Consider the following 44,595-nt stretch of genomic DNA (forward strand, 5'->3'; position numbering starts at 1 on the left):
ACGTGATCGACCGGCCGGGTAAGGCGACCGCGCTCCGGCGGTTCGCCGAGGACTTCGACGTCCCCGTGGCGCAGACCGTCGCGGTGGGGGACGGGGCGAACGATATCGACATGTTGTCCGCAGCCGGGATGGGCGTTGCGTTCAACGCCAAGCCCGCGTTGCGGGAAGTCGCGGACACCGCGCTTTCGCACCCGTACCTGGATGCCGTGCTGTTCACACTCGGGGTAACCCGCGCCGAGGTCGAGGCCGCCGACGCCGACGATGGTCTCGAGTTACTACGGCCGTGAGCACGGACGTGCTTGCCCCGCTGGCCGCGCGGTACGCGCACTGGCTTGGGCTGCCTGCGGCACGCACCGCCGACACCGAGGACGAAACACCGGAGACGGTGCGAGCCATGCAGCTGGTGTTGCGGTTCGAAAAGCAGGCACCGCCAGGGCGCACCGCCCTGCTTGAGGCGGCCGCGGCCGCCTCCGTCGCGGTCTGTCTCGATCAGCGCGCGGAGCCGGGTGGGCCCTGGCACGACGAGGTGGCGACCTGGATTGCCGGGCGGATCCGTAAGGTCTCCCGCAGGGCCCGTGGCGCGCACTGGGCCGCGGTGGATGCGGTGGACGGAGTTACCGTCCGGGTCGACGGTGCGGACGTACGCGCCCTGGTTCCCGGGCTGGTGGCTGAGCTCCCGCACGAGGTGAAACGGCTGCAGATCTCCGGCAGTGAGCTGCCGCCGGATGAGCCCGCGGAACCCACGCCCGACCTGCCGGTGTTGTGGTTGAACCCGACGATCGAGATGACCGCGGGTAAGGCGGCGGCACAGGTCGGACACGGCACCATGATCATGGCGGCCCTGCTGGACAAGGCCGCCCGCGAGCAGTGGGGCACGGTCGGCTACCGCTGCGCCGTGCGTACCCCGTCGATCGACCAGTGGCGGGCACTGGATCCGGCGGCAGATCCAGCAGATGCCTGGCACCGGCGCGGCATCATCGCGGTTCGGGACGCGGGATTCACCGAGGTAGCGCCAGGGACGATCACCGTCCTCGCCCAGCACACCCCGTGATCGCGTTCTTTAGGGTTAGCGAGCTTACGCGGTTAGGCGGGCAGGAGACGGGGCTGGTTGTCGGCTGAAGTGCCCGCCTTGGGCGATGGCCCATTCAGCCTTGTGAAGTGCGGCCGGAACGGTGGGGGCGCCGATCTCGGTAACGGGCTTTGCGTCCCGGTAGAGAATCCACGGGTACACCTTGTCGAAGGTTCTTGGTGGAAGCTGAAGTTGTTCCGTGTTTGGCCTCAGCACCCAGCCCGAACCGGGGAGTATCCAAGATTCTCTGTCGAGCTTTCGCCATCTCTGTTGTTGGCTCGACTTCTCGCATTCGCACACAACACGATTGTGGGTAGGCGGTGCCGCTGATCTCCAGTTTTACCCAAGCACTCACATAAACTCGTCACGCGCGGCGAGCAAGAAAGCCGTAGCGCGGGAACCTCCGAGAGAGTGTTTCAGGTAGTAGTCGAAAACCGATCGGTGATGGTCAATATCTTTCGGGTCGTACAGAGCGACTTCACCGGAAATCAACTCGGCTACCACTAGCCGATTGTCGTATATCATGTACGTACACAGTGTGGCGGCCGGAACACCTGCGCTAATCGGAAGTATGTGAAGGTCGACATTCGGCCGTTGCGCCACGTTCGCCAAGTGCTCGCACTGACGCGCCATTACCGGCCGTTCTACGTGCCGCCAGTAGACCGCTTGCTCAGCTAGCAGAAAGATGAACGTACGGGATTCGTCTTCCAAAACCTTCTGACGCTCCAGGCGCACTTCTAGAGCCCGATCGATGTTACGGTCAGGGTCGGTATCGACCATCGGCGAAAGTGCTACTCGAGCGTACTCAGGCACCTGTAGTAGGCCGCATAGCATCGATGGTAAGAATTGGCGTTGAACCTGGCACGATTCCGCGAGGGCGGTCAGCTCAGCTTGTTTCCGCCATATTCCTATCTCGGCTACGGCGCGCCACGAGGTGTGTTCGACATTTGCCTTCCGGGTCAGAGCTAGCAATTCCGCTGCTGATTCCGCCGGTACTTCCAGCGCTTTGAGAATCCGGTCAACATCGACGACCGTAGGCAACTGTCGCCCGGACTCGATACGACTGATCCGGCTCTGGCTCATCGCACAGCGAGCGGCTAGTCTCTCGCCTGAGAGGCCAGCCGCTCTGCGGAGTTTCCGTAGCGTATCTGCAAGGTCGCTGCTGCTGTTTCGTTCGTCAGGGCCGATAGTCACCGAAGGGCACCGACTCCCGTAGTGCGATGTCGCGCCATTCGAGGTACGGCGCGACTTCTTGGGCTAGTTCCCGGCTCTGCAAAGTGCCATCTTCGTTGAAGTTGAGGAGCGCTACCGTTTCGTCATCGAAGAGCCAGAAGTCTTGATTCGGAATGGCTAGTTCTGAGTCGGTTAGGTCAAGTATCCGGTAGTCCTCACCAGCTTCGACGTTTCCGGGTATCGCCCATCCGAAGAGAAACCGCGTGTAGTCGGTGAAAGGGCGCCGTACGACTTTGAGCCGAGTCATGGTCTTACCTGCTGCGAGGTTTCCCCGTACTTCGTTATGCCAACCGGCGTTGAAGCCCTGGGGTATCGGTTCGCCTGCGAGGAACTGTCGTAGCTCGTCTTGCTCGGCTTCCATCGTGTAGACCGGCTGTGTCTCCATGCGGAACGCCGAACGCTGGAAATTGTCGAACAGCTTTCCGATCCCATCGTCGGAGAGCAGCACTTACGACACCTCACGAAGGAGAGTCCGGAGCGCACTTATCACCACATCGAGAGGCAGTTCTACGGCCTGCTCGCCGGGGCCGAGTCGCATCCCGTCCGCACCATCGACAGGATCACCTTGGAAGACTACGGTTCCCCGGTCGGTGATATAGACCGTAGGGCAGTCACGTTCCTTGCAGTGGTCGGACACCTGACGAACCTTCATAGCCGAGACCTCCCTAGCCCTGGGTGTATGCAGCCCTACGCTATGTGTGTCCTAGCTGGACATGCAAGGTTAAGTCATGCACTTGCATAGAGTTCGACCTGCCGACGCAGCCCTCAGACGACGCCTTTCGGTCACTGTTTGTGTCGTATTTGCTGACGCCCCGTGATCGCGCTCTTTAAGGTTAGCGCGGTTAGGTGAGCAGGTGGCGGCTGTTCGCGCGCAGTCGTTCGACGATCTCGGCGGGTGCCGTCGCGGCCGAGCCGGCGTCGTGCGGCGGTCGTGGGTCGTATTCGATGCCGAGCTGGATCGTCTTCGCCAGATCCTCGCCGGCGATCTCGCCGACGAGGCGCAACGCCATATCGATGCCCGCGGACACCCCGGCGCCGGTCACATACTTGCCGTCCAGCACGAAGCGTTCCGCGGTGGGGATCGCACCGAGGGCCCCGAGCTGGTCCATGGCCAGCCAATGCGTCGTCGCGCGCCGGCCGTTGAGCAACCCAGCCGCGGCGAGGACCAGCGAGCCGGTGCACACCGAGGTGGTCCAGCTGCTCGTCTGGTCGACCGCGCGGAGCCATTCGTGCAGCGGCCCATCCGTCATCTGGTCGCTTTGCCCAGGGCCACCAGGGACGAGCACGATATCCGGCTCGGACACCTCGGCGAGCTCGGCGTCCGCGACCGTCGCCAGGCTGCCGACATCGGTACGGACCGGGCCGCGTCTGGTACTGACGAACACCACCTCGCTGCCAGGCAGGCGGCTGAGGACCTCGTAGGGCCCCACGGCATCCAGTGCGGTGAAACGTTCGAAGAGCACGATCGCGACGCGCATGAGCTAGTCCTTATCCGTCGTAGTAGTTGGTCAGTATCGTGGTCAGAACCGTTGCCGGTACTCGGAAGGGCTGACCCGCAGTTCGCGCAGGAATGCCCGGCGCATTGCCTCCGGCGTGCCGTACCCGCTGGCTCGGGCGACCTGCGCGATTCCCGTCGAGCTGTCCTCGAGCAGTCGGCGAGCGGTTTCGATCCGGATCGTGTCCACGAACTTGCCAGGCGGCATGCCGGCCTCGGCGGTGAACGCTCGGCTGAACTGACGTGGCGAGAGCTGGGTGCGTTCGGCCAGTGCCGCCACGGACAGATCCTCCGCCGGATGTTCGGTGATCCACTGCTGCACATCTCTGAGCGGTTCGCGGTTCGCGAACTGCGCGCGCAGTGGTGCGCTGAACTGGCGCTGGTTGCCCGGCCTGCGCAGGAACATCACCAGATGTCGGGCGATAGTCAGCGCCGCATCCCTGCCGAGGTCGTCCTCGACCAACGCGAGCGCGAGATCGATGCCCGCGGTGACGCCCGCCGACGTGGCCAGATCGTCCTCGCGCAGGAAGATGGGCTCGGGATCGACCCGTACGGCGGGAAAGCGTTCGGCGAGGTGCTGGCAGATCCGCCAGTGCGTGGTCACCGTGCGCCCATCGAGCAAGCCGGCCTCGGCGAGCGGCAGGGCACCGGAGCAGACCGACACGATCAGGTCGGCCACCGGCGCGTACTGGCGTAGCCAACCGACCACGCCTGGATCGGGTTCGTGCGCGCCTTCACCGCCGGGCACCACCAGGGTGTCGAGGTGATCCGGCGTGCCGAGTGGCCGATCTGGCGTCAGCCGCAGCCCGCTCGAGCTGGTGACCGGCGCACCGTCCAGGCTGGCCAGTTGGAGCTGGTACGGCGCGGTCGAATCGGCCGAGTATCCGAGGTAGCGGTTCGCTCCGGAGAAGACCTCCAGCGGTCCGGTGACGTCCAGGCTTTGCACGCCGTCGAAGACCAGGAACCAGACGGTACGAATGGGCACATCGTGATGTTCATCCGGCTACCGGATGTCCGCAAGGACGAGTTCCCCACCTTTTCGGACACGCCCCTAGCTGAGCTATTAGCTCGGTCTCACCAGACGGCACAGGCATTGACCGAGCTCACGAATCCCATCCGGCCGCAGCAGCGACCAGCCCTCTTAGCTCAACCCGGAACGAGCTGATCGGCACGCACACGACGCCGATACCGAAGGGGAGATTGTCCGACCACGCGCCTGAACGCCGCGCTGAAGGCGCTCTCAGACGCATAGCCCAGATCTGCGGCAAGAGACGCGACCCGGGCGTCGCCGTCTCGCAGTGCACGCTGGGCGAGCACCATGCGCCAGTGGTTGAGGTAGGTCAGCGGTGGGATACCCGCCGCCTGACGGAAGCGCTGAGCGAACGATGTGCGCGACATGGCCGTGGCGAGGGCGAGGTCGTGCAGGCCCCATGGCTTCTCCGGGTGGTCATGCATGAGATCGAGGGCGGGCCGCAGTCGCTCGTCCTTGAGAACGCTGAGCCATCCCGGGGGCAGATCGGCCCGGCCTGCGTAGGCGCGCAGCACCTCGAGCAGCAGTAGTTGACCGTGCTGTCGGATCGCGAACGCTGAACCGAACCTCCGTCCAGTCACCTCATCGAGAAGACTGTGAAGGCTGTCGCGCAGGGACGTCACATCCACCGTCGATGCTTCAATGTGCGTCACTGGTGGCAGGACGTTCAGCAGCATTGCTCTACCAGCAGGAGTGAGGTCGATACGACCGCCCACCACGACATCGTCCGTCTCACGATCCGCCGCGGCGAGCCGGGCGGAGGAGAAATCCTCCTCGGGCAGGATCTCGTGCCGCGGTCCGTCGCCGGTGCCGCCTTCGAGTTCCAGCCATGATCTGTCGTTCAGGATGGCAACGTCTCCAGACCCCATCGGGATCGGGGCGGCAACGCCGTCTGTGGTGAGCCTGGCCTGACCGCACACCACAGCGATGAACTTCAGCGGGATGTGGACCTCACCGCGGGTGAACCACCGGCCGCGCGCAGCAAAACCGCCGGAGAGCACGCCACGGACCTCCACGATGTCAAGCACCTCGGACAGACGATCCACAGTCATATTCGTACTCTCGCACAAGAAAATGGGACGCACAATCATTCACAGTACGGACCGGACCGCCGAGGATGGTGGTATGACAAAGAACATCGCGCACAAGCAACACCCCATCAGCTCGGGCTTCACCGCTTCCTCGACAGCGGAGGACGTCCTGGCTGGCATCGACCTCTCGGGCAGGAACGTTCTCATCACCGGCGGCCATGCCGGGCTCGGTCTGGAGACCACGCGCACGCTGAGCCGGGCCGGCGCCTCGGTGACCGTCGGCTCACGAAATCCGGAACGCGCAGCAGCCGCGCTGGCGGGGATCGAGCGCGTTGAGATCGGTCGGCTGGATCTCCTCGATCCGGCCTCGATCGACGCCTTCGCTACTCGATTCGTCGATTCCGGACGACCACTGCACATTCTGATCAACAACGCCGGCATGCCACCTCGGGAACTGGTCCGGGACGCCCGCGGATACGAGGCGCAGTTCGCGACCAACCACCTCGGTCACTTCCAGCTCACCCTGGCCCTGCTCCCATCGCTACGCACGGCTCACGGCGCCCGGGTGGTCAATGTGACCTCTGGAGCACAGCGGTTCTCCGACATCCTGTGGGATGACCCGAACTTCCAGATCACCGAGTACTCGCCCCGTCTCGCCTACGCCCAGTCCAAGACCGCCAACGTCCTGTTCGCAGTCGAACTCGACCGCCGATGGGCCGCCGATGGCATCCGCGGTTACGCCGCTCATCCGGGTGTCGTCATCGGCACCGGCCTGAACAGCGCAGCGGGCGAGGAGGCCCATCGCGCCGAAGGCCTGATCGATGAATCCGGCCGACCGGTCATCGACCCCGAACACGGAAAGAAGACACCGCAACAAGGAGCCAGCACCATCGTGTTCGCCGCGACCAGCCCGCTGCTCACCGAGATCGGTGGCGTCTACCTCAAAGACAACGACATCTCGCCGCTGGACGACGAGCCACGACCGATGTCCGCCATCGAGCCCCCCTCCGAGGTCATGTCACACTCCATCGATCCACGATCAGCGCAACGCTTTTGGGAACTGAGCGAACAACTTCTCAGTGCCCCGATGAGATTCAGCTAAGTGTCATCGCCTTCTGCAAGCCCCACACGCTGCCGCGCCGAGGACGGCACCTAGGTGCGCTGCCAGCAAATGAACAGGGCGTCGTCGGTCGTCGTCATCGCTTCGACGAAGACGTCATTGTCGAAGCCGGGCAACACTTGCAGTTTGGACATCAGCGCGTTGGCCGACGGGTGCCCGCTCGGTACGGCGCAACCCGTCCCGTTTTCCCCTTCGAGTAGGAAGAACACATCCTCGTCCCACGGTCCATCCGGGATAGTACGAATACCTACCCGGCGCAGATCATCCCAGGAAACCGATTCCTGCGAGCCATCCGCTAGTTCTCGGCGTACCCCGGCGTCGTCAACGACGATCTCGGTTCGCCTGCCACCACTGGACACGGAACCCTCCACTGTCGATCTTACTTCTTCGGGTCGGTTACTTGCTCGGTCCGGCGTTCGCCGACCCGCTTGGTGCTTCCGGTTTTGCGGACGCCGCGGCATCCGCCAACCGACGCAGCGCGCCACGCACCACGTCCGGATCGGTTGTCTCCCAAAAAGGCGGTAACGAGGCACGCAGGAACGATCCGTACCGCGCGGTCGCCAAGCGTGGATCCAGCACCGCGACCACGCCCCGGTCGGTACTCGAGCGCAGTAGTCGCCCCGCGCCCTGCGCGAGCAGCAGCGCCGCGTGCGTGGCGGCAACGGTGAGAAAACCGTTGCCGCCACGGGCTTCCACGGCACGCTGGCGCGCCGAGGCGAGCGGATCGTCCGGCCGGGGAAACGGTATGCGGTCCATCACCACGAGCTGCAGCGCCGAGCCCGGCACATCCACGCCCTGCCACAGCGACAAGGTGCCGAACAGGCAACTGGTCTGCTCGTCCGCGAACTGCCGGACGAGCAGACCAGTTGCGTCATCGCCCTGGCAGAGCACCGGATAGCTCAGCCGATCGCGGAGTGCCTCGGTGGCCTGCTTGGCGGCTCGCATCGAGGAGAACAGGCCGAGCGTGCGGCCCCTTGCGGCCTCCACAAGCGAAGCCAATTCGTCCAGATAGGACTCGGGAAGGCCGTCCCTGCCCGGCGGCGGCAGCTGCCTTGCCACGTAGAGGATCGCGCTTCGGCCATGGTCGAACGGTGATCCGACGTCAATGCCGGTCCACTGTGGAACTGACTGATCGGAGGGTGGTGCTTTGGCGGTCGCGGTCCCTTCCGGGGGGCGTGGCTCGGCAGGCGAGGTGGGGGGCAGCCCCCATTGCCGGGCAAGTACGTCGAAGGAGCCGCCGAGGGCCAGTGTCGCGGAGGTGAGCACCGTGGTCCGCTGGGCGAACAGCCGCTCGCGCAACAGACCGGACACGCTCAACGGCGCGACCCGGAGTGCCGGCAGGCGCGGTGCTGGCTCGCCGGAACGCCACACCACGTCGTAGCGCTGACTGGTGTCCGCATCGAAGGCGTCGAGTAGCCGCACCGCGGTGTCATGCACCTCGTCCAGCAGGGCGAGGGCGAGCTTGCGCCGGCTAGCATCCTCGGCTTCCTGGCGTCGCTCGGGCCCGATCGCGGTGATACAGGCATGTGCGGCATCCCGCACCGCGCGCAGCGCGCCCTCGACCGGTTGATCAAGCGCGTCCATCCGGCCAGCCGGGACCTCGTCGAGTACCAGCCCGAATCCCTCGGCGGATTCCGCGAGCTGATCGGTGATCGCCTGGTCGATCAACCTGCCGCAGCGGCGTACCGCCGCCGTCACCATGGTGCTGGTCAGTTCGGCAGTGGCCGCCGAGGTCACCCGGTCTACGAGGTCATGCGCCTCGTCGATGACGACGAGATCGTGCTCGGGCAGCACCTGGTACTCCTGCAGCGCGTCGATCGCCAGCAGGGCATGGTTGGTGACCACGATGTCCGCGCGTCCAGCCTCCGCTCTGGCCAGTTCCGCGAAACAGTCATTGCCCACCGGGCAACGGGTCGCGCCGAGACATTCTTTCGCGGATACCGACACCTGTCGCCAGGCCAGCTCGGTGACCCCGGGCACCAGCTCATCGCGGTCACCGGTACTCGTCTGCTCGGCCCATTCGTGGAGCCGGCGCACCTGCTTCCCGAGCGCCGAGACGGCGAACGGATCGAAAAGCGACTGATCGTCAGGCTCCTCGGGAGCGCCGGTGTCCAGCCGGTGCAGGCACAGGTAGTTGCGCCGCCCTTTCAGGATCGCGAAGGTCGGTGTGCGCCCGAGGGTGGAGCGCAGCGTCGTGGCCAGCCGAGGGAGGTCACGGTCCACGAGCTGACGCTGCAGGGCGATGGTTGCGGTGGAGACCACCACCGTGGCCTCGCGTTCCACCGCGTGCCGGATGGCAGGTACCAGGTATCCGAGTGACTTACCCGTTCCGGTGCCTGCCTGCACCGCGAGGTGCTGACCAGTACGGATGGCGTTGCTGACCGCCTCGGCCATCTCGATCTGACCGGTGCGTTCGGTGCCGCCGAGGCCCTCGACCGCCGTGCCCAACAGCTCACGCACGCTCGGCAGTCCAGGGCGTGCCGCTGGTTTCGCCCGCTCCGCGGGAGCGGGTGGGGTGTCGGTTTCGGGCACGGGCAGACCGTACCGGCTACCGGCGACGGCTCGTCCGCGGACCGCGTGGATACCGCGTGGCGGCTAGCCACGCCGGGTCCAGCGTGGCGGTGCCTTAGCGTTCGCCGCGCCGCGTCAGTGCCCACGCCGCGGGCAACAACCCAGCCGCGAGTAGCACCTTCACCGCGTCCCCGAGTAGGAACGGGACGACCCCCATGGCCAGCCCACCAGCGAGCCCGACCCCGGCCGAGGCCATCAGCCAGGGCACACCGACCGCGTAGATGGCCAGGTTGCCGAGCACCATGGTGCCCGCCGTGCGCAGCGGCGTACGGTCGCCGCCACGGGCGGCCAGCGCGCCAACCAGAGCACCGGCGAGCACGAAACCGACGATGTAGCCCGCGCTCGCCCCAGTCAGGCCAGCGCTGCCCTCGTTGAACCAGGGCACCCCAGCCGCGCCGACGAGCAAGTACAGCAGCATGGCGGCGGCACCACGGCGCCAGCCGAGGGCGGCGCCGACGAGCAGCGCGGCGAAAGTCTGTCCGGTGATCGGGACCGGGCTGCCCGGAACCGGCAGGACTACCTGGGCAGCCACCCCGGTCAGCGCCGCACCACCAGCGACCAGCGCGATATTCCGCACGGCGGTACTGGGCAGGGCTCGGCTTGGCAGAGCGTCGGCGAGTACGGCGCCACGGGACGCGAGCGGAAGAGCGGACACGGTTACCTCGACCTCCTGGGCAAGACTCGGCTGCGTGGTGGCCGCCGGCTAGCGAGTGCGGATGGGGGCAGGTTAATCGGCGCGAGATGGTCGTGGAACCGGACGTAGCAGGACTCACTATCGGAGTCGAGCCAACGGACTGGTAGTGACGATCCGTGGTCAGTGACGGTGTGTCCAGACTCGACCGGGTGGCATCGCGTCTGATCGGTTCAGCTGGCCGTGTCCAGTGGTCGATGCTCGGACCGAGGTACTGGACGGCGATTGCGCGAAATGGAGTGACCGATGCGGGCGAGCAGTGTGGCGACAGTGGTGGTGGGAGCGGTAGCGGCGTTGGTGATCGCGCCCGCGGCGCAGGCCACGGCCCTGGGCTCGACGGCGCCGGACCCGACGGCACCTGATTCGACCGACGCGCGAGCCGCCCGCGCGGCCGACCCCGACGCCACTGCCGCGATCGGCAGGGTCAATCTCGTGGTGGACGGGGAACAGGTGACCGAACCGCCGATCGCACCCTGCGCGGTGAGCGGGGAGCAGGCGAACGACACCCGTGGCGTCCAGGTCGGCGATCTGGTCAGCTACGGAAGCGCGCGCACCGGGTGCGCGCCGAACGAGGACGGCACGGTTACCGCGTGGACCGAGGGTCGGCGGTTCACGCTGGACGCGCTCACCGAATATGGCGGCCCGGAGCTGGGCGTGCGCACCTATTCATCGAGCTGCTCAACCGTCGAAAACGGCAGCACGGCACGGATGACCGTCGGCGGTGTCCGCGGTTTCCAGGTGCCCGAGGAGATCCCGCCCAACCACACGGTGCTGGTGCCCGGCGCGAACGAAGGCGACCCGCCGATGGCCAAGATCGTGCTCAACGAGTCCATCGTGCCGGAGCCGCCGACCGGTGAGCTGACCGTGAACACCGTGCGGATCGAACTGTTCCCGGAAGGCGGGCCGGTCACCGGCGAGGTCGAACTGGGCAGTGTGACCTGCCAGCCAGTCGGGTGAGAAATGCGGCAAAAGGCAGGCATAGTACCTGGCCACGTCCAGGTGTGTTCGGGCTAACGCCCAGATCCGGAATCATTTCGTAACCTGCTGGCGATAAACCATGCGAACGAGTTGCCAGTTTGCATCGTGCTGTTACTGATCCGGGTTTCCGTCTCACGACACGAACGGATACCAACGATTCTGGTCGCGGCATGCGTTGAGTGGGGAGGACGGACGTGTCGTCGGCCGAGGGCAGCAATCGCCGGGCGCTGACAATCTGGGGGATCGCGGCAACGGTCTATTTCCTCGCCGTGTTCCATCGAACGTCGTTCGGCGTGGCCGGACTGGAGGCACAGGAGCGGTTTGGCGTCGGCGCGGCCGCGCTCGGCAGCTTCACCGTGCTACAGGTCGGCGTCTACGCGGCCATGCAGATCCCGACCGGAATCCTGGTGGACCGGTTCGGCCCACGAAAGATCATCACGCTTGCCGCCACCCTGCTCGGTATTGGCCAGCTGCTTTTCGCCATCGCCGACTCCTACCCGCTCGGCCTGCTGGCAAGGGGAGTGCTCGGTCTCGGCGACGCGATGACCTTCGTCAGCGTGCTGCGACTGGTGGCCGCGCACTTCTCGGCCCGGCGCTATCCCGTACTGATGTCGGTGACCGGCGCGCTTGGTTTCGTCGGCAACCTGGTCGCGACCGCGCCGCTGGCCGCGCTGCTCGCCGGCCCCGGCTGGACGGCGGTCTTCGTGGTGGCTGGCGCGGTCACCACCGGTTTCGCGATGGTTGTCGCGCTGCGGCTGCGCGATCGGCCGGCCGGGGTGCCGCCGACGCCAGTGGAACGTATCTCGCCGGGCTCGATCCTGCGACAGCTGCGCCAAGCGTGGCGGATACCCGGTACGCGGCTTGGCTTCTGGGTGCATTTCGCGACGATGTTCGGGCCGAACGTGCTCACCCTCGTCTGGGGTGTGCCGTACCTGGTTCGCGCGCAGGGGATGGACGCGCAGGCGGCGAGCGGGATGCTGATCGTGTTCGTGTTCGGCTCCATGCTGGGCGGCCCGATTCTGGGCACGGCGATCGGCCGGCGCCCCGGCCTGCGGGTTCCGCTGGTATCGCTGTACCTTTCCGGCGCGCTGGTGGCATGGGCCGTGCTGCTCAGCTGGCCAGGCACGTTGCCGACCGCCGCGCTGGCCGTGCTTTTCGCGTTCCTCTCGCTCGGCGGCCCCGTTTCCATGATCGGATTCGCGCTGGCCAAGGACTACAACCCGGTCCGCAGGGTGGGTCTGGCCAGCGGAGTGGTCAATTCCGGCGGCTTCCTCGCCACCACGGTGACCACCCTGCTCGTCGGCGTGCTGGTGCAGCTCACCGGCCCGCTCGGTGCCCCGGCTGGCTTTCGGATCGCGCTGCTGTCCGTTGTGGTCGCGCTGCTATTCGGTAGCTGGCGGGTGGCGGTCTGGTGGCGCAGGTGCCGGGCGGTGGTGCTGGCCGCGCAGGAACGCGGCGAACTGGTTCCGGTGCAGCTACGCCGGCGACGCTGGGACAGCGAGGCAACGCCGGTTCCGGCGACCCGGGAGCGAGTCGCCGCTTCGGGCTGAGCCGAAACGACGCGATCCGGGGATGGCCGGCGGGCGGTGGCAAGATATGCGCCCGTGGCTCGTCAGCAATCCTCCCGACCCGCTCCCTCGCCTGGCCTGCTCATTGTGGCCAAGCCAGCGGGGATGACCTCGCATGATGTGGTGGCCAAGGTTCGTAAGATCATCGGCACGCGGAAGGTGGGGCACGCCGGCACGCTCGATCCGATGGCCACCGGCGTGCTGGTGCTTGGCATCGAGCGCGCGACCAAACTGCTCGGGCACCTGACGCTGGACCGCAAGACCTATCTGGCGACCATCCGGCTCGGCGCGAGTACCGATACCGATGATGCCGAGGGCGACGTCACGCGCACCGCGTCGGCAGCGGAACTGGATGAGGTGACCGACGCGTCGATCGTGAGCGGTATCGGCGCGCTGACCGGGTCGATCGAGCAGGTGCCGAGCGCGGTGAGCGCGGTCAAGGTCGCGGGGAAACGCGCCTATGCCCGAGTACGCGACGGTGAAGTGGTCGACCTGCCGGCTCGCCCGGTCGAGGTGTATCGGTTCGATCTGCTCGGGCAACGCCGCGAAGCGGGGACGCTCGAGCTGGACGCCGCCGTGGAATGTTCCTCCGGCACCTACGTCCGGGCACTGGCCAGAGACCTCGGCGCGCGGCTCGGCGTCGGTGGCCACCTCGCCGCGTTGTGTCGAACCAAGGTTGGTCCATTCGAACTGCGCTCGGCTCGCACGCTTGAGCAGTTGGCCGAGCAACCCGAGCTGACCCACGACCTCAGTGCCGCGGTCGCGGCGGCCTTCGGTCGCAGGGACGTTTCGGCGGCCGAAGCCGAGGCCGTCGGCCATGGGAAGTGGCTGCCGGCAAGCGGGCTCGCGGGTACCTACGGGATCTTCGGTCCGGACGGGTCAGCGCTCGCGCTGGCGCGCGATGTCGAGGGCCTGGCGAAACCCCTGGTTGTGCTGGCGCCACGGTGAATACGCCACCGGCGGTGCCGCCAGCCGGCGGTGGTCGTACGCTGAACGCCGTGCAACGCTGGCGTGGACTGGAGCAATTGCCCGGTAGCTGGGGCCGCTGCGTGGTCACCATCGGGGTGTTCGACGGAGTGCATCGCGGTCACCAGACCCTGATCAACCGTGCGGTGGAGATCGCTCGACGGCAAGGCCTGCCGAGTGTGGTCCTCACCTTCGACCCGCATCCGGCCGAGGTCGTGCGTCCGGGAAGTCATCCGGCGCAACTGACGACGCTGCGCCGCAAGGCCGAGTTACTCGAACAGCTCGGGGTGGACGTGCTCTGCGTACTCCCGTTCACTCTCGAACTTTCCCGTCTGTCGGCGGATGAATTCGTCCACGAGATCCTGGTTGAACACTTGCATGTGGACACCGTGGTGGTCGGCGAGAACTTTCGCTTCGGTGCGGGGGCCAAGGGCAATGTGGAGCTGTTGCGGCGGCTCGGCCAGCGGTTCGGGTTCGTGGTGGAGGGCGCCGAACTGGTGCATGCTCCGCTGCCCGCGCGCGACGGTGTGGCTGCCCCCGCCGCCGAGGCGATGATTACCTACTCGTCCACCTACGTCCGCTCGTGTATCGACGCGGGCGATGTCGCGGCGGCCGCGGTGGCGCTTGGCCGCCCGCACCGGGTCGAGGGGATCGTGGTGCGCGGTGATGGCCGTGGCCACGAATTGGGGTACCCGACGGCGAACCTGAGCCCGCCGCGTCATTCGGCCATTCCTTCGGATGGCGTGTACGCCTGCCGATTCCTGCCGCTCGCCGAAGACCGGGCGGCACTGACCGCCGCCGTGTCGGTTGGTACGAACCCGACGTTTTCCGGGCGGGAGCGCCGGGTTGAGGCCTATGTGTTGGATGTGGACGCGGACTTCTACGGCCAGCACGTGGCGCTCGACTTCATCGCCAGGCTGCGTGATCAGGAGCGGTTCGACTCACCGGATGCGCTGATCGAGCGGATGGACGATGATGTCCGGCGTACTCGGGAATTGGTTTCCCCGCCCGAGTGACGGCGGAGCCGGTGCCACCGATTGGGGGATGCGGGTGAATGTCCGGCCAGGAACTCTAGGAATTCGGCGTGGTGAGCGGCGTCCCCTGGCAAGATGCCCGGTGTGTCCGCACCGAGGGGAGAGGACAACGTGGAGGAGCAAAAGGTCGTCCAGCGCAATCTGGCTCTGCAGCGGGAGTGGTACGGCGAGCCGCTAGGGGATCGGGTGCGTCGCCTGGTCGTGGCATTCGACGTGTCCCAGGCGAACCTCGCCGAGGTTCTTGGTATCAGCGCGCCGATGCTCAGCCAGGTCATGAGCGGTCGTCGCGCCAAGATCGGCAACCCCGCCGTGCTGGCCAGGATGATCATGCTCGAGCGCAAGGTGCTGACGCCGGAGGTGGTCTCCGGGGAGCGCGAGGCGCTGCATGGGGTGTTGGAAGAGGTGCGGCAGTCGCGGCCGACCGTGGGGCGGGACAGCGTGCCGGTGGGGTCGAGCCCGGATGATGCGGTCGTGCTGACGGTGCTCAAGGAAGCCATTGAGGAGGACGGGGATCTGGACAAGGCTGCTCGGCTGCTTGACGATGACTTTCCGGCACTCGCCGATCTGGTGCGCAGGGCCGGGGAGGATTTCTGACCATCCGTGGCGCGGCGATGACGCTGGGCGATATCTGGGGTGCTTCAGGCGAACGCGGGGATGGTCGGGAGCATCGCCGCGTCGACGTGCCGAGGTGCGCTGACGAACTGGGCCATGCGCAGCCAAAACAACCTGGCCTGCTACCCTGCGATCTGGGTCTGGCTGCGGTCCGTGGCGGCCGGTACCGACTTGCCCCGTGGCAACACCGCGCGGGGCCCGCACGGCACTGATACTGAGGAGATCACGAGTGGCACTGTCCACCGAAGAGAAGCAGGCTGTCCTGAGCGAGTACGGGCTCAAGGATGGCGACACCGGTTCGCCGGAGGCCCAGGTCGCGCTGCTGACCAAGCGCATTACCGGGCTCACTGAGCACCTGAAGGTGCACAAACAGGACCACCACTCGCGGCGGGGCCTGTTGCTACTGGTCGGCCGTCGCCGCCGGTTGCTCAACTACGTGCGAAAGCTGGACGTGAACCGCTATCGCTCGCTGATTCAGCGCCTCGGTTTGCGCCGGTGAGACACTGACGAAGGGGGATCCTCGCGACGAGGTTCCCCCTTCGCGGTAATTGAACAAGACAAGAGGGCCACGCGCCGTTCGGGACGTTTGTTCGCCGGTCCTCGGTAGTGGTTTTCGGGCTTGATATCCCGAGAACTTCGATCGAAGGCCGGCCTCGTTCCCCGCGATACGCGCCGCTCCGGCGTTGTTGTCGTATCCAGCGTGCGGTCCTCGTGAGACGAGGAGAAAACATGACCGACTCGGGCGTCTACGAGACGACCGCCGTGATCGACAACGGTCGGTTCGGCTCGCGCACCGTGCGCTTCGAGACTGGCCGGCTCGCCAAGCAGGCGGCCGGCAGCGTCGTCGCTTATCTGGACGACGAAACCATGCTGCTGTCCGCGACCACCGCGTCCCAGCAGCCCAAGGAGCATTTCGACTTCTTCCCGCTGACCGTGGACGTGGAAGAGCGGATGTATGCCATCGGCAAGATCCCCGGCGCGTTCTTCCGCAGGGAGGGGCGGCCGTCCACCGACGCGATCCTGACCTGCCGGCTGATTGACCGGCCGTTGCGCCCATCGTTCGCGGACGGCCTGCGCAACGAGATCCAGGTCGTGGTGACCGTACAGAGCCTGAACCCGCAGGATCCGTACGACGTGCTCGCGATCAACGCGGCCTCCGCGTCGACGCAGATCGCCGGCCTGCCGTTCTCCGGTCCCGTCGGCGGCGTCCGGATGGCGCTGCTGCACGACAACGCGGGCGATGACCAGTGGGTCGCCTTCCCGACCTGGGAGCAGCTGGAGAAGGCAACCTTCAACATGGTGGTCGCCGGCCGGGTCGTCGGCGACGATGTCGCGATCATGATGGTGGAGGCCGAAGGTACCGAGCACACCCTCGATCTGATCGCCGACGGCGCGAAGGCGCCGGACGAGCGGGTGGTAGCCGAGGGACTGGACGCGGCCAAGCCGTACATCCGGGTGCTCTGCGCCGCGCAGGAGGAACTTGCCGGGCATGCCAGCAAGCCAGCCGGCCAGTACCCGCTGTTCCACGCCTACGAGCAGGACGCCTACGACGCCGTTGCCGCGATGGCCTCCGCGAAGCTGACGACCGCGCTCGCCGTCGCGGGTAAGCAGGAGCGGGACAACGCCACCGACGAGGTGAAGGCCGAGGTCCTGGACCAGATCGGCGTCGGCGAGGGCGAGGCCTTCGCCGGCAGGGAGAAGGAGATCGGCGCCGCGTTCCGGGCGCTGACCAAGAAACTGATCCGGCAGCGCATCCTGCGCGACAAGGTGCGCATCGACGGTCGCGGCGTCACCGACATCCGGCAGCTCTCCGCCGAGGTCGCGGTGGTTCCGCGGGCGCACGGCTCGGCGCTGTTCGAGCGCGGCGAGACCCAGATCCTGGGCATCACCACGCTGAACATGCTGCGCATGGAGCAGTCGCTGGACACGCTCTCGCCGGAAACCAGCAAGCGCTACCTGCACCACTACAACTTCCCGCCGTTCTCCACCGGGGAGACCGGCCGAGTTGGCACGCCGAAGCGGCGCGAGATCGGCCACGGCATGCTCGCCGAGCGCGCGCTCGTGCCGGTACTGCCGAAGCGCGATGAGTTCCCCTACGCGATTCGCCAGGTCTCCGAGGCGCTTGGCTCGAACGGTTCCACCTCGATGGGTTCGGTCTGCGCATCCACGATGGGGCTGTTCAACGCCGGTGTTCCGCTGAAGGCCGCGGTCGCCGGGATCGCCATGGGTCTGGTGTCGGACGAGCTGGAGAACGCGGCCGGCGAGACCGAGCGGCACTACGTCGCGCTGACCGACATCCTCGGCGCTGAGGATGCCTTTGGCGATATGGACTTCAAGGTAGCCGGTACCAAGGACGTGGTGACCGCGCTGCAGCTGGACACCAAACTGGACGGTATTCCCTCCGAGGTGCTGGCGCAGGCGCTGGCTCAGGCCAAGGACGCCCGGCTGACCATTTTGGACGTTATCGCCGAGGCGATCGAGGGCCCGGACGAGATGAGCCCGTACGCGCCGCGGGTGACCAGCGTGAAGATCCCGGTGGACAAGATCGGTGAGGTGATCGGCCCGAAGGGCAAGATGATCAACTCGATCACCGAGGAGACCGGCGCCGATGTGTCCATTGAGGACGACGGCACGATCTACGTTGGTGCCGAAGACGGCCCGTCCGCCGAGGCCGCGATCGACAAGATCAATGCGATCGCCAACCCGCAGCTGCCCAAGGTGGGCGAGCGGTTCCTCGGCACCGTGGTGAAGACCGCTGCCTTCGGTGCCTTCGTATCGCTGCTACCCGGCAAGGATGGCCTCGTGCACATCTCCAAGCTGGGCAACGGCAAGCGCATCGGCAAGGTCGAGGATGTGGTCAACGTCGGCGACAAGCTGCGCGTGGAGATCGCTGATATCGACCAGCGGGGCAAGATCAGCCTGATCGTCGTGAACGAAGAGGACGAGGGTGCCGCCGCTGCCGACGCCGACAAGGAGACGGCCGCACAGTGACGGTGCCGGGTCATCTCCAGCGACCTGGTACGACCAAGGTGCTGGACCGGCCCGGTGACGGCCGAGTCGTACGTCGCACCGTGCTGCCCGGTGGCCTGCGCGTGATCAGCGAGCAGGCGCCGGGCACCCGGTCGGCCTCGGTCGGGTTGTGGGTCGGTGTCGGTTCTCGAGACGAGCGCCCGAACCTCGCCGGGGCGGCGCACTACCTCGAGCACGTGTTGTTCAAAGGCACGCGCACGCGCTCGGCGACGCGGATCGCGGAGGAGATCGACGCGGTTGGCGGGGAGCTGAACGCCTTCACGTCCAAAGAACACACCTGCTATTACGCGCATGTCGTCGACAGCGATCTGGCCCTCGCGGTCGATCTGGTGTGTGATGTCGTCTTCGACGCGGTGATCGCGGAGTCCGATGTGGACACCGAACGCAGGGTGATCCTCGAAGAGATCGCGATGCGCGACGACGACCCGGAAGACCTGCTGCACGAGGCGTTTATCGGCGCGCTGCTCGGTTCCCACGTACTGGGTAGGTCAGTACTCGGTACGTCGGACTCGATCCGCGAGATGCGCGCCAGCTCTCTGCGTGGTTTTCACCGTCGGCGCTATGCGTTGTCCCACATGGTGCTGGCGGTGGCCGGCAACATCACCCATGCCGAGGTGCTGCGGCTGGTTCGGCGGCGATTGACTGATCGGTTGACCGGCGCCGCGACCCCGGCCGCTCCCCGTCAGGGCAGGGCAAACCCGCGTGGCCGCGATGGCTTGGTGCTCCGTACCGATGACAGCGAGCAAGCGCACCTCATGCTCGGGGTGCCGGCCCTGACCCGCCATGACGATCGGCGATTCGCGCTCGGGGTATTGAACGCGGCGTTGGGCGGGGGCGTCAGCTCGCGGCTGTTCCAGGAGATTCGGGAGCGCCGTGGCCTTGCCTATCAGGTGTACTCCTCATTGGCGTCCTATTCGGACACTGGCCACCTCTCGGTGTACGCCGGGACGCAGCCCGACCAGTTGGGCCAAGTGGCCACCGTGGTTCGCGAGGTGCTGGACGATGTCGCGGTGGGCGGGCTGACCGAGGCCGAACTCCTGCGGGCCAAGGGACAGCTGCGCGGCGCGTTGCTGCTCGGCAGCGAGGACACCAGCGCCCGGATGAGCCGGATCGGCAAAAGCGAGCTGAACTACGCCGACTACCTGAGTCTGGAACAGACCCAGGCCCGCTTCGACGCGGTGACCGGCGAAGACGTCGCGCTGCTCGCCAAGGAGCTGTTGGCTGGCACGCGGAGTCTGTCCGCGGCGGTGGTCGGACCGTACGAGCATCGCGACGAGCTACCCCAGGAAGTGCGTGAGGTGACTGCATGACGGTGTCGGAACGCACCGAGGGCAACCCCATCCGGGTGGGCGTGCTAGGGGCCCGCGGCCGGATGGGCGCCACGGTATGCGACGCGGTCGAGTCGGCCGCGGACACCACGGTCGCGGCCAGGATCGACGCGGGTGACGCGCTGACCGGCCTACTCGACGGAGGCGTCGAGGTCGTGGTGGACTTCACCAACCCGGATGTGGTGCTGGAGAATCTGCGGTTCTGCATCGACCACGGCATCCATGTGGTGGTCGGTACCAGCGGTTTCGACGACGAGAAGCTGGCGACGGTGACCGCGTGGCTTCACGACAAGCCTTCGGTCGGCGTGCTCGTCGCGCCGAATTTCGCGCTCGGCGCGGTACTACTGATGCGTTTTGCCGAGATGGCGGCCAAGTTCTACGAATCCGTCGAGGTTGTCGAACTGCACCACCCGCGCAAGGTGGACGCGCCGTCGGGTACCGCCGCGCATACCGCCCGGCTGATCGCGCAAGCGCGGGCCGAAGCGGGCCTGGGGGTCGCCCCGGACGCGACGACCTCGGAAGTGGCGGGCGCGCGGGGTGCGCGGATCGACGACGTGCGGGTGCATTCCGTTCGGCTGGCTGGCCTGGTGGCGCATCAGGAGGTGCTGTTCGGCGCCGAAGGGGAAACTCTCACGCTGCGCCACGACTCGCTGCACCGCGAGTCGTTCATGCCGGGGGTGCTGCTCGCCGTTCGGCAACTGCCCACCAGGGCCGGGCTGACCGTCGGGCTGGACAACCTTCTGGACCTGTGAGGTGGCGCTCCGGTGAGGAACAAGGCGCTGGCCATGGTGCTCCTGCTGAGCGCGGCCACCGCGCTGTACATCCTGTTGCTCGCCGGTAGGGCGATCGCGTTGTTGCGGGACGGCAGTGCACCGGCCGTCGCGCTTGGCATCGGGGTACTGCTGTTGCCGCTGCTCGGGGTCTGGATGCTGGTGACCACGCTGCGGTTCGGGCTGCGCACCGATCGACTGGCGAAACGGTTGGCCGCTGAGGGCGGGTTGCCGGATACCTCGGAGCTACCCCGCCGGCCGTCTGGGCGAGTGGACCGGGACGCGGCCGATATCTGGTTCGAGGAGCGTCGTGCCGAGGTCAACGCGTCTCCGGACGACTGGCGAGCGTGGTTCCGGCTGGCGCACGGTTACGACATCGCGGGGGATCGTGGACGCGCCCGCGAGGCCATGCGCAAAGCCCTGGACCTTTCCGAGGCCCCGCAACCGCAAGATCCCTGAAGAACGCGGTCACGGAGCGCGCCGGGGTGCCGTGATGGTTAGGCGATCAGCAGACCAGGGCAGGCGGCAAGGGCGCAGAACCGGATAGCTCGGCCGACGTAGCCGGTGGTCAGGAACGTGCTCAGGCGCATCCCCACATAGCCGGCCAAGATGGTCGTCGCCATGAACGGCGGGAGCCCGCTGACCGAGCTGAATCCCATCGTTGTCACCATCCACGCCGGCTGCCGATGGCACCGCTCGCGGATCGCCTCCAACCGGGCGCGCACCCGTTTGAACCGTAACTGCCAGCGAATGCGTCGCGCGGACAGTGGCCGTGGCCCGCGCCGTAGCCACGCGGGCAGCCGGATCGTGCCGCGCCCCGCGTAGTAATACGGCACCTTGCCGGCCAACTGCCCGCCGGCGACCACGAGTCCAATCGCCAGCCATGGGATATCCGGGCGTTGCGAGGCCAGGCCGATGACGAACAGTTCCACACTGACCAGTGGCAGTAGTGCCGAGCCGATCGCGACGCCGAACGCCACGAACAACCAGGTCACCATGCGAGTAGCCCCCAATAGGCGCGCGGGTAGGTCGGGGTGGGTAGCCGGTCAGTCGAGGAACGGGAGTCGGTTGGCGTTGGCGACGCTAACAAGGTGACAGTATGGCATCGGTAAGGCATCGGCTGAATTGTCGATCGTTGCGCTCCTTTCCCTGCGGTTGTTCCGTTTTGCCGCCTCCAGTGTTGATCTGGCCGCCATCGCGGAAACATTCCTGACCGCGGGTTGGTTGCACGATGCGTGGCGAATGACGAAGCGGAAACAGAAAATGTGATCGCCGGCACTCGGAAGGGACGTGCGCCCGTCCCACTCTCGGTGCTGGATCTGGCCCCCATCGGGGTGGACAGCACCCCAACCGAAGCCCTGCGCACCAGTACCAAACTGGCACAGTTGTGCGAACGGCTCGGTTACCACCGGTACTGGGTCGCCGAGCACCACGGGATGCCGGGTATCGCGAGTTCGTCACCCGCGGTGTTGATCGCGCATCTGGCCGCGCACACCAGCACGCTGCGGATCGGTTCCGGTGGGGTGATGCTGCCCAACCACGCGCCGCTCGTCGCCGCCGAACAGTTCGGCATGCTGGAGGCGCTGCACCCAGGCCGGATCGACCTCGGCGTGGGGCGTGCGCCGGGAACCGATCAGGCCACCGCACGCGCGCTGCGGCGCAGCAGCGGGCCGGCCGGCGCGGACGACTTCCCCGAGCAACTCGCCGAACTCGAGGCGTTTCTCGGCGCGGACTTTCCCGCCGGGCATCCCTACGCGGACGTTCAGGCGGTACCGGCCGCTGGGATGCCGGCGGTATGGCTGCTCGGTTCGAGTGGGTTCAGCGCGCAGCTGGCCGCGTTGCTTGGTCGGCCGTTCTCCTTCGCGCACCACTTCAGCGCGCAGAACACGATGCCCGCGCTGGCGCTGTATCGCGAGCGGTTCCAGCCATCCGCGGTTCTCGATCGACCGTATGCCTCGATCGGCGTGCACGCGATCGCGGCCGATACCGAAGAGCTGGCCTATCGGCTTTCGCGCACGGTCGGGCTGAACATGCTGCGGTTGCGCCGGGGCAGCCCCGGCCGGGTGCCAAGCCTGCGCGAGGCGGACGAGTACCCGTACACCGAGGCCGAGGAGGAGTTCCTGGCCAACTGGTTGTCCACCGCCGTGTACGGCACGCCGGAATCGGTCCGTACCCAACTCGACGAACTGGCCGAGCGAACCGGTGCCGATGAGCTGATGATCACCGCGAATATCTATGCCGAGGACGTTCGACTGCGCTCCTTCGAACTCATCGCCAAGGCCTACGAGATGAGTTAGCCCTACGAGATGAGTTGGGCGCCTTCCTGACAAGTGTCATCCGAGCCGGTGACAGATCGGACTACGTTGGGCCGAGCAGCCTCGGCAGGATTGGTCTCCGCACGTCCCGAACCCGCGAGGAGATCATGGGCCCGACACCCCGCCAGCTGTCCGTACTGCTCACTGTCCTTTTTGGCCTGTCGTGGCTGGGTGGGCTGGTTGCGCCGGCCGCGTCTTCGGCGCAACCAGCGCCGCCCGGCGGCGTACCGGATGTCGCGATTCCAGAACTCGACTGGGCTTCCTGCGCCGATGCGCCCGAACTGGACTGCGCGCATGCCTCGGTACCGCTTGACTACGCGAAACCCGAGGGAGAGACGATAACCCTGGGTCTGGTGCGGGCCCCCGCGACCGAACCGGAGCGGCGGATCGGCGCGCTGGTGATCAACCGGGGCGGCCCGGGCTACTCTGCCGTGGACTACCTGCGTCAGGTACACGATGGCATCGTCGCCTCGCCGGTGGACGACCGAGTCCGAGCACGCTATGACCTGATCGGCGTGGACGGCAGGGGCAGCGGCCACGCTGACCCGGTGGTGCGGTGTTTCGACTCGGAGCCCGAGGCGATCCAGCTCGCCGGTTCAGTGCCGGCGATACCGGACGACGCGGCACAGCGGGCGGCACGGATGCGCGCGGATCGAACGTACGCGCAGGGGTGCCACACGCGTAGCCGGGAACTGCTTGCGCAACTGCACAGTACCGCGATGGCAAGGGATCTGGACGTGCTCCGCGCCGCGTTGGGGCAGACACGGTTGAACTATCTGGGCCAGTCCTACGGCACCTATCTGGGCGCCGGATACGCCAAGCTGTTTCCGGAGCGGGTCGGCCGGTTTGTCTTCGACAGCGTGCTCGATCCGGTGCGCAGGGACCAGGGCGCGCCAGGAACCACGATCTCCAGCCGGATCGGCACGGATATCGCGACCGAGCAGACGCTGGCCGAGTTCTTCCGGCTCTGCGCGGCTGCCGGATCGAGGTGTTCCTTCGGCGATGGTGACCCTGCCGGGCAGTTCCGCGAGCTGACTGAGCGACTGCGCGCGGCGCCGTTGCCATTGACCGCCTCGGACGGTGCGCGGGTCTGGCTCGACTATTCCTATGTGGTCAGCTGGACCGGTGGCTGGTTGTATCAGCCGGAACTGTGGTCGCAGGTGGGTGCCACCTTCCTGCGATCGGCGTGGGACGCGCTCGCTGACCCGGCGGCGCCGGCTGCGGTGCGGCTGGCTGATGAGATCCAGCAGCTGCGCCAGGCCGGGATGTTCGCGGGTCCGTACACCGGGCTCAACCCGGTTTTCCACGCGGTGACCTGTGCCGAGGCACAGGCGCCGCGCACCACGGCGGGTTTGCACGCGCTGGTACGCGAGCGCGAACGGCGGGCGCCGCGGTTCGGCGCGCTGCGCGCCTACGCGGCCAGTCCCTGCGTCGGCTGGCCGGTCGTGGCGAAGCCACTCGGCGTGGGCGGCTGGCCGGTACACACCAAGCACCCCGTGCTGATCATGAACAGCCGGTTCGACCCAGCTACGCCGGTGTGGTCGGCCGAGCGGATGGGCAGGCTGCTGCCGAACAGCCGGCTGGTGGTCAACGAGGGTTGGGGACACGTCACCACCCAGCAATCCCAGTGCGCGGTGCGGACCGCCTCGGAGTACCTGGTGCACAACCGGTTGCCGGACCAGGGCGCATCCTGCGTACCGGACTCGGTGCCCTTCAGCGCGGGTTGACCGCGCTGACCGTCAAGAACGCGGTCACTCACGGTCGCCGCGAGATCCCTCAAGATTGCGGGGTCGTACCCGGCGGCCCGGCCGAACACGCAGCGTGGTCCGACTTATAGTGTGCCCCTCGATACCGGGAAACTCTCGCGTGGTTCGGAGAACGAGCGAAGGGGGTGCCAGTTGGCTCCGCCCGTCGCGTGCACGCTGGTCGCACGCAACTACCTACCCGCGGCACGGGTGCTCGCGCGGTCGTATCTGGCGCGGCATCCGGAGCACCGGTTCGTGGTGGGCGTGATCGACGGGCCGCCGGAGGCACGGTACGCGGGTTTTCCCGAACGGGGCTGTTCGGTGGTCGGTCCGGAGGCGTTCGGCATCGACGAGGCCGAGTACCTCCGGATGGCGACCGCGTACACCGTGCTGGAGCTGGCCACCGCGGTGAAGCCGTACCTGTTGCGGGCACTGCGCCGCGAGCACGAGGTGGCGATCTATCTGGACCCGGATATCCAGGTGTTCGCGCCAATGCCGGAGCTCGTGGAGCTGGCCAGGGCTCACCAACTCGTGCTGACCCCGCATTTCCTGCGGCCGTTGCCCAGGGACGGCAAGGAGCCCGGGGAAGCGGTGATCATGGGCACCGGATTGTTCAATCTCGGATTCCTCGCCACCGGCCCCGGTTGCGAGGAGTTCCTGGACTTCTGGGCGGACCGGTTGCGGATGGACGCCGTGGTCGCGCCGGACGAACAACTGTTCACCGATCAGCGCTGGGTGGATCAGGTGCCCTCGCTGTTCGGGCATCACGTGCTGCGCGATCCCGGCTACAACGTCGCGTACTGGAACACCCACGAACGTCCCATTGAGCGCGCCGAATCCGGCGAGTACACCGCGGCCGGGGTACCGTTGCGATTCTTCCACTTCAGCGGCTATCGCCCGGAAAAGCCGTGGCTGCTCAGTTTTCACTGCTCGCGCCGGCCGCGCACACTGCTTTCTGAACACCCGGTGCTTGGCGAACTCTGTGCCGGATACGGCACCGCCCTGGCCGAGGCCGGGTACGCGGATCCGGGTGAGGAGAGCGGGTACGGGTTCGGCGCGCTCGCGGATGGCACCCGGCTGACCCCGCTGATCCGGCGGCTGTTCCGCACCGCGTGGCTCGATTACGAACGCGGCGAGCGAGGAGCGCATGGGACACCACAGCGGCCGCCGATGCATGGCTTCGGTGCCGATGGTGGTGCCGCGCTCGTTCGCTGGCTGGCCGAACCACCCACGGCGGCGCACGCGGCGGCCGGAATCAGCAGGCTCGCCATGGCGATCTGGGGGAGCCGGGCCGATCTGCGTGCCGCGTTCGGGGACCCGACGGGTGTGGATGCCGCGAACTTCCGGCAGTGGTGTCGCGATTCCGGGCCGAAGGAAGTCGCGCTGCCGCCTTGGGCCTGCCCCGCCGAACCCGCGAGTCTGGCCCCGCCCGACGATGAGTTCGGCGTGAACGTGGTTGGTTACCTGACCGCCGAACTCGGACTTGGCGAGATGGGTCGCATCGTGCACGACGCGCTCACCGCCGCCGAGGTACCGGTCGTATCGGTGGTGGAAGACCGCGCGGTGCACAACCGGACTGGCCTGCCCGCGCCGGAAACCGTTGGAGAACCACGGTTTCCGGTGAGCCTGTTGTGTGTCAACGCCGACCAGACCGGCGTCGTACTGGACAACCATCCGACCGCGGGGTATCGGCGATACCGGATCGGGCTGTGGGCTTGGGAGCTCGACAAGTTCCCCGGATGGCTACACGACGCGTTCGCCGCCGTCGATGAAGTGTGGACAGTCAGTGAGTTCTGCCGGCAGGCAATCGCGCGACACAGCAGCGTCGATGTGCATACGATCCCGGTGCCCGTGCCGGATGTGGGCAAAACCGCGCCGCACCGCCGGCGGCAGGACCCGATCCAGTTCCTGTTCGCCTTCGATTTCAACAGCGTGGGCGAGCGGAAGAACCCCTGGGGCACGGTGGAGGCCTTCCGCCGCGCGTTCCCCGATCCGCACGCGAATCCGCCCGCCCGGCTGGTTCTCAAGGCGATCAACGGTGAGCGGAATCCGCATGCGGCCGAACGGTTGCGGATGGCCGTCGCCACGGATCCCCGGATCGAGCTGATCGATCGGTACCTGGACACCGCGGAGCTGCATCAGCTGTACGCGAACAGCCACTGCTATGTCTCCTTGCACCGCAGCGAGGGATTCGGGCTGACCATCGCCGAAGCCATGATGCGCGGTATGCCAGTCATCGCAACCGACTACTCGGGCAGCGCCGAGTTCCTCGACGAGCGAACCGGCTGGCCGATTCCCTACACGATGGTCGAGGTCGGCCACGGATGCTTTCCCTACCAGGCAGACGCGCACTGGGCACAGCCCGATGTGGACACCGCCGCACGCGCGATGCGACAGATTGCCGAGTATCCCGAGGAAGCCGCCAAACGTGGCTGGGCGGCTCGGGAGAAGCTGCTGCGCGCCCGATCGACGGAGGAGGCGGCACGCTGGTTCGGCCAGCGGTTGGCCGCGGCGTACGAGTCCTGGCAGGGCGGCGCGGCATCAACCGCGGCCGAGCAGGAGGTCGCCGAACCGTTGGAGTCTGCCGAACTGACCGAGCACACCGATAGCCCAGATAGCGCCGAGCAGGGCAAGGCGGATGGGGTGGAAGGAGTCAGCGTCTTGGTCGAGGATGCCGAACCGGCGCCGGCCGACGAACCAGCCGCGGAAGTACCCGACGACGGCGCTGAGGCAGGCCCGGCGCTGCGGGAACCGCTTGATCCGCTGCGCGCGGCGAGGGAGCGGCTACACCAGCGGCCAACGGCGGACGATCCCGCCCGCAATCCACTCGCCCCCGCTCTGCGCAAGCTGGTGCTGCGCAGCTTGGACCACTACGACGCGCACCAGCGTGGCCTGCTCGACGCGCTCGCGGACGGCACCGAGGACACCGCGGTTCGGCTGCGGGAGCGGATCGAAGCGCTGGAACGCCGGTTGGATGCCCTCGAGGCAAGCACCCGGGTGGACGAACTGGCCACCGAACTGACCGCGGCCGCCACACGGGCATCCCGTACCGAGGACTCGGTGCGCGAGCTGGCCGAGCACACCGACACCGAACTCGCCGCGCTGGGCCAGCGGTTCGACAAGGGCCAGCACGACGCCAACGTGCGCCAGCAGCACACCATCGAGATGTTCGCCGAACGCGATCGGCGAACCGACGCCATGCACACCCAGCTGGACCGGGTTCAGCTGGATCTCGATCCGTTGTATCGGGCGGCACCGTTGCGCCATGCGCCCGTTCCCGCCGGGACCGAGGTCGTCCTGTGCGATGCCGGAGCCCTGCTGGTGCCGCGCGACGACGTGTTCCTGCCCTGGCTGCGGCACCACCGCGGCTGGGAGGAGGACGAGGCCAGCCTGATGGCGACGCTCGCCGGCGATGGTTTCGTCCTCGATATCGGCGCGCACGTCGGCTACCACACGATCCGGCTGGTCCGGGACTGCCCGGAGATCGCCGGGGTACTCGCGGTCGAAGCGAACGAACACACCGCACTGCTGCTCGAGCGCAATCTGCGGGTGAACCTGCCGGAGCAGGCCGCGCGCGGTGTGTCGGTGCTACCGGTCGCGGCCTGGGACCAGGACGCGACGGTGCGGCTAGCCCAGCAGGAAGCGCATAACAGCGGTGACTACCGAGTGTGGCAGGACGGCGAGCCTGGCGCGGGCGTACGCGGGATCCGGCTGGACGGCTTGCCCGAACTCGGCGAGGTCCGGGTCGGACTGGTCAAGGTGGATCTGCAGGGTCGTGATCATCGTGCGCTCGCCGGCCTGGTCGGCGTCCTGCGGCGGGATCACCCGCAGGTCGTCTGCGAGTTCGCGCCGGAGCAGATCCGTGGCCTTGGCGATGATCCGGAGCTGGTGCTGCGCGGTTACCGGGACTTGGGCTATCAACCCGGTCCGATCGGAGCGGCCGAACGGGAGTACACCGATGCGGAACTGATCGCCGAGGCCGAAGCCTCGGTGGCCGGATTCAGCACGCTCTGGCTGCGGCCGTCGTCCGTAACGCCGTAACTATGGCGAATTCGTCAACCGTGTCCGATGGCGTGCGTCGGCCGGTTACCCTGCTTGGGGTGTGACACGCGTGGGTGCCCGCCGTGTCCCCACGCGCCGTTGGGGCGATCCTCGAGAAGGGGGGTCGGTAGCGCTGGCTGGCCACAGCGCGGAAGACGACCGGGACGCCGCGGTTCGGCGCGCCCGCGGACGCTCGCGCGCGCAACTCCCCGACAGTGACGCGGACCGCCCTACGTCGGGCAAGCGCCGGCGTGCCGCTGACGATACCCAGACGACTAGGGCGCCGAAGGTAACGATGCGGCGAAATGGCGAAGAACCGTCAACTGGTCGCCGGGCCACGGGCAGGAACGGGAAAAGCCGGGACGCAAACCCCGGGGCCGCAAAGACTGGGGCCGCGAAAACTGGTGCCGCAAAGACTGGAGAGTCCAAGCCCCAGGAGGCCAAGTCCCAGGAGGGCAGGCCCGAGGAGACCGAACCAGCGACGTCGAAGCCAGCGAAATCGCCTACCGCGAAATCGGCCACCGCGAAGTCGTCGGCGGGGAAATCCCCGGCGGGCAAGACGAACGGCGCGGAGACCGCGACGGGCGGGGCCGCGACCAGCGGCGCGGACCAGGGTGGCAAGCGGCGGATCGCGTTCATCGACATCGGCCGCGCGATCGGCGCGCTACTGGTCGTGTACACGCATTTCGACATGCTGTTCCTGCGCGAGAACAAGGATGTGCAGCTCTGGGTGACCCAGGCGCTGGATACCGCGTTCGTCTCGCCCATGCGGTTCACCGACCAGGGCATCGGCGCCGTCGCGATCCCGTTCTTCTTCCTCGCCAGCGGTTTTGTCATCACGCCGATCGCCTTACGGCTTGGGGCGAGCAGATTCGCGGTCAACCGCGTGTTCCGGGTCTATCCGCTGCTGATTTTCGTTGTCGCGGTCAGCGCCGGATTCTTTGCGCTCGGCCTGCGGCCGCTCACCACCGGCACGGTGACCGAGCTGGACGCCGGCATGCTGCTGAGCAACATCTCGCTGGTGAACTTCCTACAGAAGCCACTGCTCGCCCTGGTGGGTGTGGCCTGGACGCTTGCCGTCGAGGTGTTGTTCTATCTGCTGGTCGTCGCACTGTTACCGCTGTTGCGGCGCAATATGTGGCTGGCCATCGCGGTCGAGTTGGAGATCGTCCTGCTGGTGCTCGCCACGCACGCGCAGTTCGGCGAGAACTACCGCGCCATTGCCGTGAACGTGGCCTACCTGGTGATGCCGATCGCGGGGCAGGTGCTCTGGGCGGTCTGGGCCCGGCACATCAAACTCTGGCTGGCCAGCTGCTATCTGCTGATCGCCTGGGGGCTGTTCGTCTGGGCCGGCGAGCTGAACATCGACCCGGACTACATTCCGCGAGCCTTCCCGTTCGTGGCGGCGCTGTTGCTGTTCCTGCTCGGCCTGTTCGCCGAGGAGCGGATGCGGGAACGTAAGGCCTGGACCGCGTTGTCCGAGCGCACCTATTCGATCTACCTGCTACATGGCGCGATCGGCTTCCCGGTGATGTTCCTGGTCTATGACCACCTGCCGGTCTGGCTGACACTCGGCGTTGGGGTACTGGCCACCGCGATAGGCGTGGAGATCGCCTACCGCCTGGTCGAGCGGCCAAGTCACAACCTCGGACGACGGCTATCCCGACGCGGCGGGAACGGCAGGGCGGCCAGCAAGGAGACCACACCAGTGGACCCGGAGGATGCTGGGACTCCCGAGCGTTCCGGGACGTCCGAGGACACTGGTATCTCCGCGGACCGTGCGGATACCGCCGATGCCGAGGTCTCCGGAGACGAGCCTGCCGTCAGGCCGGAGTCGCCGGCCGAACGCACCGACGTGCTGCCGCGCCGCACCGACCGGGAACCCGGCGACACCAGGGTCGGCGAGCAACTGCCGCGTTCCTCGGGAGAGCTCTTCGGGCAGAACCCAGCTCCACCGCGCCGCGATCCGGGTATCCGACGCCCGGTCGGACACCCCGGCCGGGGAAACGGCGAGCCGGGCAAGCGGTCGGTGGAACGGCGGGCGTGGGTGGAGCCGGACCAGGGGACCGCGATCCGGCAACGGCTGAACGGTCACACCTCAGATTCCGGTCCACCCCATCCCGGTGTGGTCCCGTCCGATCAGCAGCCGTCGGGCGTGCCCGCTCGGCCCGCGCCGCGACCACCGAGGTCCGATCCGGCTGGCCCTGCTCGGGCTGGACCGGTCGGTCCAGCACCGCCGCCGCGCCCGAGCGCGCCCCGGCGGAATGCGGCCTATCGGGACCAGCCACGGCCAGGAACCAATCCGACTGGACAGGTCCAGCGGGGGGATCCACCGCCGCCGGAGTTCCCACCCGGCCAACCCCGGCCAGGCCGGCACCAGCAGCGACCGCCGATCCGGCAACAGCCACCGCGCGAGGAGGACGGGCAGGACTAGCTCGCCGGCTCTACGAGGGTGAGTTCAAGCGGGCCGGCAACGCGGATCTCGCGCAGCGGCTGACCGGCCGCGTCCAGCGTGCGGACGGTGCCATCCGGCTGCCAGCCGGCGCGGTCTCGGTACAACCCGAGAGAAGCCTCATCGGCCTCCGGGATCCAGGTGATGCCGCGCCGTGCCCCGCGCTCCCTTAACGCTTCGGCCGCGGCGGCCAGCAATCGTCCGCCATGCCCCCGGCGGCCCCAGCGCGGTTCCACGAGCAGGCTCGAGATCAACCCGGTGTGCGCGGAGTCCTCGGGCAGCGAGCCGTCCGCGTTCGCGGCGTCGGCTTCCGGGGATGGCCCTGCCACGCAGAAACCGACCGCCGTACCGCCTTCCGTGGCGAGGAACACGGTGCTCGCTGGATGTTCGATCGCATCGAGCCATGCCGAGCGGGTCTGCTCGATGTCGAGTTCGGCTAGTACCTGTTCCGGTAGTAGGGCGGCATAAGCCGTCTGCCAGGTGCGCAGGTGGATATCCGCGACACTACCGGCATCGGCTGGACTGGCTGTTCGGACGGCTACGTCGGCCATATTCGGAAGATACCGGGCTGGTTCTGGCTGGCTGAGGGCCGGCGCCCCACACCGCCAGCTACAAATAACCAGTGTCTTTTTGTCAGTGGTTCTGCAAAGGTGTTCGCCGTGGCTAGAGCTTGGATTGCGTGGGCCGCGCTCGGCGTGGTCTATGTGGTGTGGGGGTCGACGTACCTGGCGATTCGGTATCTGGTCGGTTCGCTACCGCCGGTACTGGGTACCGGCATCCGATTCGGGTTTGCTGGCCCGATCCTGGTGTTGCTCGTCGTGCTGTTCGCCGGACGCTCAGCGTTCCGGATGACCAGAGCCCAGTTCGGTTCGGCGGCTCTGGTGGGGCTGCTGCTCGCGGGTGGTGGGCAGGGCATGCTCGCCGTGTCCGAGACGCAGGTCTCCTCTGGGTTGGCCGCGCTGCTCGTCGCCTGCGTACCGCTGTACGTGATCGTGCTCCGGCGGCTGTTCGGTGAGCGCCCGCCGATGATCACCTTGCTCGGAGTGGGTATCGGCCTGCTCGGGCTGGTCGTTTTGCTGTCCGGGGAGACCGGCGGTGGGGCACACGGCTCGGCCTGGTGGGGCCCGTGGCTCGTGTTGCTCGGTGCGCTCAGCTGGGCCGTCGGTTCGGTGGCAAGCACGAAACTCCCGCTGCCCGCGAACACCTTCGCGACCTCGGCGGTGCAGCTGTGCGCCGCTGGTGTAGCACTGAGCGGATTTGGCCTGCTGCGCGGTGAGCGGATCGACTTCGCCGCCGTGCAAGCGGAGTCCTGGCTCGGTCTCGGCTACCTGATCGTGTTCGGCTCGCTGGTGGCCTACAGCGCCTATGTGTACGTACTCGGCAAGCTGCCGGTGTCTACTGTGGCCACCTACGCCTACGTGAATCCGATGATCGCCGTGTTGCTCGGCGTGGTGATCGCGGACGAGCGGTTCGGCCTCACCCAGCTGGCCGGTGGCGGTCTGGTACTGGTGGCCGTGCTCGTCGTGCTGCGCGCCGAACAGCGCGCCAAGGCGCGGGCCGCCGTCCGGGACACCGCCCCGGTAGGCCGATAAGGGACTGTCGTACCCGCCTGGCAAGGTGTGCCAGCGTGCAGACGATCAGCCTTCCGACGGCACGCCGGATCGCGCTCGCCGCGCAGGGGTTCGCCGATCGGCGGCCAGCAGGGCCGGTGAACCGGCAGCAGCTGCGGCGGGTGCTGAACCGCATCCAGCTGCTCCAGCTCGATTCGGTGAACGTCGCGGTCCGCGCGCATTACGCGCCGCTGTTCAGCCGGCTAGGGGCATATCCCCGGCAGGTGGTGGATGACGCGGCGTGGACGCACAGCGCCCGCCGGCCCCGAATGCTGGTGGAGTACTGGGCACACGAGGCGAGCCTGGTACCGGTGCAGGACTGGCCGCTGCTGCGGTCCGGCGCGAAACGGCCGGGCTGGTGGCGGGGTTACGGCGCGCTCGCCGAGCGCAGTCCCACGCTGGTGGACGAGGTGCGCGCCGCGGTAGCCGAACTCGGGCCGGTCGGCGCTGGCGCGCTGGAGCGCGAGTTGGGCGGCGATCGCGGCGGCGGGCCCGGCGCCTGGTGGGAACGCAGCGATATCAAGAAGATCTGCGAATGGCTGTTCGGGATCGGCGAGCTCACCACTGGCGAGCGCCAGGGTTTCGAACGGCGCTACGACCTGACCGAGCGGGTGATCCCGCCCGATATTCGGCACCGTGCGGTGAGTCCGGAGCAGGGTGCCCGCGAACTGATCAGCAAGGCCGCGGCGGCACTGGGGGTGGCCACCGAGCCGGATCTACGGGACTACTACCGGCTGAGTCCGGAGCTCAGTCAGCGCGCGGTGGCCGAGCTCGTCGAAGACGGCGCGCTGGAACCGGTGCAGGTGGCCGGCTGGCGGCAACCCGCGTACCGCGACCCGCGGGTCCGCGCCCCACGGCGGGTGCCGGCCCGCGCGCTGCTGTGCCCGTTCGACCCACTGATCTGGGAGCGTGCCCGTACCGAGCGGCTGTTCGACTTCCGGTATCGCATCGAGATCTACGTTCCCGAGGCCAAGCGGGTGTACGGCTACTACGTGTTCCCGTTTCTGCTCGACGAACGCCTGGTGGCGCGGGTCGATCTGAAAGCGGACCGGGAGCGCGGCGTGCTGTGGGTACGTTCCGCTTTCGCCGAGCCAGCGGTCGAGCACCAGCGGGTCGCCGCGGAACTGGCTGCCGAACTGGCCGAGATGGCCCGCTGGCTCGAACTGGACGGCCTGGTGGTCGACGACCGCGGAGACCTGGCCCGGGCGCTGCGAGCGGCCGTCGGTTGACCGCCCGCCGCGGTCGTCAGCTGCCAGCGCTGGTGATCAGTACGTTGCCGGAGCCGCTGCGCGCCCGGACGCGCAGTGTCGGTCGTTCATTCGCCGGTTGTTCGGCGACCTCCAAGTCGCTACGTACCGTTCCACCGGTCGACGCCAGATCCACTTCGGCTTCCACGCCGGAGCGGATGGCGACCTGGATCTCGCCGGAGCCGGTGCCGATCTCGAGGTAGTCGTGCATCGCGTCGGTTACGGTCACATCGCCGTTTCCGGTGCGCACTCTGGTAGGCGCCGAGACACTACCCAGCCGGACATCTCCACTGCCACTGGTGATCGTCGCGGGCCCCTCGCAGGCTCCGGTGTCGACGTCACCACTACCGGTGCGGATCCGCAGATGTTCGGCACAGGTGCCCAACCGCACGTAGCCCGCGCCGGTGCGCACCGAGGTCGCGGATTCGGTATCGCCGGCGGTCAGGTTGCCCGAACCGCTCGCGGTGTCCACTTTGCCCGCGGTACCGCTGATCGTCACATCGGCATCCCCGCTGCGCACGGTGAGATCGCTGCCGCGCGGCGCGTGCACGGTTATCGCGAGCGGAATCCCACGTAGCGGCATGGACTTCGCCGGAGCGCGGACGAGCAGACGGCCGCCGGTCATATCGATCCGCGTCTCGCGCACGGCCGCCGCCGGATCGGCGCGGCCAGCCTGCACCGTGTCGGCCACCTGTGGGAACTGCTCGCCGACCCAGTTGAGGATGCTGGAGATGCCATCCGCCCAGGATCCCTCCGGGCCGGGCACGTGTCGTACGTCGACCCGCGCCGCGTCCTCCTCCGTCAGCACGACCTCGACTCGGCCGGATCCAGTGCTGATGTCCAGCTCGATCGGACCGTCCACTGTGAACTCTTGGCTGCGCACCGTGGCTGGCTGCTCGCCGGCGGCTTCAGCCGTCTCTTCGGTCATCAGGGCGCACTCCTTTCTATTCGTACCTGCTCGTCCGTTGCGACCTCAGCCACGTACGTAGCCGTGTAGTCGGGAACCGCCGCCCGGCCAGTCGCCCCACGGGCCACCGCGATCCCCGTCGCGCCTCCCGCGGGCCCGCCCGCGACCGCGCCCGTGCTGCCCATGGCCGCGCTCGTGCATCCAGCGCAGCTGTTCCTTGCCATGCAACGCGCCTTGTACGGCCTGCGTCACATAGCTGTTCAGTGACATGCCCTGGGCCGCGGCGGCCTCTTCGGCCTTGCCCTTGAGTTCGTCGAACAGGCGCAGGGTGATCCTGCTGATATCGCCGCCATCGATCGGCGGGGTCACCGGCGGCTCGGTGTCCTCGGGGAATTCGTCCGCTCGCGGTTCATGCGCCTCGGTGTCCGAACGGGTGACCACGACGCGCACATCGCGGCCGTCCAGTCGGACATCCACGATGTGGTCTTCCAGGGAGGCGGTCACTTCGGCGGCGAGATCGGACAGCGCGTTCATGATGGCCAGTCGAGCGGACGGCTCGAGCGCCGCGGACAGCATCGCGGCTGCCCGCCGGGTTTGTTCGTCACCCGCCGCCGCGGCGGCGGTGAGGTCCTCGCGAAGCGAGGCGACATATGCTGAAACGTCCATGACGTCATCATGACACCACTTATGGTGTCATGCAAGTTTGATCTGACGTCGTAAGTTCGTGTTCGCGACGTCGGTGCGGCGTCTGTCGGTTCACGACTCAGTAACGGATAGGCTCTGCGGGCGGTATCGAAACGGGGCAGAAAGCGAGCATGGTCATGGTCGAGTCGGTGTCACCGCGGGTGCGGCTGATTGCCAAAACGGAGTTCTTCCCGCCGGATGACGTCGCCTGGGAGACCGATGCCGACGGTGGCCAGGCGCTGGCGGAATTCGCCGGTCGGGCCTGCTATCAGTCTTGGCGCAAGCCGAATCCGGTTACCGCGACCAACGCCGGGTACCTGCGGCACATCCTCGAGGTTGGTCATCTGTCCGTGCTCGAGCACGGCACCGTCACCTTCTACCTCACCGGTATCTCCCGTTCGCTCACCCATGAGCTGATCCGGCACCGGCATTTCTCCTACTCGCAACTGTCGCAGCGCTATGTGCCGGAGAAGGACGCCGCGATGGTGGAGCCGGACGTCATCGCCGACGATCCCGAGTTGCACGCGAAGTTCGTCGCGGCCTCGGACGCGGCCGTGGCTGCCTACACCGACCTGCTTGCCGGGCTGCAGGAGCGGTTCGCCGACGAGTCGAACGCGACGTTGCGTCGCAAGCAGGCGCGGCAGGCGGCTCGGGCAATCCTGCCGAATGCCACCGAGACCCGGATCGTGGTCACGGGAAACTACCGGGCATGGCGGCATTTCATCGCGATGCGCGCTACCGAGCAGGCCGATGTGGAGATCCGCGCGCTCGCGGTGGAATGTCTGCGGCAGCTGCAGAAGACCGCGGAGAACGTGTTCGCCGATTTCACCATCGCCGCGCTGCCGGACGGGACCGAGGTCGCGTCCAGCCCGCTGGTCACCGAAGGCTGACCTGGCATGAACCGTCTCGTGCTCGACGTGTTGCCTGGCGAGTACGCGGTGTTTCGCCGCGCTCCGGACGCCGAGGCGCCGACCGAGTTGTTCCGCTCGGCCGCCGATGGCCTGGTGGTGATCAGCCGGACGCCTCGGGAGATCTCCGTGGTCTGCCCCGCGGAGTTCGCCGATCGCGGCGCCGATTGTGAGCGGGGCTGGCGGGTGCTGACCGTGCGCGGACCGCTGGCGTTCACGCTGACCGGGATTCTCGCCGCGCTCACCGGGGAGCTGGCCGCCGCGGGCGTAGCGCTGTTCAGCGTGTCGAGTTTCGACACTGATCACATCCTGGTGAAAGCCGCGGACCTGGCGCGCGCGGTCGCCGCCCTGCGGGACGCGGGGCATGAGATCGCCGGAACGGTCTGACTCGCCGGGAACCAGCAAGTCATCGCAGGCAGTCGTAAAGGGGGGACGACAGGAGGAATACGGTGAACCAACCCTCACCGCGGGACGGTATGGCCACGCAACAGTCAACCCAACCGGTGCAGCGAGTGATCGCCGGCAGATACGGTCTCGTTGGCGAGATCGGCCGCGGCGGAATGGGCGTGGTGTGGCGCGCGGAGGACCGGGTGATCGGTCGCCAGGTGGCGATCAAGGAACTGCGCGTTCAGGGGACCGATTCGGCCGATGAGGTCGCGGTGTTCACCGAGCGGGTGCTTCGCGAGGTCCGGACCGGCGGTCGGCTGAACGATCCCGCGGTGGTCACCGTGTACGACGTGATCTCCGAGGGCGGGGCCACATACATCGTGATGGAGCTGGTCGCCGCGCCGACGCTGGCCGATCTGGTCCGTGACCACGGACCGATGCCGGCCGAGCAGGTCGCGGCGATCGGCGAGCAGGTGCTTTCCGCACTGCAGGCCGCGCACCAGTCCGGCGTGGTGCACCGGGACGTCAAACCGGGAAACGTGCTGGTGCTGCCGAACGGTCGGGTCAAACTCACCGACTTCGGGATCGCCCAGGCGGTCGACGACCCTCGGCTGACCACCTCCGGGATGCTGGTCGGGTCGCCGGCTTTCATGGCGCCGGAGCGAATCGACGGTGCGGAGGCGACTCCGGCTGCCGACCTCTGGGCGCTCGGTGCGACCCTGTTCTTCGCGGTGGAGGGCACCGTTGCCTTCGAACGCAGCTCCACCGCCGCGACCCTGCACGCGATCATGCACGAGGTTCCCTATCTCACCCGCTGCGGTGGCCCGCTCGCCTCGGTGATCACCGGTCTGTTGATCACCGCGCCGGACGCGCGGTTGACCGCCGACCAGGCGCGCGGGTTGCTGCAACTCGCCGCCAACCAGCAGGCCACGCCGCCGGCCGGCGCTCCGCCACAGACCGCGATGTACCAGGCGGCGCCTGGGAATCCGCAGACCATGCTGGCCACCGGGCCGAATGGCGCGCCGCGCCGGCGCACGCGCAAACCGTTGATCATCACCGGCGCGATCGTCGGGGTCGCCCTGTTGGTCGCCGGCGGGTTTCTTGGCAACTGGTTGTTCGGGCCGAGCGTGCCGAGCGCGATGCAGGAAACGATGACGTTCGGCGATGGCGGGCAGATCGAGGTGTTCGATGCGGACATCGACTACGCCGCCTGTTTCACCAATCAGCTACAGGAAGGTAGGGAGTACGGCGACAGCAACTCCACCGACTGCGAGGAGTTGCACGACATCGAGGTGATTGGCGGCGCGACCGTCATCGGCGGACCGACCAGAACGGAGATCGCCGATTCCAGCGACGGCGCCGAACTGCGGTCGCCGAATTATCCGGGTATCGACGAGCTGACCGACTACGCGCAGAGCTACTGCACGATGCTGTTCGATTCGAATCAGGTGGACTGGCCGGACAAGGCAAACACGCTGTCGTACTACCCGCTGGTGCCCTCCCAGCAGGAATGGGACCAGAAGTTCAGCACTGACGAGGAATCTGGCAGCAACTCCGTGTACTGCGTCGTAGCGCAGCAGGACGGCAGCCAGTTCGAAGGCTCGGTGCGTCGCCCAACGAGCTAACCCGGGCGGGGGAGTGCTGGGTATGATCCGGCCCTGCCCATGCCGCGTGCTGGGCATCGGCCGGTGGATCGCGAGCCTGTGAGGTAAAGCATGTCCGATCATCCCACCCAGCCCGTGCCTCCCCGGATCATCGCCGATCGCTACACGTTGCTCGCCGAGCTCGGCAGGGGCGGCACCGGAGTGGTCTGGCGAGCCCTGGACCAGGTGATCGACCGCGAGGTGGCGATCAAGGAGCTGCGGTCGGTGGACCGGTACGGTGCCGAACGGGACGGCATGGTGTTCGCCGAACGGGTGCTGCGTGAGGTGCGCACCGGCGGGCGGCTGAACGATCCGGCCGTGGTGGCGGTACACGACGTGGTGGTCGAGACGGACGCGACGTACATCGTGATGGAGTTGGTCGCCGCGCCCACCCTGTCCGAGCTGGTCGCGCAACGCGGCCCGCTGCCTGGTGATCGGGCGGCCGAGATCGGCGAACAGCTGCTCGCCGCGTTGGACGCCGCGCACCAGGCGGGAATCGTGCACCGGGACGTGAAACCCGGCAATGTGCTGGTTCTCGACGACTGGCGGGTGAAGCTCACCGATTTCGGCATCGCCAGGGCGGTCGACGATCCACAACTGACGACCTCGGGCATGTTGGTCGGCTCGCCGGCCTTCATCGCGCCGGAACGCCTCGAAGGCGCCGAGGCCAGTCCAGCTTCGGATCTGTGGTCGCTTGGCGCGACGCTGTATTTCGCCGTGGAGGGGTTGCCGGCTTTCGAGCGCAGTACGGCGGCGGCCACATTGCACGCGGTGCTGCATGAGGTCCCATATCTGAGTCGCGCCAGTGGTCCGCTGGCCTCGGTGATCAGTGGTCTACTCGTCACCTCCGCGACGGCGCGAATGTCCACGGAACAGGCGCGCGGGCTGCTGCGGACGGCCGCGGCCGAACGGGTCGCGCCGGTAGCCGCGGAGCCACGGCCGATGCCGGAACAGTCGCCGATGCCGCTGGCCACCGGGCCGCACCCGGTGCGGCCAGAGCCGGGAAGGCATCCGGGCAGGCATCGATGGCGTTACGCCACGGCCGCGACGGTGGCGGCGATTGCGTTGGTGTTCGCCGGCGGCCTGCTTGACCGGATCCTGTTCGCGCCAACCACGGATCCGCGGTCCGGCGCGGTGGCACCGGGCGGCCAGGCCCAGGAACCGGACTCGCCCGCGCTGGCGGAGGTGTGGACCTACGGTGAAGGTGGCGATATCCCGTTCTTCTACTATCCGGACCTGGATAGCGGCAGCTGTATCCGCGAGGTGCGCCGATACGGGAACATCGAACCCGAGGATGCCGTGGACTGCGCCGAACCGCATGCCGCGGAGGTGTTCACCACGATGGGCACCTTGGACAATCCGCTTGCCGGCGACACGTTCCCTACCCCGGACTACCCGGGTACGCAGACCCTCGCGGCGGCCGCGGAAGGCTGGTGCACGTTGTATTTCACATCAAACCAAGTGCGGTACAAGGATAAGCAGGAGACGCTGCGCTACCGCGCGGTTGTTCCATCCAGACAGCACTGGCTCGAAAAATCCTCCGGCGGCGCGAGTCCGGACGATGTTGATCGGCGCGTGTTCTGCTTCGTGGACCGCGCCGATGGTGGTCAACTCGACGGATCGGTGCTGGCGGAACGGAACTGACGCGGTAGCGTCGGCACCATGACACCACCTTGCCCCAGTGCTGCGCCCGGTCGGCCATTCGGGCGCGTGTTGACCGCGATGGCCACGCCCTTCGACTCCGCGGGAACGCTCGATCTGGACAAAGCCGCCGCGCTGGCCAACCAGCTGGTCGAGCTGGGCTGTGACGGTCTGGTCCTTGGCGGGACCACCGGGGAATCACCGACGACCACCGATGCGGAGAAGACCGAGCTGATTCGCGCGGTCCGTGGCGCCGTTGGCGACCAGGTCACGCTGGTCGCCGGCGCGGGCACCTACGACACCGCGCACAGCGTGCGGCAAGCCAAGGACGCCGAGCGGGCCGGTGCGAATGGTCTGCTCGTCGTGACCCCGTATTACTCGCGGCCACCGCAGGCGGGGGTGCTCGCGCATTTCACCACGGTCGCCGACGCCACCGAGTTGCCGGTGATGCTCTACGACATCCCGCCGAGGTCGGTCGTGCCGATCGCGGTGGATACGCTGCGCCGGCTCGCCGAGCATCCGCGCATCCTTGCGGTCAAGGACGCCAAGGGCGACCTGATCGCCGGCAGTGAGGTGCTTGCCAGCACCGACCTCGCGTACTACTCCGGCGATGACGGGCTGAACCTGCCGTGGCTGTCCATTGGCGCCGTCGGCATGGTGAGCGTGATCGGCCATGTGGTCGCCAACCGGCTACGGTCGATGTTGGACAGCTACGAGGGTGGCGACGTCAGCGCGGCCAAGACGGTCCACACCGGACTTATTCCGGTACTCAGGGCGTTCAGTAGGGTGGGCGGCGTGATCTTCGTGAAAACGGCGCTGCGGCTGCGCGGCAACGATATCGGCGACCCCCGGTTGCCGCTGCCGCCGGCGACCGAGGAGCAGGTACAGGCGATCGCTGGAGACCTGGCCGAGGCGGGAGTGCCGCTGGCCGAGTCGCCCAGTTCGGATCTGGCCGCGGCACGAGTGGCCCGGCACGACGCGGCGGCCGCCTACGTCACGCCGACCACGCATACCAGTACCGGGGCGGTGCATCCGTGACGGTACCCGGCCCGCAGGACCCGCCACCGGCGTTGCCGGACGGCGGGCTGCGCATCGTCGCGCTTGGCGGGATCGGCGAGGTCGGTCGAAACATGACCGTGTTCGAACACGGCGGCCGGCTGCTGATCGTCGATTGTGGAGTGCTGTTTCCTGAGGACGAGCAACCCGGGGTGGACCTGATCCTGCCGGATTTCCGGCCGATCGAGAATCGGCTGGACGATATCGAGGCGCTCGTCCTCACCCACGGCCACGAGGACCACATCGGCGCGGTGCCCTTCCTGCTCCGGATGCGCCCGGACCTGCCGATCGTCGGATCGCGGTTCACCCTGGCCCTGGTGGCGGCGAAATGCAAGGAACACCGGCAGGACCCGGTGCTGGTGGAGGTCGCCGAGGGGCAACGCAGCGCGCACGGGGCGTTCGACTGCGAGTTCTTCGCGGTCAACCACTCCATTCCGGACGCGCTGGCCGTCGCGATCCGTACTCCTGCCGGCCTGGTGCTGCACACCGGGGACATCAAGCTGGACCAGCTGCCGCTGGACGGTCGGCTGACCGACCTCGCCGGCTTTTCCCGGCTCGGTGACGAGGGTGTCGATCTGTTCTGTGTGGACTCAACGAACGCCGAAGTGCCGGGATTCGTTGTCCCTGAGCGAGAAATCGGACCAGTACTGGACGGCGTGATCGCCGGTGCCACTCAGCGAGTGATCGTCGCCTGCTTCGCCAGTCATGTGCACCGGGTCCAGCAGGTGCTGGACGTGGCCGTGCGGCACGAGCGTCGAGTCGCCTTCGTGGGGCGCTCGATGGTGCGCAATATGGCCATCGCGGCGGATCTCGGGCTGCTCAACGTCCCGGATGGCCTGCTGATCGATATGGACTCGGCCAGCTCGTTGCCGGAGAACGAGGTGCTGTTCGTGTCCACCGGTTCGCAGGGTGAACCGCTGTCCGCGCTGTCCAGGATGGCACGTGGGGAACACCGGCAGATCGATATCCGGCAGGGCGACACCGTGGTATTGGCGAGTTCGCTGATCCCGGGCAATGAGACCGCGGTATTCGCGGTAGTCAATGGGCTGGTCCGGCTCGGCGCGCAGGTGGTGCACCAGAGCAACGCGAAGGTGCATGTCTCCGGCCATGCGCCCGCCGGTGAGCTGCTCTTCCTGTACAACGCGGTGCGGCCGAGTAACGTCCTGCCGGTACACGGAGAGTGGCGCCATCTGCGGGCGAACGCCGAGCTGGCCAGGCAGACCGGCGTACCGGCCGATCGGGTGGTCATCGCCGAGGACGGGGTGGTGGTCGATCTCGTCGACGGCAAAGCCGAGACGGTTGGCCGCGTCGAGGTTGGACACGTCTATGTGGATGGGCTGTCGGTCGGCGATGTCGGGGAATCCACCCTCTCGGACCGGCTGATCCTTGGCGAGGGCGGGTTCATCGCGATCAATGTGGCGGTGGACCACACATCGGGCAGGGCGGTAGCGCCGCCGACGGTGTCCGGGCGTGGCTTCTCGGATGACCCGAAAGCACTCGAGTCCGTGGTGCCGCTGGTCGAAATGGAGCTGGCCCGTACCGAGGCCGAGGGGATCGTGGACACTCACCGCATTGCCCAGGCCGTTCGCCGGGTCGTCGGTCGCTGGGTCGCGGAAACCTACCGGCGCCGACCGATGATCGTGCCCACCGTGATCGCCGTCTGATCATTCCCGGGGATCGCTGGGCAGCGGTTCGGCGACGGTGGTCGGTCGACTTGTCGCCCGCTGCACGATCGCGGCGCCGCTGAGCAGGACAGCGGCGCCGACGAGCTGGATCGGGGTGAGTGTTTCGCCGAGCAGCAGCCACGCCGCGACCGTGGCCACCACGGGTTCGGCCAGCGCGAGGACACTGGCCACATTCGGCGGAAGGTGTCGCAGTGCGGCGATGCCGCTGAGGTAGGCAAGCACTGTCGCCAGCAGCGCGACCGCGAGCAGCAGTGCCCACACCGGTGGTTGCCATGGGCCGAACTCGGCGCGCGCGTCGAAGACCTCGAACGGCATCCGCCACGGCGGGCTGACGACGGCGACCGCCACGGCGCCGAGCAGCATTCCCCAGGTAACCAACCCCAGCGGGTTCATGGTGTGCGCCCCGCGCTCGCCGATCAGAAAATAGGCGGCCGAACAGCATGCGGCGGCGACCCCGGCGAGCAGGCCCAGCGCGTCCAGGCGCAGGCCGTGCCATACCTGAACCATCGTCGCGAGGCCGAGTACGGCAAGGCCGGTGCCCAGCCACATGAGCTGGGGCAGCACGGTACGGCGGATCAGCCGTACCCACAGCGCGACCAGCACCGGCGAGAGGTACTCGAGTAGCAGCGCGATCCCGACCGGTAGCCGGGAGACCGCGAAGAAGTAGCAGAGCTGGATACCACTGACACCGAGCAGCCCATAGCCGGCTACCAGGCGCCACTGTGTCCGACGGATCCGTAGCGCGCTCGGCTGGCTGAGGCCGACGCCGATGAGCAGCACGAGCGCGGCGATAGCGATTCGCGCGGCGGTGACCTGCTCCGCGGTCATCCCGGCCTGCATTGCTGGCTTCGCGATCGGCCCGGATACACCGAAACACAGCGATGAGGCCAGGATGAGCACGGTGCCGCGGGTGGGATGCGAGGTCGGCGGGGTGTGCACGGTGGTTGCCACCCGCTCAGTATCCCCGGCGGCGGAAAGTCTGGTACGCCCGTGCACTAATGCGCGGCGGCAAGCTGATCGCCTACCCGCGGTTACCGGTGTCGATGCGGTCGGTGTTGGCCGGCGGCCAGCCGCCAGATCGTGTCTGACTGGTCATGATCGGTGGGTAGCGCGCTGCCGTGGTCCTGGCTGGTTGGCTCGTCCTTGCTGCGTGCCCAGCGCGCGGCGCGGCCCTTCGGGGTATACCGCGGATAGGCGGGTTGTTCGCGTGCCTTGCGCTGGCGAACGGTGAGGACAACGGCGATCACCAGCAGACCGAGCCCAAAGAGTGATCCGGCCGTTACCCCGATCGCGAGAAGTATGGTCTGGGACATTTCCGTCCAGTGTTCCAGCGTACGGCGCTGCTGACCAGCGAATGTCGGGATAGTTCTGGTTACTCACCGACGCTGAGGTCGGTGCGGGGCGATCGAGTGTCACCTGGTTAGCTGAGGCGATACCCGCCTGTTCGGACGAGTCTGCTCCCGGCAGGCGACGATCTGTGACGGTACGCCGCGAGACGGCGATATCCACACAGGTGGTAAACCAGCCGACCCAGTAGGGCGTCTACCGGGTACGGACACGCGGCACGCGACCAGCATGGGGAGAAGGGGAGGACGCCGCCATGGGCGGTCAGGCACAGGCCACGCGCAGTGATACCGCGGCGCCACCGCGGCACTCGGGTGGGGTGGCGCGGAAGTATCGCCCGGAGGTTCAGGGGTTGCGGGCGTTGGCTGTGTTGTTGGTGGTGGCGTATCACGTGTGGCTGGATC

Annotated in this window: 39 protein-coding genes (1 of these 39 running past the window's edge); 25 read left to right on the top strand and 14 right to left on the bottom strand. The window is 67.5% G+C overall.

Translation table 11 applies throughout. The annotated features are described in order from the left end of the window. Together serB and EV191_RS18935 are read left to right on the top strand one after the other, a co-directional pair. Positions 1 to 287, top strand: partial view of a phosphoserine phosphatase SerB gene (gene serB, locus EV191_RS18930; protein ID WP_132878425.1) — the 3' end only. 940 nt of this gene lie to the left of the window's left edge; 287 of the gene's 1,227 nt are visible here — the last part of the coding sequence; its start codon lies beyond the left edge, outside the window; the stop codon is at positions 285 to 287. Beyond that, a complete protein-coding gene (locus EV191_RS18935) occupies positions 284 to 1,051 on the top strand; it encodes a peptidyl-tRNA hydrolase (RefSeq protein ID WP_132878426.1) in 768 nt (255 codons plus the stop codon). The genes serB and EV191_RS18935 overlap by 4 nt, the downstream gene beginning before the upstream one ends. A 369-nt stretch (positions 1,052 to 1,420) precedes the next feature. On the opposite strand, the gene EV191_RS18940 is transcribed toward EV191_RS18935, so the two are convergent. From EV191_RS18940 to EV191_RS18965, 5 genes are all read right to left on the bottom strand, one after another. Then, a complete protein-coding gene (locus tag EV191_RS18940) occupies positions 1,421 to 2,263 on the bottom strand; it encodes a helix-turn-helix domain-containing protein (RefSeq protein WP_207894579.1) in 843 nt (280 codons plus the stop codon). Beyond that, positions 2,247 to 2,750, bottom strand: coding sequence for a DUF6879 family protein (locus EV191_RS18945; RefSeq protein ID WP_132878427.1), 504 nt, complete (start codon positions 2,748 to 2,750; stop codon positions 2,247 to 2,249). Before EV191_RS18945 ends, EV191_RS18940 begins: the two co-directional genes overlap by 17 nt. Positions 2,751 to 3,144: 394 nt before the next feature. After that, positions 3,145 to 3,780 carry a DJ-1/PfpI family protein gene (locus tag EV191_RS18955; RefSeq protein WP_132878429.1) on the bottom strand — a complete coding sequence of 212 codons (636 nt, stop codon included), beginning with the start codon at positions 3,778 to 3,780 and terminating at the stop codon, positions 3,145 to 3,147. A gap of 42 nt (positions 3,781 to 3,822) precedes the next feature. After that, positions 3,823 to 4,782 carry a GlxA family transcriptional regulator gene (locus EV191_RS18960; RefSeq protein ID WP_132878430.1) on the bottom strand — a complete coding sequence of 320 codons (960 nt, stop codon included), beginning with the start codon at positions 4,780 to 4,782 and terminating at the stop codon, positions 3,823 to 3,825. 161 nt (positions 4,783 to 4,943) lie between these two features. Next, on the bottom strand, positions 4,944 to 5,879 hold the full coding sequence (locus tag EV191_RS18965) for an AraC family transcriptional regulator (RefSeq protein WP_132878431.1): 936 nt from the start codon (positions 5,877 to 5,879) through the stop codon (positions 4,944 to 4,946). A gap of 73 nt (positions 5,880 to 5,952) precedes the next feature. Between EV191_RS18965 and EV191_RS18970 the strand changes: the two genes are divergently transcribed. Further along, positions 5,953 to 6,960: an SDR family NAD(P)-dependent oxidoreductase gene (locus EV191_RS18970; protein ID WP_132878432.1), complete on the top strand. Its 1,008-nt coding sequence runs from the start codon at positions 5,953 to 5,955 to the stop codon at positions 6,958 to 6,960. Positions 6,961 to 7,010: 50 nt separating this feature from the next. Here the strand turns inward: EV191_RS18970 and EV191_RS18975 are convergent, their stop codons facing one another. The 3 genes from EV191_RS18975 to EV191_RS18985 form a co-directional block, all read right to left on the bottom strand. After that, complete coding sequence (locus EV191_RS18975) at positions 7,011 to 7,337, bottom strand: hypothetical protein (protein WP_243659054.1); 327 nt, start codon at positions 7,335 to 7,337, stop codon at positions 7,011 to 7,013. A gap of 37 nt (positions 7,338 to 7,374) precedes the next feature. Further along, a complete protein-coding gene (locus EV191_RS18980; RefSeq protein ID WP_243659061.1) occupies positions 7,375 to 9,447 on the bottom strand; it encodes an ATP-dependent DNA helicase in 2,073 nt (690 codons plus the stop codon). Between the two features lie 157 nt (positions 9,448 to 9,604). Next, positions 9,605 to 10,204, bottom strand: coding sequence for a biotin transporter BioY (locus EV191_RS18985; RefSeq protein ID WP_132878434.1), 600 nt, complete (start codon positions 10,202 to 10,204; stop codon positions 9,605 to 9,607). 282 nt (positions 10,205 to 10,486) lie between these two features. Between EV191_RS18985 and EV191_RS18990 the strand changes: the two genes are divergently transcribed. The 10 genes from EV191_RS18990 to EV191_RS19035 all read left to right on the top strand — a co-directional run bounded on the left by EV191_RS18990 (position 10,487) and on the right by EV191_RS19035 (position 20,985). Continuing rightward, a complete protein-coding gene (locus tag EV191_RS18990; RefSeq protein ID WP_132878435.1) occupies positions 10,487 to 11,197 on the top strand; it encodes a hypothetical protein in 711 nt (236 codons plus the stop codon). A gap of 215 nt (positions 11,198 to 11,412) precedes the next feature. After that, positions 11,413 to 12,768, top strand: a complete 1,356-nt coding sequence (locus tag EV191_RS18995) for an MFS transporter (RefSeq protein WP_132878436.1) — start codon at positions 11,413 to 11,415, stop codon at positions 12,766 to 12,768. Between the two features lie 54 nt (positions 12,769 to 12,822). Continuing rightward, positions 12,823 to 13,734 carry a tRNA pseudouridine(55) synthase TruB gene (gene truB, locus EV191_RS19000; protein ID WP_132878437.1) on the top strand — a complete coding sequence of 304 codons (912 nt, stop codon included), beginning with the start codon at positions 12,823 to 12,825 and terminating at the stop codon, positions 13,732 to 13,734. 50 nt (positions 13,735 to 13,784) lie between these two features. Further along, on the top strand, positions 13,785 to 14,768 hold the full coding sequence (locus EV191_RS19005; RefSeq protein ID WP_132878438.1) for a bifunctional riboflavin kinase/FAD synthetase: 984 nt from the start codon (positions 13,785 to 13,787) through the stop codon (positions 14,766 to 14,768). Positions 14,769 to 14,897: 129 nt separating this feature from the next. Then, positions 14,898 to 15,380: a helix-turn-helix domain-containing protein gene (locus EV191_RS19010; RefSeq protein WP_132878439.1), complete on the top strand. Its 483-nt coding sequence runs from the start codon at positions 14,898 to 14,900 to the stop codon at positions 15,378 to 15,380. Between the two features lie 247 nt (positions 15,381 to 15,627). Next, the gene (rpsO, locus tag EV191_RS19015) at positions 15,628 to 15,897 is read left to right on the top strand and encodes a 30S ribosomal protein S15 (protein WP_132878440.1); all 270 of its coding nucleotides are present in this window, start codon (positions 15,628 to 15,630) and stop codon (positions 15,895 to 15,897) included. A 230-nt stretch (positions 15,898 to 16,127) separates the two neighbouring features. Then, on the top strand, positions 16,128 to 18,389 hold the full coding sequence (locus tag EV191_RS19020; RefSeq protein WP_132878441.1) for a polyribonucleotide nucleotidyltransferase: 2,262 nt from the start codon (positions 16,128 to 16,130) through the stop codon (positions 18,387 to 18,389). After that, complete coding sequence (locus EV191_RS19025; RefSeq protein WP_132878442.1) at positions 18,386 to 19,738, top strand: M16 family metallopeptidase; 1,353 nt, start codon at positions 18,386 to 18,388, stop codon at positions 19,736 to 19,738. Before EV191_RS19020 ends, EV191_RS19025 begins: the two co-directional genes overlap by 4 nt. After that, on the top strand, positions 19,735 to 20,508 hold the full coding sequence (gene dapB, locus EV191_RS19030; protein ID WP_132878443.1) for a 4-hydroxy-tetrahydrodipicolinate reductase: 774 nt from the start codon (positions 19,735 to 19,737) through the stop codon (positions 20,506 to 20,508). Before EV191_RS19025 ends, dapB begins: the two co-directional genes overlap by 4 nt. Positions 20,509 to 20,520: 12 nt before the next feature. After that, positions 20,521 to 20,985 (top strand): hypothetical protein, encoded by a 465-nt coding sequence (locus EV191_RS19035; protein ID WP_132878444.1) that lies wholly within the window; start codon positions 20,521 to 20,523, stop codon positions 20,983 to 20,985. A gap of 38 nt (positions 20,986 to 21,023) precedes the next feature. On the opposite strand, the gene EV191_RS19040 is transcribed toward EV191_RS19035, so the two are convergent. Next, positions 21,024 to 21,524 (bottom strand): YqaA family protein, encoded by a 501-nt coding sequence (locus EV191_RS19040; RefSeq protein WP_132878445.1) that lies wholly within the window; start codon positions 21,522 to 21,524, stop codon positions 21,024 to 21,026. A 237-nt stretch (positions 21,525 to 21,761) separates the two neighbouring features. On the opposite strand from EV191_RS19040, the gene EV191_RS19045 reads away from it, so the two are divergent. From EV191_RS19045 to EV191_RS19060, 4 genes are all read left to right on the top strand, one after another. After that, complete coding sequence (locus tag EV191_RS19045; RefSeq protein WP_132878446.1) at positions 21,762 to 22,823, top strand: LLM class flavin-dependent oxidoreductase; 1,062 nt, start codon at positions 21,762 to 21,764, stop codon at positions 22,821 to 22,823. A 125-nt stretch (positions 22,824 to 22,948) separates the two neighbouring features. Further along, the gene (locus EV191_RS19050; protein WP_132878447.1) at positions 22,949 to 24,568 is read left to right on the top strand and encodes an alpha/beta hydrolase; all 1,620 of its coding nucleotides are present in this window, start codon (positions 22,949 to 22,951) and stop codon (positions 24,566 to 24,568) included. Positions 24,569 to 24,739: 171 nt separating this feature from the next. Beyond that, positions 24,740 to 28,627: an FkbM family methyltransferase gene (locus EV191_RS19055; RefSeq protein ID WP_132878448.1), complete on the top strand. Its 3,888-nt coding sequence runs from the start codon at positions 24,740 to 24,742 to the stop codon at positions 28,625 to 28,627. 295 nt (positions 28,628 to 28,922) lie between these two features. Beyond that, the gene (locus EV191_RS19060) at positions 28,923 to 31,061 is read left to right on the top strand and encodes an acyltransferase family protein (protein ID WP_132878449.1); all 2,139 of its coding nucleotides are present in this window, start codon (positions 28,923 to 28,925) and stop codon (positions 31,059 to 31,061) included. On the opposite strand, the gene EV191_RS19065 is transcribed toward EV191_RS19060, so the two are convergent. Further along, positions 31,058 to 31,630 (bottom strand): GNAT family N-acetyltransferase, encoded by a 573-nt coding sequence (locus tag EV191_RS19065; protein ID WP_132878450.1) that lies wholly within the window; start codon positions 31,628 to 31,630, stop codon positions 31,058 to 31,060. The genes EV191_RS19060 and EV191_RS19065 overlap by 4 nt on opposite strands. A 108-nt stretch (positions 31,631 to 31,738) precedes the next feature. Here EV191_RS19065 and EV191_RS19070 point away from each other — a divergent pair, with 108 nt between their 5' ends. Then, positions 31,739 to 32,671: an EamA family transporter gene (locus tag EV191_RS19070; protein WP_243659055.1), complete on the top strand. Its 933-nt coding sequence runs from the start codon at positions 31,739 to 31,741 to the stop codon at positions 32,669 to 32,671. A 35-nt stretch (positions 32,672 to 32,706) separates the two neighbouring features. After that, positions 32,707 to 33,918 (top strand): winged helix-turn-helix domain-containing protein, encoded by a 1,212-nt coding sequence (locus EV191_RS19075; protein WP_132878451.1) that lies wholly within the window; start codon positions 32,707 to 32,709, stop codon positions 33,916 to 33,918. A 16-nt stretch (positions 33,919 to 33,934) separates the two neighbouring features. Here EV191_RS19075 and EV191_RS19080 read toward each other — a convergent pair whose 3' ends face one another. Further along, complete coding sequence (locus EV191_RS19080) at positions 33,935 to 34,864, bottom strand: DUF4097 family beta strand repeat-containing protein (protein ID WP_132878452.1); 930 nt, start codon at positions 34,862 to 34,864, stop codon at positions 33,935 to 33,937. Between the two features lie 45 nt (positions 34,865 to 34,909). Next, positions 34,910 to 35,509: a toxin-antitoxin system HicB family antitoxin gene (locus EV191_RS19085; protein WP_132878453.1), complete on the bottom strand. Its 600-nt coding sequence runs from the start codon at positions 35,507 to 35,509 to the stop codon at positions 34,910 to 34,912. Positions 35,510 to 35,664: 155 nt separating this feature from the next. On the opposite strand from EV191_RS19085, the gene thyX reads away from it, so the two are divergent. The 6 genes from thyX (at position 35,665) to EV191_RS19115 (ending at position 42,826) form a co-directional block, all read left to right on the top strand. Continuing rightward, entirely contained in the window at positions 35,665 to 36,417 is a 753-nt protein-coding gene (thyX, locus tag EV191_RS19090) for an FAD-dependent thymidylate synthase (protein ID WP_132878454.1), read from the top strand. 6 nt (positions 36,418 to 36,423) lie between these two features. After that, the gene (locus EV191_RS19095) at positions 36,424 to 36,822 is read left to right on the top strand and encodes an ACT domain-containing protein (RefSeq protein ID WP_132878455.1); all 399 of its coding nucleotides are present in this window, start codon (positions 36,424 to 36,426) and stop codon (positions 36,820 to 36,822) included. Positions 36,823 to 36,911: 89 nt separating this feature from the next. Next, on the top strand, positions 36,912 to 38,447 hold the full coding sequence (locus EV191_RS19100) for a serine/threonine-protein kinase (protein ID WP_132878494.1): 1,536 nt from the start codon (positions 36,912 to 36,914) through the stop codon (positions 38,445 to 38,447). Positions 38,448 to 38,537: 90 nt separating this feature from the next. Then, entirely contained in the window at positions 38,538 to 40,109 is a 1,572-nt protein-coding gene (locus EV191_RS19105) for a serine/threonine-protein kinase (protein ID WP_132878456.1), read from the top strand. A gap of 18 nt (positions 40,110 to 40,127) precedes the next feature. After that, a complete protein-coding gene (gene dapA, locus EV191_RS19110) occupies positions 40,128 to 41,144 on the top strand; it encodes a 4-hydroxy-tetrahydrodipicolinate synthase (protein ID WP_132878457.1) in 1,017 nt (338 codons plus the stop codon). Beyond that, complete coding sequence (locus EV191_RS19115) at positions 41,141 to 42,826, top strand: ribonuclease J (RefSeq protein ID WP_132878458.1); 1,686 nt, start codon at positions 41,141 to 41,143, stop codon at positions 42,824 to 42,826. Before dapA ends, EV191_RS19115 begins: the two co-directional genes overlap by 4 nt. On the opposite strand, the gene EV191_RS19120 is transcribed toward EV191_RS19115, so the two are convergent. Both EV191_RS19120 and EV191_RS19125 read right to left on the bottom strand, forming a co-directional pair. Further along, on the bottom strand, positions 42,827 to 43,798 hold the full coding sequence (locus EV191_RS19120) for an EamA family transporter (protein WP_243659056.1): 972 nt from the start codon (positions 43,796 to 43,798) through the stop codon (positions 42,827 to 42,829). An 80-nt stretch (positions 43,799 to 43,878) separates the two neighbouring features. Beyond that, positions 43,879 to 44,160, bottom strand: coding sequence for a hypothetical protein (locus tag EV191_RS19125; RefSeq protein ID WP_132878460.1), 282 nt, complete (start codon positions 44,158 to 44,160; stop codon positions 43,879 to 43,881). Positions 44,161 to 44,595: the final 435 nt, after the last annotated feature.

This window comes from Tamaricihabitans halophyticus (assembly GCF_004340875.1).
GTDB classification, from domain to species: Bacteria; Actinomycetota; Actinomycetes; order Mycobacteriales; family Pseudonocardiaceae; genus Tamaricihabitans; species Tamaricihabitans halophyticus.

What these genes read in the sequence shown, in the direction of transcription:
- EV191_RS18965 (WP_132878431.1), bottom strand. Translation starts at nt 5,879, where the DNA reads ATGACTGTGGATCGTCTGTCCGAGGTGCTTGACATCGTGGAGGTCCGT.
- EV191_RS19050 (WP_132878447.1), top strand. Translation starts at nt 22,949, where the DNA reads ATGGGCCCGACACCCCGCCAGCTGTCCGTACTGCTCACTGTCCTTTTT.
- EV191_RS19085 (WP_132878453.1), bottom strand. Translation starts at nt 35,509, where the DNA reads ATGGACGTTTCAGCATATGTCGCCTCGCTTCGCGAGGACCTCACCGCC.
- EV191_RS18990 (WP_132878435.1), top strand. Translation starts at nt 10,487, where the DNA reads ATGCGGGCGAGCAGTGTGGCGACAGTGGTGGTGGGAGCGGTAGCGGCG.
- EV191_RS19065 (WP_132878450.1), bottom strand. Translation starts at nt 31,630, where the DNA reads ATGGCCGACGTAGCCGTCCGAACAGCCAGTCCAGCCGATGCCGGTAGT.
- EV191_RS19125 (WP_132878460.1), bottom strand. Translation starts at nt 44,160, where the DNA reads ATGTCCCAGACCATACTTCTCGCGATCGGGGTAACGGCCGGATCACTC.
- dapB (WP_132878443.1), top strand. Translation starts at nt 19,735, where the DNA reads ATGACGGTGTCGGAACGCACCGAGGGCAACCCCATCCGGGTGGGCGTG.
- EV191_RS19060 (WP_132878449.1), top strand. Translation starts at nt 28,923, where the DNA reads ATGCGGCGAAATGGCGAAGAACCGTCAACTGGTCGCCGGGCCACGGGC.
- EV191_RS19100 (WP_132878494.1), top strand. Translation starts at nt 36,912, where the DNA reads ATGGCCACGCAACAGTCAACCCAACCGGTGCAGCGAGTGATCGCCGGC.
- EV191_RS19105 (WP_132878456.1), top strand. Translation starts at nt 38,538, where the DNA reads ATGTCCGATCATCCCACCCAGCCCGTGCCTCCCCGGATCATCGCCGAT.
- EV191_RS18970 (WP_132878432.1), top strand. Translation starts at nt 5,953, where the DNA reads ATGACAAAGAACATCGCGCACAAGCAACACCCCATCAGCTCGGGCTTC.
- thyX (WP_132878454.1), top strand. Translation starts at nt 35,665, where the DNA reads ATGGTCGAGTCGGTGTCACCGCGGGTGCGGCTGATTGCCAAAACGGAG.
- EV191_RS19020 (WP_132878441.1), top strand. Translation starts at nt 16,128, where the DNA reads ATGACCGACTCGGGCGTCTACGAGACGACCGCCGTGATCGACAACGGT.
- EV191_RS19080 (WP_132878452.1), bottom strand. Translation starts at nt 34,864, where the DNA reads ATGACCGAAGAGACGGCTGAAGCCGCCGGCGAGCAGCCAGCCACGGTG.
- dapA (WP_132878457.1), top strand. Translation starts at nt 40,128, where the DNA reads ATGACACCACCTTGCCCCAGTGCTGCGCCCGGTCGGCCATTCGGGCGC.
- EV191_RS18955 (WP_132878429.1), bottom strand. Translation starts at nt 3,780, where the DNA reads ATGCGCGTCGCGATCGTGCTCTTCGAACGTTTCACCGCACTGGATGCC.
- EV191_RS19095 (WP_132878455.1), top strand. Translation starts at nt 36,424, where the DNA reads ATGAACCGTCTCGTGCTCGACGTGTTGCCTGGCGAGTACGCGGTGTTT.
- EV191_RS19040 (WP_132878445.1), bottom strand. Translation starts at nt 21,524, where the DNA reads ATGGTGACCTGGTTGTTCGTGGCGTTCGGCGTCGCGATCGGCTCGGCA.